General features: G+C 67.7%; 46 protein-coding genes. 23 read left to right on the top strand and 23 right to left on the bottom strand.

Features of this window, described 5'->3' with window-relative positions; genetic code table 11:
• Positions 1-578 precede the first annotated feature (578 nt).
• Positions 579-1307 carry a response regulator gene (locus HLA98_RS19845; RefSeq protein WP_049444940.1) on the bottom strand — a complete coding sequence of 243 codons (729 nt, stop codon included), beginning with the start codon at positions 1305-1307 and terminating at the stop codon, positions 579-581.
• Between the two features lie 128 nt (positions 1308-1435).
• Here HLA98_RS19845 and rlmD point away from each other — a divergent pair, with 128 nt between their 5' ends.
• The 9 genes from rlmD to HLA98_RS19890 all read left to right on the top strand — a co-directional run bounded on the left by rlmD (position 1436) and on the right by HLA98_RS19890 (position 8802).
• Positions 1436-2776, top strand: a complete 1341-nt coding sequence (gene rlmD / locus HLA98_RS19850; protein ID WP_057499271.1) for a 23S rRNA (uracil(1939)-C(5))-methyltransferase RlmD — start codon at positions 1436-1438, stop codon at positions 2774-2776.
• Between the two features lie 33 nt (positions 2777-2809).
• Positions 2810-3295: a CYTH domain-containing protein gene (locus tag HLA98_RS19855; protein WP_049444912.1), complete on the top strand. Its 486-nt coding sequence runs from the start codon at positions 2810-2812 to the stop codon at positions 3293-3295.
• Positions 3296-3408: 113 nt separating this feature from the next.
• Positions 3409-4104 carry a DsbA family oxidoreductase gene (locus HLA98_RS19860; RefSeq protein ID WP_057499272.1) on the top strand — a complete coding sequence of 232 codons (696 nt, stop codon included), beginning with the start codon at positions 3409-3411 and terminating at the stop codon, positions 4102-4104.
• A 162-nt stretch (positions 4105-4266) separates the two neighbouring features.
• Positions 4267-5274, top strand: a complete 1008-nt coding sequence (nagZ, locus tag HLA98_RS19865) for a beta-N-acetylhexosaminidase (RefSeq protein ID WP_049444916.1) — start codon at positions 4267-4269, stop codon at positions 5272-5274.
• Positions 5274-5828, top strand: a complete 555-nt coding sequence (locus HLA98_RS19870; protein ID WP_005410592.1) for a hypoxanthine-guanine phosphoribosyltransferase — start codon at positions 5274-5276, stop codon at positions 5826-5828. The genes nagZ and HLA98_RS19870 overlap by 1 nt, the downstream gene beginning before the upstream one ends.
• A gap of 82 nt (positions 5829-5910) precedes the next feature.
• Positions 5911-6657: an S-methyl-5'-thioinosine phosphorylase gene (locus HLA98_RS19875; RefSeq protein ID WP_005410591.1), complete on the top strand. Its 747-nt coding sequence runs from the start codon at positions 5911-5913 to the stop codon at positions 6655-6657.
• Between the two features lie 88 nt (positions 6658-6745).
• Positions 6746-6952: a cold-shock protein gene (locus tag HLA98_RS19880; protein WP_005410590.1), complete on the top strand. Its 207-nt coding sequence runs from the start codon at positions 6746-6748 to the stop codon at positions 6950-6952.
• Between the two features lie 131 nt (positions 6953-7083).
• Positions 7084-8352: an FAD-dependent oxidoreductase gene (locus tag HLA98_RS19885; protein ID WP_057499273.1), complete on the top strand. Its 1269-nt coding sequence runs from the start codon at positions 7084-7086 to the stop codon at positions 8350-8352.
• A 180-nt stretch (positions 8353-8532) separates the two neighbouring features.
• Complete coding sequence (locus HLA98_RS19890; RefSeq protein WP_049445172.1) at positions 8533-8802, top strand: hypothetical protein; 270 nt, start codon at positions 8533-8535, stop codon at positions 8800-8802.
• A 1-nt stretch (position 8803) separates the two neighbouring features.
• On the opposite strand, the gene pdeM is transcribed toward HLA98_RS19890, so the two are convergent.
• The 4 genes from pdeM to HLA98_RS19910 are packed head-to-tail and all read right to left on the bottom strand — an operon-like array spanning position 8804 to position 14493.
• Entirely contained in the window at positions 8804-9445 is a 642-nt protein-coding gene (pdeM, locus tag HLA98_RS19895; RefSeq protein ID WP_049445169.1) for a ligase-associated DNA damage response endonuclease PdeM, read from the bottom strand.
• On the bottom strand, positions 9435-11894 hold the full coding sequence (locus HLA98_RS19900) for a ligase-associated DNA damage response DEXH box helicase (protein WP_057499274.1): 2460 nt from the start codon (positions 11892-11894) through the stop codon (positions 9435-9437). Before HLA98_RS19900 ends, pdeM begins: the two co-directional genes overlap by 11 nt.
• On the bottom strand, positions 11891-13498 hold the full coding sequence (locus HLA98_RS19905; protein ID WP_057499275.1) for an ATP-dependent DNA ligase: 1608 nt from the start codon (positions 13496-13498) through the stop codon (positions 11891-11893). Before HLA98_RS19905 ends, HLA98_RS19900 begins: the two co-directional genes overlap by 4 nt.
• Complete coding sequence (locus HLA98_RS19910; protein ID WP_057499276.1) at positions 13495-14493, bottom strand: ligase-associated DNA damage response exonuclease; 999 nt, start codon at positions 14491-14493, stop codon at positions 13495-13497. The genes HLA98_RS19905 and HLA98_RS19910 overlap by 4 nt, the downstream gene beginning before the upstream one ends.
• A gap of 113 nt (positions 14494-14606) precedes the next feature.
• Between HLA98_RS19910 and HLA98_RS19915 the strand changes: the two genes are divergently transcribed.
• Positions 14607-16244 carry an acyl-CoA dehydrogenase family protein gene (locus HLA98_RS19915; protein ID WP_049445159.1) on the top strand — a complete coding sequence of 546 codons (1638 nt, stop codon included), beginning with the start codon at positions 14607-14609 and terminating at the stop codon, positions 16242-16244.
• 279 nt (positions 16245-16523) lie between these two features.
• Here HLA98_RS19915 and HLA98_RS19920 read toward each other — a convergent pair whose 3' ends face one another.
• From HLA98_RS19920 to HLA98_RS19930, 3 genes are all read right to left on the bottom strand, one after another.
• On the bottom strand, positions 16524-16934 hold the full coding sequence (locus HLA98_RS19920; protein WP_057499277.1) for a hypothetical protein: 411 nt from the start codon (positions 16932-16934) through the stop codon (positions 16524-16526).
• 157 nt (positions 16935-17091) lie between these two features.
• The gene (locus HLA98_RS19925) at positions 17092-17433 is read right to left on the bottom strand and encodes a hypothetical protein (RefSeq protein WP_004153024.1); all 342 of its coding nucleotides are present in this window, start codon (positions 17431-17433) and stop codon (positions 17092-17094) included.
• Between the two features lie 124 nt (positions 17434-17557).
• Positions 17558-18733: a thiolase family protein gene (locus HLA98_RS19930; RefSeq protein WP_057499278.1), complete on the bottom strand. Its 1176-nt coding sequence runs from the start codon at positions 18731-18733 to the stop codon at positions 17558-17560.
• A gap of 183 nt (positions 18734-18916) precedes the next feature.
• On the opposite strand from HLA98_RS19930, the gene HLA98_RS19935 reads away from it, so the two are divergent.
• Positions 18917-21763: an autotransporter serine protease gene (locus tag HLA98_RS19935; RefSeq protein WP_057499279.1), complete on the top strand. Its 2847-nt coding sequence runs from the start codon at positions 18917-18919 to the stop codon at positions 21761-21763.
• A gap of 47 nt (positions 21764-21810) precedes the next feature.
• On the opposite strand, the gene HLA98_RS19940 is transcribed toward HLA98_RS19935, so the two are convergent.
• A complete protein-coding gene (locus HLA98_RS19940; protein ID WP_057499280.1) occupies positions 21811-22908 on the bottom strand; it encodes a Glu/Leu/Phe/Val dehydrogenase dimerization domain-containing protein in 1098 nt (365 codons plus the stop codon).
• Between the two features lie 279 nt (positions 22909-23187).
• Here HLA98_RS19940 and HLA98_RS19945 point away from each other — a divergent pair, with 279 nt between their 5' ends.
• A complete protein-coding gene (locus HLA98_RS19945; protein ID WP_057499281.1) occupies positions 23188-24264 on the top strand; it encodes an HDOD domain-containing protein in 1077 nt (358 codons plus the stop codon).
• Positions 24265-24267: 3 nt separating this feature from the next.
• Here HLA98_RS19945 and HLA98_RS19950 read toward each other — a convergent pair whose 3' ends face one another.
• The 3 genes from HLA98_RS19950 to HLA98_RS19960 form a co-directional block, all read right to left on the bottom strand.
• Positions 24268-25860, bottom strand: a complete 1593-nt coding sequence (locus tag HLA98_RS19950; RefSeq protein WP_057499282.1) for a phospholipase D family protein — start codon at positions 25858-25860, stop codon at positions 24268-24270.
• 91 nt (positions 25861-25951) lie between these two features.
• The gene (locus HLA98_RS19955; protein WP_057499283.1) at positions 25952-26650 is read right to left on the bottom strand and encodes an RNA pseudouridine synthase; all 699 of its coding nucleotides are present in this window, start codon (positions 26648-26650) and stop codon (positions 25952-25954) included.
• A gap of 47 nt (positions 26651-26697) precedes the next feature.
• A complete protein-coding gene (locus tag HLA98_RS19960; RefSeq protein ID WP_043035443.1) occupies positions 26698-27198 on the bottom strand; it encodes a M48 metallopeptidase family protein in 501 nt (166 codons plus the stop codon).
• Positions 27199-27260: 62 nt separating this feature from the next.
• Here HLA98_RS19960 and HLA98_RS19965 point away from each other — a divergent pair, with 62 nt between their 5' ends.
• A complete protein-coding gene (locus tag HLA98_RS19965; RefSeq protein WP_049443888.1) occupies positions 27261-27818 on the top strand; it encodes a DUF2058 domain-containing protein in 558 nt (185 codons plus the stop codon).
• Between the two features lie 106 nt (positions 27819-27924).
• Positions 27925-28191, top strand: coding sequence for a DksA/TraR family C4-type zinc finger protein (locus HLA98_RS19970; protein WP_014647974.1), 267 nt, complete (start codon positions 27925-27927; stop codon positions 28189-28191).
• Positions 28192-28650: 459 nt separating this feature from the next.
• Here HLA98_RS19970 and HLA98_RS19975 read toward each other — a convergent pair whose 3' ends face one another.
• Entirely contained in the window at positions 28651-29244 is a 594-nt protein-coding gene (locus HLA98_RS19975; RefSeq protein WP_080354789.1) for a mechanosensitive ion channel domain-containing protein, read from the bottom strand.
• A 37-nt stretch (positions 29245-29281) separates the two neighbouring features.
• A complete protein-coding gene (locus tag HLA98_RS19980; protein ID WP_005410570.1) occupies positions 29282-29461 on the bottom strand; it encodes a hypothetical protein in 180 nt (59 codons plus the stop codon).
• A 126-nt stretch (positions 29462-29587) separates the two neighbouring features.
• Between HLA98_RS19980 and HLA98_RS19985 the strand changes: the two genes are divergently transcribed.
• The 3 genes from HLA98_RS19985 to HLA98_RS19995 are packed head-to-tail and all read left to right on the top strand — an operon-like array spanning position 29588 to position 31588.
• Positions 29588-30166 (top strand): RNA polymerase sigma factor, encoded by a 579-nt coding sequence (locus tag HLA98_RS19985; RefSeq protein ID WP_057500355.1) that lies wholly within the window; start codon positions 29588-29590, stop codon positions 30164-30166.
• A complete protein-coding gene (locus HLA98_RS19990; RefSeq protein ID WP_057500356.1) occupies positions 30163-30696 on the top strand; it encodes a hypothetical protein in 534 nt (177 codons plus the stop codon). The genes HLA98_RS19985 and HLA98_RS19990 overlap by 4 nt, the downstream gene beginning before the upstream one ends.
• 10 nt (positions 30697-30706) lie before the next feature.
• On the top strand, positions 30707-31588 hold the full coding sequence (locus HLA98_RS19995) for a DUF4097 family beta strand repeat-containing protein (protein WP_049443897.1): 882 nt from the start codon (positions 30707-30709) through the stop codon (positions 31586-31588).
• A 49-nt stretch (positions 31589-31637) separates the two neighbouring features.
• Here HLA98_RS19995 and HLA98_RS20000 read toward each other — a convergent pair whose 3' ends face one another.
• The 3 genes from HLA98_RS20000 to HLA98_RS20010 form a co-directional block, all read right to left on the bottom strand.
• Positions 31638-31820 carry a hypothetical protein gene (locus tag HLA98_RS20000; protein WP_005410566.1) on the bottom strand — a complete coding sequence of 61 codons (183 nt, stop codon included), beginning with the start codon at positions 31818-31820 and terminating at the stop codon, positions 31638-31640.
• 11 nt (positions 31821-31831) lie between these two features.
• Entirely contained in the window at positions 31832-32125 is a 294-nt protein-coding gene (locus HLA98_RS20005; RefSeq protein ID WP_053462562.1) for a YkgJ family cysteine cluster protein, read from the bottom strand.
• 229 nt (positions 32126-32354) lie between these two features.
• On the bottom strand, positions 32355-33716 hold the full coding sequence (locus tag HLA98_RS20010; protein ID WP_057500357.1) for an Hsp70 family protein: 1362 nt from the start codon (positions 33714-33716) through the stop codon (positions 32355-32357).
• A 180-nt stretch (positions 33717-33896) separates the two neighbouring features.
• Between HLA98_RS20010 and HLA98_RS20015 the strand changes: the two genes are divergently transcribed.
• Positions 33897-34232 carry a zinc ribbon domain-containing protein YjdM gene (locus HLA98_RS20015; RefSeq protein ID WP_010482882.1) on the top strand — a complete coding sequence of 112 codons (336 nt, stop codon included), beginning with the start codon at positions 33897-33899 and terminating at the stop codon, positions 34230-34232.
• Positions 34233-34238: 6 nt separating this feature from the next.
• Here the strand turns inward: HLA98_RS20015 and HLA98_RS20020 are convergent, their stop codons facing one another.
• On the bottom strand, positions 34239-35393 hold the full coding sequence (locus tag HLA98_RS20020) for a tetratricopeptide repeat protein (protein ID WP_057500358.1): 1155 nt from the start codon (positions 35391-35393) through the stop codon (positions 34239-34241).
• A 228-nt stretch (positions 35394-35621) separates the two neighbouring features.
• Here HLA98_RS20020 and HLA98_RS20025 point away from each other — a divergent pair, with 228 nt between their 5' ends.
• The 4 genes from HLA98_RS20025 to HLA98_RS20040 all read left to right on the top strand — a co-directional run bounded on the left by HLA98_RS20025 (position 35622) and on the right by HLA98_RS20040 (position 38487).
• Positions 35622-36224 (top strand): HD domain-containing protein, encoded by a 603-nt coding sequence (locus HLA98_RS20025; RefSeq protein ID WP_057500359.1) that lies wholly within the window; start codon positions 35622-35624, stop codon positions 36222-36224.
• 50 nt (positions 36225-36274) lie between these two features.
• Positions 36275-36448 (top strand): oxidoreductase-like domain-containing protein, encoded by a 174-nt coding sequence (locus HLA98_RS20030; RefSeq protein WP_057500360.1) that lies wholly within the window; start codon positions 36275-36277, stop codon positions 36446-36448.
• The gene (locus tag HLA98_RS20035) at positions 36445-37062 is read left to right on the top strand and encodes a DUF998 domain-containing protein (protein ID WP_049443906.1); all 618 of its coding nucleotides are present in this window, start codon (positions 36445-36447) and stop codon (positions 37060-37062) included. Before HLA98_RS20030 ends, HLA98_RS20035 begins: the two co-directional genes overlap by 4 nt.
• A gap of 78 nt (positions 37063-37140) precedes the next feature.
• The gene (locus HLA98_RS20040) at positions 37141-38487 is read left to right on the top strand and encodes a virulence factor family protein (protein ID WP_057500361.1); all 1347 of its coding nucleotides are present in this window, start codon (positions 37141-37143) and stop codon (positions 38485-38487) included.
• A 98-nt stretch (positions 38488-38585) separates the two neighbouring features.
• Here HLA98_RS20040 and mprF read toward each other — a convergent pair whose 3' ends face one another.
• The gene (mprF, locus tag HLA98_RS20045) at positions 38586-41150 is read right to left on the bottom strand and encodes a bifunctional lysylphosphatidylglycerol flippase/synthetase MprF (RefSeq protein ID WP_049443909.1); all 2565 of its coding nucleotides are present in this window, start codon (positions 41148-41150) and stop codon (positions 38586-38588) included.
• A 192-nt stretch (positions 41151-41342) separates the two neighbouring features.
• Between mprF and HLA98_RS20050 the strand changes: the two genes are divergently transcribed.
• Positions 41343-41690: a RidA family protein gene (locus HLA98_RS20050; protein ID WP_005418155.1), complete on the top strand. Its 348-nt coding sequence runs from the start codon at positions 41343-41345 to the stop codon at positions 41688-41690.
• 153 nt (positions 41691-41843) lie between these two features.
• Here HLA98_RS20050 and rnfB read toward each other — a convergent pair whose 3' ends face one another.
• The 4 genes from rnfB to HLA98_RS20070 all read right to left on the bottom strand — a co-directional run bounded on the left by rnfB (position 41844) and on the right by HLA98_RS20070 (position 45570).
• Positions 41844-42257, bottom strand: coding sequence for an Rnf electron transport complex subunit RnfB (gene rnfB, locus HLA98_RS20055; protein ID WP_053091904.1), 414 nt, complete (start codon positions 42255-42257; stop codon positions 41844-41846).
• A 25-nt stretch (positions 42258-42282) separates the two neighbouring features.
• Positions 42283-42873 (bottom strand): HAD family hydrolase, encoded by a 591-nt coding sequence (locus tag HLA98_RS20060; RefSeq protein ID WP_057500362.1) that lies wholly within the window; start codon positions 42871-42873, stop codon positions 42283-42285.
• A gap of 75 nt (positions 42874-42948) precedes the next feature.
• Positions 42949-45024: a methionine--tRNA ligase gene (gene metG / locus HLA98_RS20065; RefSeq protein ID WP_057500363.1), complete on the bottom strand. Its 2076-nt coding sequence runs from the start codon at positions 45022-45024 to the stop codon at positions 42949-42951.
• Positions 45025-45126: 102 nt separating this feature from the next.
• The gene (locus HLA98_RS20070) at positions 45127-45570 is read right to left on the bottom strand and encodes a DUF2147 domain-containing protein (protein ID WP_049426799.1); all 444 of its coding nucleotides are present in this window, start codon (positions 45568-45570) and stop codon (positions 45127-45129) included.
• Between the last annotated feature and the right edge of the window lie 234 nt (positions 45571-45804).

Here is a 45804-nt window from a genome sequence, read left to right on the forward strand (position 1 = left end):
GGGGGGCGCTGCAAGTCCCCCTCCGGGGTCCGGCCCAGCCGCTGGCGGCTGTGCGTTCGGGCGCTTGCGAAGCAGTGCTTCGCAAGCAAAGCGCCCTCACCCATGTAAGCTCGGTCGCCGCTTGCTCGTGTGCGCTGTCCTGCGCACACGGCAAGACCGGGGTTGGGCGTCCTGCCCAACCCGCCCGAGGCATGCCTCGGGCCCATGCGGCTCACGCCCCCTCAACCGGACCCACCCCGCCTTCGACAGATTCTTGCGAGCTGTCGGAATGGCATGGGGTCGGATCCGTTTTCCACAGGAAAACGGATCCGACCCTAGATTGATTTCGATATCTGACAGAAATTCATCCACGCATGGCGTGGATCTACCCGATCGCGGCAAACTGTCAGAGGTGGGGCGGTGTCGGAGTGCGGGGTGTCAGCCGCATGGATGCGGCTGCCAAGCCCCCATGGACGGGTTTACGGCGTCCCCGCACTCCGATACCGCCCCGCCAGCCCACGGAATGCCAGCTTTTGCTTTTGCTGTTGCCTTGGCTTGAAGCCTCTGCGGGTGCAGGGCGCAGCCCTGCCGAAAAACCCTCAATGCAGCAGGGCCGCCACCGCGTCGCGAAACCCATCCTGGGCCTGCCCGGACTCGGGCGCATGATGCAACTGGCGCACCGCACGGGCCAAGCGTGCCGCACCCACGAAACCACAGCTCGCCTGCAGCCGATGCAACTGGCTGCGCAGCTGGCGCTCGTCATGCTGGTCCACCGCCTGCTCGACCGCGTCGCGTACGCCCGGCAGCTCGGCCAGGAACAGCTCGCGCAGCGCGATCAGGTGGTTGCGCTGGCCATTCAGCGCAGCCAGCGCCGCCGTCTCGTCCCAGTCCTGTACCTGCAGCTCGACCGCGGCCGGCGCCTGGGCCATGACGATCCCGGCCGGACTGTTGACCAGTGCGCGGCGCACCGCCTTCAGCAGCTGGTCGCGCCCCAGCGGCTTGACCAGCGTGTCGCTGAAGCCTGCCTCGCGCAGGCGCGCGTGGATCGAGGTATCGCCGTCGGCGGTATGCGCCAACGCCGGGGTATCGGGGTGTGAACGGCGCAGCTCGCGCAGCAGCTGCGCGCCATTGCCGTCGGGTAGATTGACGTCGATCAGCCACAGGTCATGCGCGCCGGGCTCGGCGCTCGCCAGCGCACTGGCCAGTGAATCTGCGGTGTCCACGTCCGCCGGTAACGTTTCCAACGCCGCTTTGAAAAAACCGCGGCTGATGATGTCGTCCTCGACAAGCAGGAAGCGGGGCCGGCTGGCCCGCGGGGTCATCTGCATCAGGGCTGCCTCCATGTCAGCTGACCGCAATCATCAAGCACGGCGGCGGCGGGCGCAAGCGGGTCCGGACCCTGCCGGTCAGGATCTGCGACAATACGCCCCCATTTTTGCCCGCAGCCTGTTGCCACGTGGCCCGATCCCGCTCCCGCTCCCGCACCGACCGTACTCCGTTCCAGACCGAGATCCTCGACCTCAGCCATGATGGTCGCGGCGTCGCCCGCCGTGAAGGCGAGGGCGGCAAGGTCACCTTCGTCAGCGGCGCCCTGCCGGGTGAAGTGGTCATGGCCGAACAGACCGCCCGCAGCCGCCATTTCGACGAAGCGCGCACGGTGGAAGTGCTGCAGGCCTCGCCGCAGCGCGTGACCCCGAAGTGCCCGCACTTCGGCACCTGTGCCGGCTGCGTGCTGCAGCACCTGGATGAAGACCAGCAGATCGTGGCCAAGCAGCGCGTGCTGATGGACAACCTGGAGCGCATCGGCCACGTGAAGCCGGGTACCGTGCTGGCGCCGCTGGTCGGCGAGAGCTGGGGCTACCGGCGCAAGGGCCGCTTCTCGGTGCGTCGGGTCGAGAAGAAGGACAAGACCCTGGTCGGTTTCCGTGAACAGGATCCGCGTTTCGTCGCCGACCTCAGCCAGTGCCTGACCGTGATCCCGGAGATCGGCACCAAGGTCGAGGCGCTGTCCACCTTCATCGAATCGCTCGATGGCAAGCGCGATATCCCGCAGATCGAGTTCATTGCCGGCGACCAGGCCGTGGTCCTGACCGTGCGCCACCTGCAGCCACTCAGCGACGCCGATCGTGCGGCCTGGGCCGCCTTCGGCCAGCAGCACGGCTTCGTGATCTACCTGCAGTCCGGTGGCGTGGACACCGTGCAGCCGCTGGACGGGCAGGGTGTGCCGCTGTCGTTCCGGCTTGCGCCGTGGGATGTAGAGCTGGCGTTCCGTCCGCTGGACTTCATCCAGGTCAACGCCAAGCTCAACGAGAAGATGATCGCCCACGCCCTGGACCTGCTGGAACCGGGCGAGGACGAGCGCGTGCTGGACCTGTTCTGCGGCTTGGGCAACTTCACCCTGCCGCTGGCCCGTCGCGTGCGCGAAGTGGTGGGTGTGGAAGGTGATGCCGGCCTCGTCGCGCGTGCCCGTGAGAATGCCGAGCGCAATGGCCTGGCCAACGCGCAGTTCTTCAGCGCCGACCTCACCCAGGACCAGCGCAGCACCCCCTGGATGCGCCAGGGCTTCGACAAGCTGCTGCTGGACCCGCCGCGCTCGGGCGCGATCGAAGTACTGCAGCAGCTGCCGCTGAAGCAGTTCAAGCGGATCGTCTACGTCAGCTGCCATCCGGGCTCGCTGGCACGCGATGCCGGCTATCTGGTCAACGAACAGGGCTTCACCCTGGTCAGCGCCGGTGCCATGGACATGTTCCCGCACACCGCACACGTGGAAAGCATCGCGGTGTTCGAGAAGCGCTGATCGGCTGTCATGCCCATCGCGCATAATGGCGCGATGGGCATCGAAATCGAACGCAAATTCCTCGTCAGCAGTGATGGCTGGCGCACCGTCGCGCACCGGGTGATCCCGATGGCGCAGGGCTATATCAACGACATGGGCGCGCTGGATCGCGGCACCCAGAACGCCTCGGTGCGCGTGCGCATCGAGGGCGACCACGCCGCGCTGAACCTGAAGTCGCGCACCATCGGCCACACCCGGCAGGAATTCGATTACCCGATTCCGGTGGAGGACGCACGCGCGCTGCTGGCGTTGTGCGTGGGTGGCCTGATCGACAAGCGCCGCCACCTGGTCGAACACGCCGGCCTGACGTGGGAAGTGGACGAGTTCCTCGGCGACAACGCCGGCCTGGTCGTGGCCGAGGTCGAGCTCGACAGCGCCGACCAGGTCATTGACCTGCCGGACTGGGTCGGCGCCGAAGTCACTGATGACGCCCGCTACTACAACGTTGCCCTGGCCAGTCATCCGTATTCAGAGTGGTGAGCCCCCCAAAAGGGGACGGAGGGGATTAAGTCGTCTTTACCCCACCTGTGCTGAAAACGACTTAATCCCCTCCGTCCCCTTTTATCGAGGGGCGCGGCCCCCATGTCGGGGGGATGAGAATCGATATCTACTCCGACGTGGTCTGCCCCTGGTGCTGGATTGGCAAGCATCGTTTCCAGCAGGGTGTGCAGTTGCTGGGCGCGGACGCGCCTGAACTCGACATCCATTGGCAGCCGTTCCAGCTGGACCCAGATGTGGACGCCACCCCGGTGCCGCTGCGCGAGGCCTACGTGCGCAAGTTCGGCGGCGTCGAGCGCACCGAGCAGATTCTCGGCCAGACCCAGACCACGGCGCGTGCCGAAGGCCTGCCGATGGACTTCGGCCAGGGCCAGGTGCGGGTGACCACGCTGCCGGCGCACCGGGTGCTGTGGCTGGCCGGCCAGCACGGCGTGCAGGATGCGGTCGGCGAAGCGCTGTTCCGCGCCCACTTCGAGCATGGCCAGAACCTGGCGGACAGTACGGTGCTGATCAAGGCCGGTGTGGCGGGCGGCCTGGATGGCGGCGAAATCGCGCAGATGCTGGCCTCCGCCCGCGGTCTGGCCGAGGTCGAAGCCAAGCTGGCGGAGGCCCATGCGCTGGGCATTTCTTCGGTGCCGACCTTCGTCATCGATGGAAAGTGGGCCATTTCCGGGGCACAGCCCCCAGAGGCCTTCGCCAACGCCCTGCGCCAGATCGCGGCCGAACAGGGCGCCCCGGCAGCTTCGGTTGACGGAGACGAGTCCTGCGGCCCTGACGGCTGCAAGGTCTGACCGCCCCGAAAAGGGGACGGAGGGAATCAAGACGTATCCAGCCCGTAGGGGCCTATTGCGGCTTAATCCCCTCCGTCCCCTTTTTCTGACCACTGCGCCTGCCGGCCGGTTCTGCGACAATGCGGCACTGCGCCATGCGGGCGCGCGTTGTGGAGATCGACCATGCTGCTGATCGGCGTTGCCGGCACCGAACTCACTGCCCAGGAACGCGACTGGCTGCAGCACGATGCCGTGGCCGGGGTGGTGCTGTTCAAGCGCAACTTCGCCTCGCGCCAGCAGGTGACCGATCTGAGCGCGGCGATCCGCGCTGCCGCGCCGCGCCCGCAGCTGATCTGCGTGGACCAGGAAGGCGGCCGCGTGCAGCGTTTCCGCGAGGGCTACAGCGAGCTGCCGCCGTTGCAGGACATCGGGGCGCTGTATGCCACCGATCCGCAGCAGGCACTGGCCCTGGCCGAGCAGCACGCCTGGCTGATGGCCAGCGAAGTGCGTGCCAGCGGCCTGGATCTCAGCTTCGCGCCGGTGGTCGACCTGGGGCGCGGCAACCGCGCCATCGGCAACCGCGCCTTCAGTGAAGACCCGCAGGTGGTGGCCGCGTTCACCGCCGCCTATGTGCGTGGCATGCATGCGGTCGGCATGGCCGCCACGCTCAAGCATTTCCCCGGCCACGGCACCGTGCTGGAAGACACCCACGTGGATACCGCGATCGATCCGCGCGCGCTGGACGAGCTGCGCGCGCAGGACCTGGTGCCATTCCAGGCCGGCATCGCCGCCGGTGCCGATGCCGTGATGATGGCGCACGTGATCTACCCGCAGATTGCGCCTGAACCGGCCGGCTATTCGCCGCGCTGGATCCAGGACATCCTGCGCGGCGAGCTCGGCTTCCGCGGCGTGGTGTTCTCCGATGACATCGGCATGGCGGCCTCGCACAGCGCCGGTGGCGTGCCGGCACGCGTGCACGCGCATCTGGATGCCGGCTGCGACGTGGTGCTGGTCTGCCACCCGGAACTGGTCGATGAAGCCCTGCACGCAGTGCAGGGGCGTTCCCTCAATACTGCTGCGCTGCTGGGCCTGCTCGGCCGCGGCGCGCTTGGCTGGGACGGCCTGCTGGCCGATGCCCGCCATGGCGACACCCAATCCCGTCTGCTTGAAACCCTTGGAAGAACCGTCTGATGCCTAACCTCACCATTTCCCAGGCCCTGGCCCAGGCTGACCTGCTGGTCGACCGCCCCACCATCGACAAGGCCATCGCTGGTATCGCCGACGCCATCGCGCGCGATTACAAGGGCGAGGTGCCGCTGTTCCTGTCCATCATGCACGGTGCGCTGCCGTTCGCCGGCCAGCTGGCACTGGAACTGGGCGCGCGCGGCCAGGACGTGCAGTTCGATTACCTGCACGCCACCCGCTACCGTGGCGAAACCACCGGCGGCGACCTGGTCTGGAAGCACAAGCCGGCCACCTCGCTGTTCGGCCGCCGCGTGCTGCTGGTCGACGACATTCTGGACGAGGGCTACACCCTGCAGGGCGTGCGCACCTGGTGCCTGGAACAGGGCGCGACCGACGTACGCATCGCCGCGATGACGGTGAAGAAGCACGATCGCGCACTGCCGGACGTGACTGCCGACTATGCCGGCATCGAACTGCCGGACCGCTACGTGTTCGGCTTCGGCATGGACGTCAACGAAACCCTGCGCTGCGTGCCGGCCATCTACGCAATGAAGGAATAACGGCGCAGCCGCCTGCGGCGCGTCTTCTTCCATCGCCGGCATCCTAGGGTGCCGGCGTTCGTCTTTTCATGGAGTGCTTCGAATGCAACAGATCGCCCTGGCCGTGATCGGCGGTACCGGTGTCTACAACCTGGCCAAGCTTGACGACGTGCAGACCCACGAGGTCGACACCCGCTTCGGCCGCCCGTCCGGCCCGGTGCGCGTCGGTACACTGCTCGGCCATCGCGTGGCATTCCTGGCGCGGCACGGCGAGGGGCATTCGCTGCCGCCGCACAAGATCAACTACCGCGCCAACCTTGCCGCGCTGCAGCAGCTGGGCGCGCAGCGCGTGCTGGCGTTGAACACGGTCGGTGGCATCACCGAGAACTTCGGTCCGCGCGTTCTGGCTTGCCCGGACCAGATCATCGATTACACCTGGGGCCGGATCAGCACGATCTGTGAAGAAGAAGGCACCGACGTGGTCCACGTCGATTTCGGCCATCCGTACACGCCGATGCTGCGCAGCAAGATCCTGGCCGCGGCCAAAGTGACCGGCGTCACGGTCCATGACGGTGGCTGCTATGGCGCAACGCAGGGGCCGCGCCTGGAAACCATCGCTGAAATCGCCCGGATGCGCCGCGACGGCTGCGACCTGGTGGGCATGACCGGCATGCCGGAAGCCGCGCTGGCACGCGAGCTGGGGCTGGATTATGCCTGCCTGGCGATCATCGCCAACTGGGCTGCCGGGTGTGGTGATGGCGAGGAGATTACGATGGCCGAAGTGCTGGCCAACGTGCAGGCGGCAAGCAACGGACTTCCGGAACTGGTGGGCGAATTGGCGCGGGGGTGATTGTCTTCCCCGTGCAAGCTTTGCATACTCAGCTTGTGCGCGGGTTCAGCGTACACCACCCATTCATTGCATAAGGTCTCGCATCACCATGCCGAACGGTACCGTCAAGTGGTTCAACGACGCCAAGGGATTTGGCTTCATCTCGCCGGAGGATGGCAGCGCCGACGTGTTCGCGCACTTCTCCGCCATCAACTCCAAGGGCTTCCGCAGCCTGCAGGAAGGCCAGCGTGTCACCTATGACGTGACCCAGGGCCCCAAGGGCGCCCAGGCTTCGAACATCACGCCGGCCGAGTGATCCACTCGACAGTGCGTTGAAAACCCCGCTTCGGCGGGGTTTTTTTTGGGGGGCAGCAGATCCACGCCAGGCGTGGATGCCGTGTGCGGACTCCCTTCTCCATCGCAACCCTCCTCGGGCACAATGCGGCCATGACGGAACGACTGCGTATTGCCGTGATCGGCTACGGCACCGCTGGACAGGCAGTGTCCATCCTGCTCACCCGTGACGGCCACGAGGTGGAAATTTTCGAACGCGTGCCCACGCCGGGACCGGTTGGCGCCGGCTTCCTGCTGCAACCCAGCGGCCTGCAGGTGCTGTGGCAGATGGGCCTGCTTGATGCAGTGCGCGCGCATGCCGCTCCGGTGCACCGCCTGTATGGCGATACGCCGTGCGAACGCGCAGTGATGGACATGCGCTACGACGGCCTGGATACGCGCCTGCACGGCCTTGGCATGCAGCGCGGGGCCTTGTTCTCGCTGCTGGACGAAGCGCGTGCGGGGGCGGGCCAGCTGCATGCCGGCGTCACCATTGCCGCAGTGGATGCCGAGCAGGGCCGCCTGCGCGACAGCGAAGGGCGCATGCACGGCCCGTTCGATCTGGTGGTGGTCGCCGATGGCGCTGCATCAACGCTGCGCGGCACCATCGCAGGCGGTGCCGGGCTGGACCGTGTGTATCCGTGGGGGGCGTTGTGGTGCCTGCTGCCGGCCGAGGACTGGCCACACGTGCGGGAGCTGCGCCAACGCTATGTGGCTGCGCGCAAGATGATCGGCCTGCTGCCGGTCGGTACGCGGCCCGGTGATGACACGCCGCGCCTGAGCTTCTTCTGGAGCCTGCCACGTGCCGACTTCGAGCGTTGGCAGAGCGATGGCATGCCCGCCTGGTTGGAGGAACTGCACACGCTGTGGCCGCAGGCCGCTGCGCGCTTCGCCCATCTGCGCGACCCCGGCCAGATGGCGCGCGCGATCTATCGCGATGCAGTGATGACGCGTTGGCATCAGGGTCGCATGGTACTGGCCGGAGATGCCGCGCACGCGATGAGCCCGCAGCTGGGGCAGGGGGTGAACATGGCGCTGCTCGATGCACTGGCGCTGCGCGATGCCGTGCGCAGCCATGGCGGCGGTGCGGTGGCACTGCAGGCCTACCAGGCGCAGCGACGCGCACATGTGGCGGTTTATCAGCGCTGGAGTCGTTGGCTGACGCCGCTGTTCCAGTCTGACCGCGATGCCTGGGCAAAGGCGCGTGATGTACTGCTCGGGCCGATGGGGCGCCTGCCTGGTGGTCGTGGCCACATGCTGCGCGTTCTCAGTGGCACGCAGCATGGCTGGTTCGGCTCGCTGGCACTGGATCCGGCCTTCATCGACGCGTTGGCAACGGCCGCCGAACCGCCCCGCATCATCGCCGCAACTGCCGGCGCGTGAGGCTTGCCGTCACGTGAATTAACGGTTGCCTCACCGCAGATGTGCGAGAAGAGGGGAGCACGCGACAGCCGCGTCGCCCGTTTTCCTTTCCGTGATCGATATCGCGCGTGGCCCGGGTGGCGCCGCCGTTGCGGCCTGCTGCGGCCCGGACGCGCCGCTGATGTTGAAGAGGAGGACGCCATGTTGTTCGCGGTCGAGGAGCTGGAATCGGAAATCTGCAAGCTGCGCGGACTGCTGCAGATGCTGCATGAGGACCAGCCCGACGTACTGGAGGACGTATTCGAATTCCATGTCGGCAGCCTGATCAGCCATGCATCGCCCGAGCATCACGCACGCATCCGGGCCTGTGCGCAGGAAATGCTGGTGGCCATCCAGGCCCTGCCGTGGCGGCGTGACGATGACACGCCTGATTTCCGGCTGATGCCGGCGCTGAGCGTCCGCCCAGCCTGATTCATCGCACGGGCAGTTCCACCAGGCCATCCTCCACACAGGCGATCATCCGCTCGCTGTGGGCAGGTACGGGCGTGATTCCAGCGGTGAACGCGGAGAATGCGGGCAGGATCGTCATGCGCTCGCGCAGCCAGAACGCAGGGAAGCGCCGCCGCAACGGCGGCAAGGCGATCTGCGGATGCAGATGACCGGCGATCACGTGCAATGCCGCATCGGGAATCGGCTCATGGCGAAGCAGGAACGCCTGCAGCCGTACTTCATCGTGGATATGGACCTGCAGCTGCGCATGCGGGAGCTGCCGGTCGTGATTGCCGCGCAGTACATGCACGTCCAGCGCGGCATTGCGCTCGCGCCATGCCAACCATTGCTGGTACCACGCGGCGCGATGTGCGGGCCCATGCAGGATGTCGCCAAGGATCCAGAGTTCGCGGCAGGTGTGCGCGTCAAGCACTGACTGCAGGCGCTGCAGGTCTGTGTGGGTGCCGCCAGCGGGCAGCGCGATGCCGGCGCGGCGGAACACGTCGGCCTTGCCCAGGTGCAGGTCGGCGATCAGCAGTGCCTGCCGTGCGGGCCAGTACATGGCGCGCGCGCCGACCAGCATGAACGGCTCGCCGGCCAGCAGCAGCGGCAGTTCATCGGCCATGGCGGCGTTCCAGCTGTTGTGCGGCGCGCTGCACGCGGCTGCGCCAGTCTTCGTTGCTGAATTGCCCGCGCAGCCGCTCTGCCCACAGTGGGAAGCCCAGTGGTGTGAGTGATGAAGGGCGCTGTACCGACAGCGAGCGCATGCCGATCCGTTCCAGTACCTGCTGCAGTCCGGAAAGATCCAGGCTGTCGTACAGTACTTCGCGCTCGGCCAGGGCCAGCAGCAGATGGTCGGGATCATGCTCGCGCAATACGTCGTACAGCAGGCCCGCCGAGGCCTGCAGCTGGCGCAGCGAACGCGGCATGCCACCGGGCGGGCTCGGAACCAGCAGCCCGGCGACGCGAGCGATGCCTCGGAACTGGCGTCGCGCCAGCTCGCCCAGGTTCACCGCCGCACGCAGATCGTCGAGCAGTTGATCAGCAGTGAACAGCACCCGCCACTGCTGCGCCTCCAGATCGACCGTCTGCGCCGGGGCCAGCACCAGGCCGTGGTCGTTCACTGCATAGCCGATGCTGTTGCGCTGCCGGCGCGTGAGCCGCAGCGCCAGCAGCGCGGCCAGTGCCTCGTGAACGTGGCGGCCGGCAAACGGATAGACGAACAGGAACTGGCCGTCGCGGCGCCGCACGTCTTCAATCAGCAGATGGTCCGGCCCGGGGCGTGCGGACACCTGTTCCTGCAGAGCCAACAGCGGAGCCAGCCAGCGTGATTCCGCGCTGTCGTCGGCACCGGACAGGACCCACTCCAGTTCGCGGCCGAGCGCCGTTGACAGCGGCAACTGACCTCCCTGCCATCGCGGCACGACACCCTCACCGCGCCCTCGTGCCAGGCGCACGAAGGCGGTCATGTCGCGCAGCTGCACCAGTTCCAGCAGGCGCCCGGCGAACTGGAAGCGATCGCCACGGCGCAGCCGGCTGGCGAACTGCTCCTCCACGGCGCCCAGGCCACCACCGCGCAGGAACTGCACGCGCACGCTGCCATCGCTGCTGATGGTGCCGATCGACAACCGGTGGCGAAGTGCCTGGCGGCGATCATGCATGCGGTAGCAGCCGTCGTCATCGCGTACGACCTTGTGGAAATCGGGGTACTGGGCCAGCGCCTGGCCGCCCTGCACGATGAAGGTCAGTACCGCCTGCCATTGACCGTCGCCGAGCGATGCGAAGGCGTGGGTGCGCCGTACCTGCGTCAGTAGCGCATCGCTGTCGAAGCCACCGGCCAGGGCGCGGCTGACCGCATGCTGGGCCAGCACATCCAGCGACAGCGTGAGTGGCCTGCGTGCTTCGACCACGCGTTCGGCCAAGGCACGGCGCACCGCGGCGTACTCGGCCAGTTCCAGCGCATGGCTGGGCACGCACAGGATGGCGCCGCTGGCACCCGGGCGGTGGCGTGCTCGTCCGGCGCGTTGGCGCAGGCGCGCCACGCCTTTCGGGCTGCCCAACTGCAGTACCTGTTCAACCTCGGGGAAGTCCACGCCAAGGTCGAGGCTGGAGGTGGCCACCACGCAGCGCAGCGCGCCCGCGCGCAGTCCGTCTTCCACCTGCTGGCGCAGCGCAGGATCCAGCGAGCCGTGGTGCAGCGCCAACGTAGCTGCGTCTTCCGGCCAGACGGCCGCCAGTGCCTGATGCCACAGTTCTGCCTGCGCACGGGTGTTGGTGAACAACAGGCTGCTGCGTGCCCGCATCAATGCGTCCAGCACGCGAGGCAGCTGCGCCAGGCCCAGATGCCCGGCCCAGGGGAAACGTTCGCCGGGGTCAGGCAGCAGGCTGCGCACGCTGATCGCACGCGGGCGCACGCCCTGCACGATCGGCGCGTCGGGCTGTCCGGGCAGCAGCACGTCGCGCGCCTCTTCCAGATTGCCCAGCGTGGCCGACAGCCCCCACAGCTGCAATGCAGGCGTGGCATCGCGTAGCACGGCCAGATTCAACTGCAGCAGGACGCCGCGCTTGTTGCCCAGCAGCTCGTGCCATTCGTCCACTACCACGCAGCGCAGCTGGCGCATGCGCGGCAGCGTATCCGGATAGCTCAACAGCAGCGCCAGCGATTCCGGCGTGGTCACCAGCACGTCGATGCGCCCTTCGCGCGCCTGTCGTCGTTCGCGGCTGCTGGCGTCACCGCTGCGCAGGCCGACCCGCCATCCCAGCCCCAATCCATCGACCACGGCCTGCAGTGCGCGTGCGGTGTCGCTTGCCAATGCGCGCAAAGGCGTCACCCATAGCACCTGCAGCGGGCGCACCGCACTGGCGCGGCGGGGCGAAGGCGCTGGGTCGATCATGGCCTGCAGCAGCGGGCCGCCAAACATCGCCAGCGTCTTGCCGCTGCCGGTGGGCGTGTGCAGCAACCCGGATTCACCGGCAAGGTAATGCCGCCACATTGCGCGCTGGAACGGCAGGGAACGCCAGCCACGACCGGCAAACCAGTCTTCCAGCCGGCGCAGCGCCTGGCTGCGGGTCATCGCGCCAGCGCCTGCAGGCTGGCCAGTTGATCGGCCTCGCTGGCAGGCTTGTCGTGCCGCCAACGCAGGATGCGCGGAAAGCGCACGGCGATGCCGGACTTGTGCCGGCTGCTGCGGTTGACCGCTTCGAAGCCCAGCTCGAAGACCTGCTCGGCGCGTACGCTGCGTACCGGACCAAAGCGCTCACGGGTATTGGCGCGGATCCAGCGATCGAGTGCCAGGATCTCCTTGTCGTCCAGGCCCGAGTAGGCCTTGGCCACCGGCACCAGTGTGTCACCGTCCCAGACGCCGAAGGTGTAGTCGGTGTACAGCGTGCTGCGTCGCCCGTGGCCGGCCTGCGCGTACAGCAGCACCGCATCGATGGTGAGTGGATCGACCTTCCATTTCCACCAGTCGCCGCGTCGCCGCCCGGCCTGGTAAGGAGACGTACGTCGCTTCAGCATCAACCCTTCCACGCCGCGCTCGCGCGCCACCTCGCGCATCGCTGCAGCCTGCGGCCAGTCGCCGGCGGCAACATCGGGCGACAGCTGGACCCGCGCATCATCCAGGGCACCGATCACGGCGGTGAGCCGCATGCGCCGTTCCTGCAACGGGAGCTCGCGCAGGTCCGCGCCATCGAGTTCCAGCAGGTCATAGGCGAGCACGCGCACCGGCGTGTTGCGCAGGGTGGCTGCACCGGGTTTGCGGCGCTGGATGCGGGTCTGCAGCGCGGTGAAGGCACGCGGCAGGCCGGTGGCCTCGTCCCAGGCCAGCAGCTCGCCGTCCAGCACGCAGCCATCGGGAAGCGCCATCGCCGCTTGTTCGATTTCGGGGAAGCGGCCATCCAGCCGCTCTTCGCCGCGTGACCACAATGCGACTTCGCCACGCCGGCGCAGCAGCTGCAGGCGGATGCCATCCCATTTCCATTCCAGCAGCCAATCATCGATCGGGCCGAGCCGTTCGGCAGGTTCACCTTCCAGTGGCGATGCGAGGAAGAACGGGTAGGGTTGCTGGCGGTCCAGGGGAAGCTCATCGGGCGACAGCAGCTGGCCCAGCAGCCCGGGCGAGGGTACCCACTCGCCGAGCATGCGCTGGGCGATGCGTGCGATGTCCAGGCCCGACCATTCGGCCAGCGCCTGCTGCACCAGCCGCTGCGAAACGCCTACGCGCAGGGCACCGGTCAGCAGCTTGTTGAACACCAGGCGTTCGCCGCTGCACAGTTGCTGCCAGCCTGCGACGACCGCCGCACGGCGCACTTCTTCAGGTTGATTGGCCACCGCCAGCAGATGCTGTTCGATCCATTCGGCCAGCGGGCGGTCGACGGCTGGCTGCGATGGATCATCCAGCAGCAGGGTCAGCGTTTCGGCCAGGTCACCTACCTGCGCATAGCTGTCTTCCACCAACCATGGGGGCAAGCCGGATTCCTCGGCAATCCAGGCGCGCAGTTCACCGCTGGCAGCGATCTTGCGGCGTGCACCGCCCACCTTGCCACCGCTGAGCAGGTACAGCGCCCATGCCGCGTCGTGTGCACCTGCCTGGCGGAAGTAATCGACCAGCGCTGCACGCTTGTCCAGCGTCGCGGTGCTGCGATCCAGGCGCTGGTAAAGCGCGGCGAAGGCCTTCATTCCTCGCTCCCGAAATCGGTACGGAAGGCTTCGGCCGCCACGCCGCGCTCGCGCAGGAACGGAATCAACGCATCGGTATTGCCATGGGTAGCGATCACCCGCTGCGCACCCGTCTGTTCGATGGTCTGCAGCAGCGCTGGCCAATCGGCGTGATCGGAAATGACGAAACCGCGATCGACATTGCGGCGCCGCCGATTGCCGCGCAACTGCATCCAGCCGGATGCGAAGCCCAGCTGGTGGCGGCCGAAGCGGCGCATCCAGGGCGTGCCCGCAGCCGAGGGCGGGGCGAGGATCAGCTGGCCGGCGGCATCAGGCTGGCGGCCCTGCTCGGCCACGGTGAGTGTCTCCAGCATCGGCACGCCGGCTTGCCGGTAGACGGCGACGCCATTGGCGATGGCACCGTGCAGCCAGGCCGGGCGGTCGTCCAGCGGCAGCAGCTCGGCAAGCACGCGTTGTGCCTTACCGAGCGCGTAGCACAGCAGGATCGCAGCCTCGCCGCGTTGTTCGCATTCGCGGCGCCACGCCACGATCTCGGCCGCCACTGCCGGCGTGTCCGGCCAGCGGTAGATGGGCAGGGCGAAGGTGGCTTCGGTGATGAAGGTATCGCAGGGCACCACTTCGAACGGCGCGCAGGTCGGGTCGGGCTGGCGCTTGTAGTCGCCCGAGGCTACCCAGACCTGCCGGCCGTCGTCGATGCGCACCTGCGAAGAGCCGAGGACGTGGCCGGCAGGGTGCAGCGATACCTGCACCTTCCCCAGGCGGAACGGCACGCCCTCGACGTGCGCCTGCACCGGCACATCACCCAGGCGCCAGCGCAGGATCGGCAGGCTGCCGTCGCTGCAGTGGTATTCGCCCATGCCCGGGCGGGCATGGTCGCCGTGGCCATGGGTAATGACCGCACGCGGTACCGGTCGCCACGGGTCGATATGGAAATCGCCGGCGGCGCAGTACAGCCCCTCCGGGCGCAGCACCACCAGATCATCGTTGTCTGCCATGCGGCCACTGTGGCCTGCGTCTCGTGCAGAGGGTGAGAACCGGCCTGAACACGGGCTTGGCAGGCGATGCGGCACAATCGGGCCGCAGACTTCTTGGCGCCAGGATGGACCGGATGAGTGGACCCAGCTTCAGCAGCAATGCGCCGTATGAAACCCATGTGGTGCTGAACCAGCCGCCGCCGTTTGCAGGGCGACAACTGTGGACCGACGACGTGGCGTTGATGGACGCCGTGCAGCGCGAAGGGGCCGGCAGCTTCGCGCCTCGCCTGGCGGTCTATGGCGCACTGGCGGGGGATGAGCTGTACCGGATCGGCTTCGACGCCAACCGTGATCGCCCGCGCCTGCGCACGCATGATGCGCAGGGCCACCGCATCGATACGGTGGAGTTCCATCCGGCCTATCACCAGCTGATGGGTACGGCCAAGTCGCACGGTGTCGCTGGATTGTCCTGGCACGAGCCACAGCCCGGCGCACACGTGGCACGTGCGGCGTTGAGCTACCTGCATCACCAGGCCGAAGCTGGCACCAGTTGCCCCTTGACCATGACCCATGCGGCCGTGGCGGTGCTGCAGTCCCAGCCCCATCTGGCCGAGTGGGCGCGCAAGGCCGCCGCGCCGGTCTATGACCCGCGCGATGTGCCGGTGACGGACAAGGCCGGCATCACCCTGGGCATGGGCATGACCGAGAAGCAGGGTGGTTCCGACGTGCGTGCCAACAGCACGCGTGCTGAACCGATCGATGGCGAACGCTATCGCCTGGTGGGCCACAAGTGGTTCTTCTCCGCTCCGATGTGCGACGGCTTCCTCGTGTTGGCACAAGCGCCGGGCGGATTGACCTGCCTGCTGATGCCGCGCCGGCTGGCCGATGGCGACCGCAACGCGTTCCGTTTGATGCGGCTGAAGGACAAGCTCGGCGATTGGGCCAACGCCTCCAGCGAGGTCGAGTTCTGCGGCGCACAGGCATGGCGCGTGGGCGAAGAGGGGCGCGGCGTGGCCACCATCATCGGCATGGTGATGATGACCCGCCTGGACTGCATGCTGGGTGCAGCGGCGGAGATGCGCATGGCGCTGGCGCAGGCGCTGCACCACGCACGCCATCGACGCACCTTCGGCAAGCTGCTGGTCGAGCATCCGCTGATGACCAACGTGCTGGCTGATCTGGCGCTGGAGTCGGAAGCGGCCACGGTGTTGGCGATGCGCATCGCACGCGCGGTGGATCGCGCCGGTGTGGATGCCAACGAAGCGGCGATGGCGCGGCTGGGCACGGCATTGGGCAAGTACTGGCTGTGCAAGCGCGCGCCGGCCTTCGTCAATGAAGCACAGGAGTGCCTGGGCGGTGCCGGTTACGTGGAGGAGTCGATGCTGCCGCGCCTCTACCGGCAGGCACCGTTGAATTCGATCTGGGAGGGCAGCGGTAACATCCAGTGCTTGGATGTGCTGCGTGCGCTGGCGCGTGAACCGGAGGCGATGGCGGCGTTGCGCGATGAGCTGACGTCGGTGGCAGACCGTGACGCGCGCTACGCATCGGCATTGCAGCGCTGGGCATCGGCGCCGCCACCGGAAGAATCGCAGGCGCGGCTGTTCTGCGAGCGTACTGCGCTGCTGCTGCAGGCCGCGTTGCTGTTGCGTGCGCGCAGCCCGGTGGCGGAGGCGTTCGTGCGCAGCCGGCTGGAGGGGGAGCATGGGCTGGCGTTCGGGACGCTGCCGGCGGGGTTGGAGCTGACGGCGATGCTGGCGCGCGCGCTGCCGTAGCGGCGGCCAACGGCGGAGCCCCTCGTGGTGGGCGCTGATATCGGCGGTGGCCGCGCGAGTGGGTTGCGCAGGGGACGCCGTGAACCCGTCCTCGGGGGCTTGGCCGCGGCATCCATGCTGCGGACGCCCCTGCGCAACCCACCCGCGCGGCCGCGGACAATTTCCGGGGGCGCACACCACGGAATCAACAGAAAAGGCAGAGAGCGAAAAGCAGAAAAGCCGCGGCAGTGCCGCGGCTTTTCCTGTAGCGCCGAGTCGATGCTCGGCTGCCGGTAGGGCTTAGTGCTTGGCTTCTTCCTTGGCGGCATTGGCCTTGGCGTCATTGGCGACATCGCGGGCCTTGTCGGCGACCTTCTGTGCCGCGTTGGCGGTCGCGTCGCTGGCGTGTGCGGCAGCGTCGGTTGCGGCGTCCTTGGCCTTGTCGGCGGCGTTGGCGGTGGCGTCTGCAGCCTTGTCCAGCGCCTGCTGGGTATCGGCGGCAGCCTGCTCGGAAGCGGCAGCGGTCTTGTCGGCAGCGTTGCGGGTGGCTTCAGCGGCCTTGTCCACGGCGTCACGGGCGGCAGCGCCCGCGCTGTCGGCGGCCTGCTGTGCGTCCTGCTTGGCCTGTTCGGCTTCCGGGCCCTTGCAGGCCGCCAGGGCCAGCAGCAGGGAGGCGGCCAGCAGGGGGGTGGTGATCGGACGAATCTTCATGGCGGTCTCCGGTACTGCAATGGATGGGGACGCCAGCCTATTCATGCCATTGTGAAGAGGGAGTCGCGATGCAGCGGCTCAGTCGCGCGCATTCGACAAAAGAAAAAGCCGCTGGCGAACCAGCGGCTTTTCCAGAACAGCGTGAAGAAAGAAGTTATTACTTCTTGGCTTCTTCAGCAGCGTCCTTGGCCTTCTCAGCGGTGCCTTCAGCAGCCTTGGCAGCGTCAGCAGCGGCGCCGGCAGCGGCGTCGGTGGCAGCAGCGCCAGCCTGGGCAGCAGCGTCAACCGAAGCGTCAGCAGCGGTGGCGGCGGTGTCAGCGGCCTGCTGGGCAGCGTCGGCGGTCTGGGCGCCAGCAGCGGCGGCCTGGTCGGCAGCAGCCTGGGCTTCGGTGGCGGCTTCGTTGGCCGAAGCAGCGGCGTCCTGGGCAGCTTCCTGCTTCGAGCAGGCGGCCAGGGCCAGAGCCAGGGACATCGCGACCAGCAGCTTGTTGATGCTCATTGTGTAAATCCTCGTCGTTAGAATTAGGCAACGCGCATGCTGCGCGCCGACAACATGATGACAAGCCAAGATTGGGTGTCAAGCGATCCCGCATTCATTTTTGCGAAATCATCGTTAAATCCATTTAAATCAATTCGATGGCGATAGCCGTTGCTTCGCCACCGCCGATGCACAGGGTGGCAATGCCGCGCTTGCCACCGCGCGTGCGCAGGGCGTTGACCAGCGTCACCACCAGGCGCGCACCGGAGGCACCGATCGGATGGCCCAGTGCGCAGGCGCCGCCATTCACGTTGAGCTTGTCATGCGGGATGCCCAGTTCGCGCATCGGCGCCATCGCCACCACGGCGAAGGCTTCGTTGATTTCGAACAGGTCGACCTGGTCCAGCGACCAGCCGGTCTTCTCCAGCAGCGTGTGCAGCGCACCGATCGGCGCGGTGGTGAACCACTCCGGCTCCTGCGAATGGGTGGCGTGGCCGACGATGCGGGCCAGCGGGGTGATGCCGCGCGCGGCCGCGTCTTCCTCGGTCAGCAGGACCACTGCAGCGGCGCCGTCGGAGATGCTGGAGGAACTGGCGGCGGTGACGCTGCCATCCTTCTTGAAGGCCGGGCGCAGGGTCGGGATCTTGGCAATGTCGGATCGGCCGGGCTGTTCATCGGTAGCGACCTCGACCTCACCCTTGCGGGTGGCGACCTTGACCGCGACGATCTCGTCGGCGAATGCGCCGTTGGCCTGCGCGGCCTGCGCGCGCTTGACCGATTCGATCGCGTAGGCGTCCTGCTCTTCGCGGCTGAACTGGTACTTGTCCACGGCGCATTCGGCGAATTCGCCCATGGCCTTGCCATCGTAGGCGTTGACCAGGCCGTCGTGGGCCATGTGGTCGACCGCCTGGAAGTTGCCGAAGCGGTTGCCGGTACGCGAGTTCGGCAGCATGTGCGGGGCGTTGGACATCGACTCCATGCCGCCGGCAACCACGATGCGGGCCGAACCGGCCTTGATCAGATCATGGCCAAGCATGATGGTCTTCATGCCCGAACCGCACACCTTGTTCAGCGTGGTGGCACCGGTCGACAGCGGGATGCCGGCGGCGATCGCCGCCTGGCGGGCCGGCGCCTGGCCGAGGTTGGCCGGCAGCACGCAGCCCATCAGGACTTCAGAAACGTCGCTGGCCGGGACACCCGACTGCTCCAGGGCGGCGGCGATGGCGGCCGCGCCAAGGGTGGGGGTCGGCACGCCATTGAACTGGCCGAGGAAGGAGCCGATGGCGGTGCGCTTGGCGGCGGCGATGACGATGTTGGACATGGCAATCTCGTTGATGCGTAAGCAATGTTCGGAAAGGAGACCGGGGGCCGTTGGATGTGCCCGGGTTTCCCGGCAGACTGCGTGGGGGTCGGCCCAAGTATAGAGGGTCGGGGAGGGCCGCCGCTGAGCGCGGCCGCACGCCTGCCGGGATGAAGGCAGGACAACGTACATGGGAAGGAATCGATGGAACGCACGATGATGGTGAGGTCTGCCCTGGGAACCGCGCTGGCCGTGGCGCTGACCGCCTGCGGCGGCGGAGGCGGGGGCGGCAGCAATGTGCGTGTCGATCCGCCGCCGACCACGCCTGTGCCACCGACCACGCCGCCTCCCACCACGCCGCCGCCGGCCAAGCCGCAGGAGCCGGCCTTCGATGCGCATCTGTCAGTCACCAACGCGCGTGCCGCACAGGCTGCCGGCCTGACCGGGCAGGGCGTACGCATCGGCATCGTCGATTCGGGCGTGCAGCGCAATGCGGTGGCCTTGAACGGGCGGGTGGTCGCCAACCTGAATTACATCGACCCGGCCAAAAACAACCTGGGTGTCGACGACGTGGTCGGGCATGGCACGGCCGTCGCCAGCCTTGCCGCCGGTGCGGCAGTAGGGTCCTGGCCGGGCGGCATCGCACCGGGCGCGCAGATCGTGTCGGCACGGATCATTTCCGACAAGCCGCCGACCGATGACGGCAGTGGTCGCGGCAATGCCTTCAGCGGCCCGCTGGGCGTGGCCCAGGTCCACCAGGACCTGATCAACTACAACGTGAAGGTGATGAACAACTCGTGGGGCGGCCTGTACTGGACCGACCTGCCGACCACCGCGCAGGTGGCTGCCGAATACCGGCCGTTCGTGATCAATCACGGTGGCCTGGTGGTGTTCGCCGCCGGCAATGATGGGCGCAGCGAGCCGAGCAGCCTGGCTGCGTTGCCCAGCCAGAAGGGCGTGGCCGGTTCACTGCCTGCAGCCGATCTGGAGCGTGGCTGGCTGGTGGCCACGGCGGTGGATCCGTATACGCCCGGCGCACTGGCCGGCTATGCCAATGCCTGCGGGCAGGCGGCCCGCTACTGCCTGGCGGCGCCGGGCAGCGCGGTCTACCCGGATGCCAATGGTGGCAGCTACTACTGGAACTACGGCACGTCTTTCGCTGCGCCACTGGTTTCGGGTGCGGCGGCCCTGGTCTGGCAGCGCTTCCCGTACTTCGGCAACGATCTGGTCCGGCAGACCCTGCTGGGCACCGCCAAGGACATCGGCGCCCCGGGTGTGGATCCGGTGTTCGGCTATGGCCTGCTCGACATCGGTCGTGCGATCAACGGTCCGGGGCGCTTCGACTGGGGTGACGTGGTCGCCAACGTGGATCTGGCCTCGACCGGCTCGGCGTGGCGCAACGATATCGTCGGCAGCGGCGGCCTGGTCAAGCAGGGCGGGGGCACCCTGGTGCTGGCCGGCAACAACAGCTACACCGGTGCCACCCGCATCGAACGCGGCATCCTGTCGCTGCAGAACGGTGGTGTGATCCGTTCCAACGTGACCATCCTCGGCCAGCCCGATCCGGATTCGACCGGCCTGCAGTTCAACGGTGGCACGCCCCGCGTGATCGGCAATGTGGTCAACGGCAGCAGCGTATTCCTCACCAGTGGCAACACCACAGGCACGATCGAGGGCAACTACGTCCAGCAGGCCGGTGGCCAGCTGATGATCGCGCTCGGCGCCAATGCGCTGCAGGTCACCGGAAATGCTGCGATTGACGGCGGTGTGCGCGTGCACGGCTTCGTTTCCGGCTACGTGCCACAGAACGGCAGCCGACAGGACCTGATCCATGCGGCAGGCGGACTCAGTGGCACTTTCAGTACGCCGGCTACCTCCAGTGGCCTGCAGGGCCTGTCGCTGCTGCAGAGCAGCTATGGCTACGACAGCAACAACGCCTGGTTGAACCTGACCCAGGTCAGCGTCACCGCCGCGGCCAGCGGCCTGGGGGCGTCCGCGCAGGCCGCTGCGCAGCGTCTGGAGGGTGCATTCGCAGCGCTCGACAAAAACGCAGGCCTGCAGGGATCGGCCTTTGGTGCAGCGGCCGGCGCCCTGCAATGGACCGGCGGTGGCAATGACGGTCTGGCCGCCAGCCTGCAGAGCCTGTCCGGTCAAGCGCACGCGCGTGCTGAAGCGGCCACCTTCGACAGCATCGACATGTCGCGGCGTGCGATTGCCGAGCGCTTCGATCGTGTACAGGCCGCACCGCGCCTGCGCGGGAGCTGGCAGAGCGCGCTGGGCGAGGCCGGTCAGGGCAGCTTTGCCGGCAACGCTGCCGAGAGCCGTGGCTGGATGGCGGGCCAGGACCTTCCGTTGGGCAGCAACGGCCTGATGGGTGTGGCCTTTGGCGAGACCCGCAGCAACGGTGGCAGCAGCTTCGGTGGTGACCGCGGACGTGATCGCCAGGCGCAGGCGCAGCTGTATGCCGGCTGGAACCTGGGGCGTGGCTACGCACTGGCCCAGGTCGGAAGTGGCCAGTTCACCCGCGCGTTGGACCGCCAGCTGCTGCTGGGCGCCGGCGCGTACGGCGTGTCTGCGCGCTACGGCGGCCGCTTCAGCAGTGCCAGCGTCGAAGGCGGCTATCGCTTCGGTCGCGCCGGGGCGTCGTTGACGCCGTATCTGGGCGCCAGCACCACGCGTGTGGATACCGATGCCTTCAATGAGCTGGGCGGTTTCGGCTTCGGCCTGCGGGGTGAAGCCAATCGCGTGCAGCGCAGCCAGATGCTGGCCGGTATCCGCGGCGAGCGTGGCTGGGGGCGTTGGACGCTGCGTGGGCATGCCGAATGGCAGCAACGACTTGATGGTGCGGATGCGGACTGGCAGGCCAGCTTCGTCGGGGTCGATGCCTGGGCGCCGCTGGCGGGCTGGAACGCGCCGCACGGCAGTGCGCTGATCGGCGTGGCGCTGGAATCGTGGTGGGGCCGCACTGGCCGCCTGAGCCTGGGCTTCGACCAGCGCGTGGGCGGCGAGGGCGCGCGCCAGGCGGCGTTGCGCTACAGCACCGGGTTCTGAGTGGGCGGTCGCGCCGGGACGTCAGCCCCGGCGCGACATCGGCAGCCTCAGCCGCCGCGCAGATTGCCCAGGCGCGGGGTGCTGCGGCCCAGCGGCATCTTCAGCTTGCCGATCGACAGGATGCGGCTTTCGGCGATGCGGTCGGCGGCACGCTGCGGCGCGATGTTCTCGCGCTGCGACAGTTCGAAGATGCGGGTGAGGTTGTGGTAGATGCTGCGGATCAGGCGCATCGCGCGTTCGCGGTTGTAGCCATCGATCTCCAGCGACACGTTCATCACGCCACCGGCGTTGACCGCATAGTCCGGCGCATACAGGATGCCGCGCGCATGCAGTTCGTCGCCGATATCCAGGCTCGACAGCTGGTTGTTGGCGGTGCCACAGATGATCTTCGCCTTGATCCGCGGCAGGGTGTCGGCGTTGATCGCGCCTTCCAGCGCGCACGGTGCGAACACGTCGGCGTTTACCTCGTGGATCTCGTCCGGCTTGACCGCTTCGGCGCCGAAATCGCTGACCGCGCGATCAACCAGCGCGCTGTCCAGGTCGGTGACGTAGAGCTTGGCGCCGCGGTCGCGCAGCAGCTTCACCAGTTCCATGCCGATGTGGCCCAGGCCCTGCACGGCGATGCTGGTCTTGCCCACTTCCTCATGGCCGAACTTGAAGCGCATCGATGCCATCAGTGCCTGCAGCGCACCGTAGGCGGTGAACGGGGCGGGATCGCCGGAGCCGCCATGGACCTGATGCACGCCGGTCACGAACTGGCTCTCCAGGTAGATGTTCTCCATGTCGTTGACGTCGGTGCCCACGTCTTCGGCGGTGATGTAGCGCCCACCCAGCGAGTCGACATAACGGCCGAAGGCGCGGAACAGCACCTCGGTCTTGTCCACCTTCGGGTCGCCGATGATCACCGCCTTGCCGCCGCCCACGTTGAGGCCGGCCAGCGCATTCTTGTAGGTCATCGTCCGGCTCAGCCGCAGCACGTCGGCCAGCGCCTCGTCGGTGCTGGCATAGGGGCGCATGCGCACGCCGCCCAGGGCCGGGCCCAGGGTGGTGTTGTGGATGGCGATGATCGCCTGCAGGCCGGCATCGTGGTTGTGGCAGAACACCACCTGTTCGTGGCCGGTGGTGGCGAGGGTTTCGAATAGCATGGCGTCTCCGATGGCGCGAACAGCGGCGAACTGCAGCGAACGGCCAGTGAACGGTAGGGTCCCAAAAACAAAAAAAGCGACGTCGTCGGTGCAGGGAGACGGGTCGCGCGGCGCCATTCTAGTCCATTCCCCCGGCCGCTGCCGTCGACATCGGCGGCCTTCCGGTTAAAGAAGATGAAAGTGCGGCCGATGCTGCGACGACGGCGGGTGGCCGGATTCGTGTGAAGAGGCAGGGCAGTCAGTGACGGCACGGGCACCACAACGACAGGGCGGGCGGCGATGACGGCGGCCTGGTGGCGATCGCTGCGCGGCTGGCTGGCGCGCTCGACCGGGGCCGCGCCGTCCCGCTTGGCGGCTGTATCGCGACAGGCAGTGGCGGCAGCGGCTGCGAGCCTGCAGGGTGAAGCTCTGCCGTCTGCGGAGATCGCTGCACATCTGCAACGCGGCCTGCACGCGTTGGCGCTGTACCCAAGACTGGCCGGTGAGCCGACGCCGGTACAGGATCCGGCGTTGGGGGACGCGGTGGCACGTGCGCTGCAGGACCGCGACTGGGCCACCCGGCAGCTGCCGCGTCGCCCGCAACTGCTGCCGCAGCTGATCCAGACCGTCAACGACGATGCCGCCTCCGCGCGGGTGATGGCCGCGATCATCGGCCAGGACCCGGTGCTGACCGGCAACCTGCTGCGCATCGCCAACAGCCCGGCGTACAAGGTGCACGAGCGCCCGGTGGAAAGCCTGCAGCGTGCGGTGACCCTCGTCGGCACCGAGGGGGTGCGCCAGATCATCAGCGCAGTGCTGGTGCAGCCGGTGATGCAGGTGCAGTGCGAGGTGTTTCCGCAGTTCAGCACGATCATCTGGGAGCACGCACTGCTGGCCTCGCGCGCGGCTGCAGACCACGCACGCACGGTCACCTTCGGTGATGCCTTCGCCGCGCAGTGGCTGGGCCTGGTGCAGGGCCTGGGGTCTGCGCTGGTGATGCGCCAGCTGCTGCAGGAAGCCCAGGCACGCGGTGAAACCGTGGAGCCGGCGCTGGCCCTGCAGCTGCTTCAGCAGTGGTCGTTGCCGCTGGCGCAACGGGTGGCGGCTGCCTGGGAGCTGCCCGAGCCGGTGCACCAGGCGCTGTTGCCGGAGGCCGAGGGCCCGCTGGCCGACAGCCTGCGCCTGGCCAGCGCGGCCGCAGCGGCCAGCCTGTTGTGCCGGCATGGGCATGCCAGCCAGAGCCGCATGCTGGCCCTGCTGGAGCAGTTGCCTGCGGCACCGCCGCTTGCATTGCGCTGGATCTGGCGGCGCCTTCATGGGCGCAGCGTGGAAACGCTGGATGAGGCCGGACAGGACGAGGCCAATCCAGCGATCTGAGCGCTACAGTTGCGATTCCACCGGCAGCCAGCTGATCACTCGCGACATCCAGCGCTTGCGCGCCGTTGCCCCTGGCTCGGCCTCCACCCAGTGCGGTGGTGGCTCGCGCTCCAGCCAGCGCAACCGACGACGATCGTCCAGCGCCAGCCACCAGCTGTGCCTGGGATCAGCCAAGCGCAGGTACTCGTCCCGCAGCTGTGCGCCCAGCACCGGATCGTCGAACAGCACGCCCATCTCGGTGTTCAGATAGGCCGAGCGCGGGTCGAGGTTGAACGAACCAACAAAACCGCGGCAGTCGTCGACCAGGAACGCCTTGGTATGCAGACTCGCGCCGCTGCTGCCGAACACGCCGGCATCGCCGGACTGCCCTTGTGCCTTCAGTTCGTAAAGGTGGACGCCGGCTTCGAGCAACGGCACGCGGTAGCCCATGTAGCCACCGTGTACGGCGGCGACGTCATTGGCGGCCAGTGAGTTGGTGACCACGCCGACCTGCACGCCCCGCCCGGCCATGGCCGAAAAGCCATCCAGGCCCTCGTTGCCGGGAACGAAGTAGGGCGAGATCAACAGGGCCTTGTGCCTGGCGGCCTGCAGCTCGCTGATGAGGGTCGACACCAGCCAGGCAGCGCGATCGTCCTTGCGGTGCTTCATCGGCGGGTCTGACACGATGCGCACTGCACCGCTCCAGTGCAGCGGCTCGGGGCTCGGTCGCTGCCGCTTGCGCGATTCGGCCACGCGCGCAAGGTAGGGCCGGGCCACGTCCCGCTGCGCCTCATGATCCGATTCGCGGACCAGCAGGCGCAGCTGCGCATCGGTATGGAAGGCAAGCGCCGATACCGGAATGGCAGCTTCGCTGTTCCAGTAGTCGTCGAAGATACGGTTGGCCTGCTCCACGGCGGGGCCGGCGACCAGCAGATCCAGGTCCTGGAAATTCACATCGTTGCGTGCGCTGAAGTACTCCTCGCCGATGTTGCGGCCACCGACGATCGCGACCCGGCCGTCGGCAATCCAGCTCTTGTTGTGCATGCGATGGTTCACGCTGAAGAAGCGTTGCACCATCTCCACCATGCGCAGGATGCCAGTGCGGTTGCGGAAGGGGTTGTACAAGCGGATCTCGATGTTCGGATGCGCATCGAGCGCCATCATCAGCGCGTCCTTGTCCTTGGCATTCATGTCATCGAGCAGGATGCGCACGCGCACGCCGCGCTCGGCGGCGTCATACAGCGCCTTGGCCATCAGGTGGCCGATCAGGTCGTCGTGCCAGATGTAGTACTGCAGGTCCAGGCTGCGGCCTGCGTGCGTGGTGATCATCGCGCGTGCGGCGAAGGCATCCATGCCATCACTGAGGAACGCCACGCCGGACTGCCCGGGGTGGGCGTCCTGCAGCGGCACGATTTCCTGGTCGATACGGGTCTGCGCCGGCTGCAGTGGCAGTACCTGCGAGGGCGCGCCCTGCGCCTGTGGCGTGAGATGGTCGGCCAGCAGCAGCCCGGACAGGACCAGCAGCAACAGCGCGGCGAGGAGGATTGCAGCGATGCGCAGCAGGCGTCGCCACAGGGGCTTGGGCAGGCTCATGCCCCGATGGTAGATCCACGCCATGCGCGGATGAAAGCCAGCCGACCCATTGCAGTAGATCCATACATGCGTGGATGGCTGCTCCAGGCAATATCACACCCTGCGTGGATGGGCCTCAGAACCGCTCGTCGCTGCCCAGGTAGCGCCACTGGCCCGGCGGCAGCGGCCCCAGCGCCACGCGGCCAATGCGCAGACGGCGCACCGCTGTCACCTGCAGCCCGGCGGTTGTCACCGCTGCACGCAGGCCCTTGGCGGTGAGCCCCTTGCCGGCGAACCGCAGCCGCTGTTCGCTCTGCCAGCTGACCTTGCCGCCGCCGGCCTCCTGCTGCAAGCGCGCCATCAACCAAGGCCCGCGCTCTGGGCCGCCCTCGGCCACTTCGATCAGGTATTCCTGCTCAGTGCGGCCCAGATTGCGCTGCAGATGCGCCAACGTGGCCGGATCCTGGCTGACCACGACCAGCCCGCTATCGGCCGCAGGCAGCGATGCGGCCAGCTGCAGGCCGTGGAAATGCCGCTGCAGCGGGCGGATGTCGCTGGCATCGAGTTCGCTGCGGCTGTCACTGCTGACCAGCGCACACAGGGTCTCGGCGGCAACGCCGGCCGGCTTGTGCAGCAGCATGCTGACCCGCTCGGCCTTTTCATCGCTGGCCTGCTCGGCCACGACAATCTCGGCGCTGTCATCGACCGGGCGCTGCGGCTGTTCCACCACCTCGCCATTGACCGTGACCCAGCCGCCTTCGATGTAACGTCGCGCTTCGCCGCGCGGGATGCCGAGCAGGGCGGACAGGCGTTTGTCGAGACGGATCGGTTCCATGGCGGAAAGGTCAGGCAGGGGGCGCGCAGTGTAGCCGCTGCGGCCGGTCAGCGCTGGCCGCGGTTGGCCAGCTCGGTCAGGTACAGGCGGGTATCGAACTCCAGCTGCAGGTAATCCGGCTCCATGTGCTGGCACAGCTGGTAGAAGGCCTTGTTGTGGTCGGCTTCCTTCAGGTGGGCCAGTTCGTGCACCACGATCATGCGCAGGAAGGCCGCCGGTGCCTGGCGGAACACGGTGGCGATGCGGATCTCGCGGCTGGCCTTGAGGCGGCCGCCGTGCACGCGGGAAATGGCGGTATGGGTGCCCAGGGCGTGCTTGATCACTTCCAGCGTGTTGTCGTAGCAGACCTTGTTGAGCGGCACCGACTTGCGCAGGTAGCGGTCCTTCAGCTCCTGCGTGTAGTCGTACAGCTGGCGGTCGCTGCGCACCTCGTGCGGGTCGGGGTAGCGCTGCTGCAGCCAGGGGCCGAGCTTGCCCTGCGCCAGCAGTTCGCTGACCTGGGCGACCAAGGGTTCGGGATAGCCGGTGAGGTACTTCAGGACTGCCATGCAGGGGCGGCGGGGCGTCGGTAGAATGGGGCATCCAAGATTACACGCGGTACGCACCGACCATGGCAAAGCCCAACGCGTTGCAGGAACAATTGCTCAAGGCCGGCCTGGCCAAGAAGTCGCAGGCCAGCGCTGCCGCGAGCGCGCAGGCCAAGGCCCGGCAGGGCAAGGCCGAATCGACCTCGGCCGACGTGCAGCGCGAGGCTGAACGGGCCCGCGCCGAGAAGGTCGAGCGCGACCGCGCGCTGGCCGCCGAGCGCAACGCCCAGGCCAAGCTGGCTGAACAGAAGGCGCAGGCGAAGCAGATCATCACGGCCCATGCCGTGCCCCACAAGGGCGATGACGAGTACCGCTTCAGTGATGGCGCGGCGATCCGCACCCTGCTGATCGACCCCAAGCTGCGCAAGGCGCTGTCGGTGGGTGTGCTGGTCATCGTCGCCCATGGCGAGGGCTACGCCCTGCTGCCGCGAGTCGCCGCCGAGAAGGTGCGTGAACGCGCGCCGGAAGCGATCATCGTCGACCACGGCCAGCCGGGCTCGACCGCCGAGATCTCCACCGGCAACGCCGAGGACGACGCCTACTACGCGCAGTTCCAGGTGCCGGACGACCTGGTCTGGTAAGGCGCGGCTGAACCGGCGGCTACGCCCGCCGGGCACGGCCCCGCGCTACCGTTTGCGGCGCAGTGCATCGTCCCCATATCAGGCGACACACCTGCGGAGGATGGCCATGGCCACCGGTTGGGCGGGAGATGGCGCGGTCCAGGACCAGATCGACGCCACCGTCGACGATGCGATCGCCCGCGCGCGGCGCCAGCTGCGCGAGGGGCCCGGTCTGGAACACTGTGAGGAATGCGACGCGCCGATTCCGTTGGCGCGGCGCCAGGCTGTGCCTGGTGTGCGGCTGTGCGTTGCGTGCCAGCAGGCGCGGGATGACGAAGACCAGGCGCATGCCGGGTACAACCGGCGTGGCAGCAAGGACAGCCAGCTGAGGTAAAGGGGTGTTTTATTGCAGGGCTGCGCCCTGCACCTGCAGAAGCAACGTCAACATCAAAGGCTGGCTTTCCGTGGGCTGGCGGGGTGAGTTCGGTTGAGGGGGACGCCGTAAACCCATCCATGGGGGCTTGGTCGCGCCATCCATGGCGCTCACACCCCCTCAACCGGACCCACCCCGCCTTCGACAGATTTCCGCGATCTGTTGGAACCTGCTGCTGATGGTGGGTGCCGACCAACGGTCGGCACCCACCAACAGCGCGCGGAATCTGTCAGAGGTGGGGCGGTGTGGGTGGGCAGGACCGTTGGCGCCATGGATGGCGCCATCGAGCCCCCATGGATGGGTTTACGGCGTGTCCTGACCACCCACACCGCCCCGCCATCCCACGGAATGCCGCTCTTGATCTTGCTTCGGCTTCGGCCTCTGCAGGTGCAGGGCGCAGCCCTGCCGAAAACCCCACCCTCAGCCGTCGCCCTGGATGCCGCCCGGTGCCTGTGCCGGGTCGCGCCAGCGGCGCACCGTGCGCTGGAAAAACAGGTTGTTCGGCAGCTGCAGCACCGTGCCCTCGTGGCCGTCGCCGGTCTCCTGCAGGGTGGTGTAGATCAGGTTGACGTCGATCACCCGGCCCTTCAGGCCCGGCTTCTCGCCGTTCTCCAGCACCTCGATGTAGTCATGCAGGCGGAACGGGCGGGTGGTGAAGATCAGCAGCGTGCAGAAGATGTTGGACAGCACGCTCCACGCCGCGAAGAAGGCCACTGCGCCCACGGCCGCGAAGCCGGTGAACGCGGTCCACAGTACCGACGGCGATGCGCCGAGCAGGCTGAGGATATATAGCACTGCGCTGAAATAGACCACGAAACTGCTGATCCGGCGTGCGCCCATCGCCATCTCCGGCGGCAGTGTGTAGTGCTCGGCGAAGCGGCGGATCAAGCGCCGTGCCAGCACCCGCAGCAGCCACGCGGCCAGCAGGGTGAGCAGGATCTTCGCGGCGATTCCGGCGTCGTGGAGCCAAGGGTAGGTCCAGGCCGGCAGGTGATCCTTCAGCGACAACATCATGGGGGGTGACGACAGGTGGCAATAACGGCCCCCGATGTTACCCGGCGCGTGCGGGGGATTCGACCGCCGGGGTCCAGGCCAGGCACACCAGCTCCTGGCGGTGCTGCTGCAGGCAGGCGCGGCCGTTGTCGGGGCGCAGCTGCAGTGACAGGCCCAGCGCCTGCAGCAGGACGCAGGCAGCGATCACCAGCAGGGCGGCGCAGGATGGGCTGGACATGGCAGGACTCCCGGACGGCAATCTCGCGAAGGACCTTCCATGGATGCAGCCGCCATCCAAAAGGTTGCATGCCATCGATCATCGACCGGCTCTAAACCTTTTCCCGGGTCGCCGCATCCAAGCGATATGCTCGACACCACCATGCCCGCGCCGCCTGCCGCCAATGACGCCGTCGACGAACCCGCCCTGGTGCGGGCGGCGGCCGCGGGCGACACCGCTGCCTACGAACTGCTGTACCGGCGTCACGCGCCGCGTGTATTCGCTGTCCTGTGGCGGTTGTGTGGCGGGCAGCAGGCACGTGCCGAGGATGCGCTGCAGGAGGCTTTCCTGCAGGCGTGGAAAGCACTGCCAGGGTTCCGTTTCGAGAGCAGCCTGTCCACCTGGCTGCATCGGCTGGGCGTCAACGCCGCGCTGATGGAGTTGCGCGGCCGGGCTGCCGGGCAGGACCACGACAGCCTCGATGATATCGACGGAGGCCTGCAGGAACTGGCGGTGCATGACCGTTGTGCCGGCACCGAGCGCGATCTTGAGCGCGCGCTGTCGACACTGCCGCCACGGGCGCGTGCGGTACTGGTACTGCACGACATCGAAGGCTGGAAACACCAGGAAATCGCCGAGCAGCTGCAGATGGCCGTCGGCAGTTCCAAGGCACAGCTGCATCGTGCGCGCGGCCTGTTGCGCGCACGGCTGGGAGACATGACATGAGTACACACGAACACGATTCCGTTCACGACCTGCTGGCCCGGCTGCGCGGGCTGCCGAACGAGCGCGATGTCCCCACCGATGGCTGGGCACGCCTGTCGGCCCAGCTGCCGCCGCGTGAACCGCAGGCAGCACCTGCGCCAACGGACAACGTGGTGGCCCTGCCAACGCGCTCGCGGCGCCGCTGGTGGCTGCCGGTCGGCGCTGCCCTGGCGGCCAGCCTGGCGGTCTACGCCGTGGCGCCGTGGCGCCATGCGCAGCCAGAGGTACCGGTACCTTCAGCGCTGCAGCTTCAGGCGGCGGCGATGACCGAGCAGTACCGGCAGGCCGTCGCTTCGCTGCCCGACGGACGGGCGCCGGAATGGCAGCCGGCCCTGCACGAACTGGATGAAAGCGCGGCGCAGATCCGTGCCGCCCTGGCGCAGGACCCGCGTGCGCCGCACCTGCTTGGCCAGCTCAAGCGCACCTATGCGCTGCGGCTGGAACTGACCCGGCAGGCGGCCTATGCCGCCGAGTCCGGCTTGACGACCTGAGGAGACCCCCATGACCCGAACCCTGATTTCCTGCTGTGTCGCGCTGCTGCTGGCCCCTGCCGTGGCGCTGGCCGATACCCGCATCGACGAGCGCCATACGCTGGCCGCGGGCGGTCGCATCGAGCTGAGCAACGTGGCCGGCAAGGTGACCGTGCGTGGCTGGGACCGCAATGACGTGCAGCTCACCGGCACGCTCAGCGATGGCCTGCAGCTGCGTCAGGAAAAAAGCGCCAACCGTGTGCGCTGGGAGATCGAGTACCCGCGCCGCAGCAACAACGGCGGCGCAACACTGGTACTGAACGTACCGCGTTCGGTGGAACTGCTGCTCAGCACGGTCAGTGCCAGCCAGGACATCAGTGGCATCGATGTGCGACGACTGCAGGCCGACACGGTCAGCGGCAGCCTGAGCGCGGCTGGCCGCAGTGGCGACAGCAAGCTCAACACGGTCAGTGGCAGCGTCAGCGCACGCCTGCAGACGCCCAAGCTGGACGTGAACACGGTCAGCGGCCGGATCGAGGCCGGCGGCGGCGTCTCTGGCGATATCGGTGCGCAGACGGTGTCGGGCCGGGTCGAGGTGGACGCTGGCCGCGTGCAGCGGCTGGCGGTGGAGACCGTCTCGGGCAGCATCGATCTGGCAGCAGCCGGACTGGCACCCGGTGGCCGGATCAATGTCGAATCGGTCAGTGCCTCGGTCACGCTGAGCCTGCCGCGCGCGGTGTCGGCGCAGCTGTCGGTGAACAGCTTCAGCGGCTCGATCAACAGCGATGCCGGCCAGGTGGAGCGACCGCGCTATGGGCCGGGCAGCCACCTCGATACGCGTCTGGGCGGCGGCGACGGTGACATCCGCATCCAGTCGCATTCGGGCAGTGTTCGGGTTCGCCTGGATCGCTGAGCACGGTCCGGCAGGCCGCGGCGGCAGCGCCGCCGCGGTCGGTGCTGGGTCAGCTGGCTTTCTTCAGCGCCCAGGTGGTGCCGAGGACTTCGATCTTGCCACCGGCCTTGCGGAACGCTGCCAGGTCCGAAGCGATCGAATCGCTGCTGACCACGGTGCTGGCGGCCGCGCCCTTGCGTTCGCTGCGGATGCTGTTGCTGGCCTTCGCGGGGGTCTTTGCCTTGCGGGGCATGGTTGCTCCTGTCAGGTGGAAGGGGAGGAAAGCGCCCAGGCGTCGGCCTGGCGCAGGTAGTCCTGCCGCTCGCGGCGGCAGTCATCGCCGCCCATCGAAAACTGGCGGCAGATCGCCGGGCGCTGCGAATAGATCGTGCAGCGCAGGTGATAGGGATCGATCGCCGCGCACCAGCCTTCCTCGTTGCGCGCCATCACGGCACGGCCGTGGGTGTCGCGTGACAGGAACTGGCCGGGCACGTGGTCGCCGGGCTGCAGCAGCACGGGCAGCCGGCAACAGACCGCGTCACAACGGCGGCAGTCGATGGGTGCAGGTGCTGCGTCAGGTTGTAAGGCCACAGGGGCCTGGCGGGTGCCCAAAGCGGGTCTCGATGGCGGCTCAGGTGCTGCGCGGACCATGATCGAGCCAGGAAGGCATGGCCGCTAGGCCCGCAGGGCGGGCCAGGCTGCACCGTGGACACACACCGGCGTGGCCGGTGGAAGGTGCAGCGGAGTTCTAGCCGACCAAGAGTAACTTAGACCGCGTAACGTTTTGTTAATCCTGGCTGGCTGCCGCCAATGCCAGGCCCTGGACCACGCCCAGCGAGGGCTCGCCATGGACCATGTGGGCACCCGGGAAGGCCTCGGCCACGGCCTGGCGCAGGTAGCCGGCACGGGACATGCCGCCGGTCAGGAATACCGCATCCGGGTCGCCGCCGATGTCGCTGCGGACCTGCGCCAGCAGTTCACGGATCTGCTCCAGGTAGCCGTGGGCGGCGGCGGCCAGGCCGTCGGCGCTGCTGTCGGCATGCAGGTCGCGGGCGATGTAGTCCAGCGTGCTGCGGTGCTCGCTGGCGGCGCTGAGGGCGATCTTGGCGCGTTCGACATCGCGGTACAGGCGGGCGGTATTGCCGGTGTCCTGCAGGGCCTGCAGGCGCGCGCCCCACGGGTCGTCGACGTGATCGTATTTGTGCTGCCGGAAGTCACGCTGGCGCGTCATGTCCTGCACTGTCGCTGCTTCCACGTAGTGGTGGGCGGGTACGCGGGTGATACCGCGGCCGAACAGCGGCATGTAGCTGGACAGGCTCAGCGCCAGGTCGATGTCGGTACCGCCGCGGGCGATACCCCAGGCGCGGTGGATGCGCGGGGCGTCGTCGCCGCCGACTTCTGCATGCGCGATGTCGGTGGTACCGCCACCGATGTCGACGATCACCGCCTGGTGACGTTCGCGGCTTTCGGCGTGGTAATGCATGGCCGCCGCGGCCGGTTCCTCGAGGAAATCGATCCGGTCGAAGCCGGCCTGGGTGGCCGCTTCGCGCAGGATGTCCAGCGCCTGGTCGTTGCCGGCCGCGCCGATCGAGCTGCGGAACTGCACCGGGCGGCCGAGCAGGGCGGCACGCAGCGGGCGGCCGAGCTGGGCGCTGGCGGTCAGGCGGATGTGTTCGAGGATGTGCGCGGCGATGCCGGTGATGGTCTGCTTCGCGCGCGGGTGCAGGTTGTAGCCCAGCATCGACTTCGGGCTCTGCACCAGGTTGCCTTCGTGTTCCTCGAAATAGGCTTCCAGCGCGTCGTCGCCGTAGACCGCGTTCTGCAGCAGGTCGCTGGCGCTGCGCTCCTTGCCGGTGCGGGCTTCCATCCATTCCCGCCGCAGTGCGCGCAGGGCTTCGCGGCGCAGTGCCTGTGGCGTGCGTTCCTGGCCGGCGACACGGGCTGCGCGTGCGGCGCTGTCGATCATCTGCTGCAGCTGGTGTTCCTGGCCATCATCGAGCTGGAAGTCGTCCGGGTCGGGCACCACGCCGGGGAAGTACACGCTGGTACGGAACTGCTCGGCGTCGCCGAAACGGATCGGCAGCAGTTTCCCCTCATGCACGATGGCGGCGGCGGAGTTGCTGGTACCGAAGTCGATGCCGAGGCGCATGGGGAGTTCCGGGGGCGATCAGGGGCCGCGCACTCTGCTGCAGTTCGCGGCCGACTGCAAGTTCCAGGAGCGTGCTGTTCCGGCGCTGGTCATGGCGCTGGCCGGATGCCGGCCAGGGAAATGGGTCTCCGGGCCAGGCGTTACAATGGCGGCTGTTGATTCACTTTGAGGTACTTGCTGATGTCTTCTGCCCCCGCCTGCCCGCAGTGCACCCTGGAAAACACCTACGCCGATGGTGCGCTATGGATCTGCGCCGACTGCGGTTTCGAATGGACCGCCGAGGAAAGCGCCGGTTCGACCCTGGTCGTGCGTGACAGCAACGGCAACACCCTGCAGGCCGGCGACACCGTCACCGTGATCAAGGACCTGAAGGTCAAGGGTTCCTCGATCCCGCTCAAGCAGGGCACCGTGATCCGCAACATCCGCCTGGTCGAGGACGATGCCGAGCACATCGAAGGCAACTCGGACAAGATCAAGGGCCTGGTCCTGAAGACCTGCTTCCTCAAGAAGGCCTGATCGCCTTCAGCGCCGGGCCTGCTGCTGCGCGCGCCAGCGGGCCAGGCTGTCCAGCTTGGCCTGGTAGCGCGCCTGCTCCGGCGCGCCCCCCAGTTCCTGTGCACGCAGCAGTTCGCGGTCGGCGCGCTTGAGCTGGCCAGCCAGGAAATAGACCCGTGCCAGCCCGAAGTGGAACTGATGCGCGGTGTCATACAGGCGCACGGCCTGCCGGTAATAGCGGATCGCCTGGTCCAGCTGGCCGGCGCGTTCGGCCCGGGCGCCGAACATGTACTGCGCGAACGGATCTTCGCGCTGCACCGACTTCAAACGGCGCTCAAGTGACTGCGCCTGCGCGGTCAGTCCCAGGCTGCGGAACAGCGCGGAGGCATTGGTCAGTGCAGCATCCTGGCGGCCGTCCAGCTGCAGCGACCGATCCAGCGCCTGCCGCGCCGCCTCGTTGTTGCCTTCACGGTGGTCGAGCACGCCGAGGTTGTTCCACACCGGAGCGAACCCGCTGTCCTGAGCCAGGGAAGCGTCGAAGAAAGCACGAGCGCCGCCGAAGTCACCGTCGGCGAGGCGCTCCGCACCCAGGTTGTTGTAGAAGTGCGCCAATGCCCGAGCACGGCTCACGGGAACCGGCCCGCGGCGGTCATAGAGCACATTGCGATCCAGATCGACGGTACCGAAACGCCCGCCGACGTCGACACCGGCATTGACGTGGCCGACGCTGTAGACCACGCCCGCGTCCTGGTTCTGGTACCAGGACACCACCTGCCCCACTTCCTGCACGCGGGCCTGGATACCAGCCTCCCGTGCAAGCGTCACGAACAGCAGGGTGAAGGCCAGGCAGTTGGCGCGGCGGTGCTGCCAGATATCGCTGACGGTGTAGGTCGCATCGGCGTCGTACTGAAGGTCCAGCCCGTGCTGATCGAAGATCATCTCTACAAGCGCCTGCAGCCGCTGGTCGCGGGAGTAGCTGCGCTGGATCACCCGCTTCTGGAGCATCGCACGCAGGTCCGCGGGAATGGCGAATACTTCTTCCGGGGTCGGCACACGTGCGGCCGACACGGTGACGGTCGGGGTCGTCACCACATCGGCGGGCGGTGCCTGGCCTGCGCCGAAGGCAGGAACACAGAAAGCCAGCAGCGAAAGGCAGAGGCAATGGGCGGCAGAACGGTACATGACGGTTCCCGGCAGCGGCGGGCGCTCCCGCCTGTGGCGAGTGTATTCCCATGGATGCCAGGCTGCAGCGACCGTTGGTCGGCGCCGTGTTCATCCACAACCGATGTGGACCAGCGCTCGACAAAGCTGTGGACAACCGGCTGTGGGCCCCGCCCGGCAAGCGTTGTGAGCGAGTGGTGAAAAAACCACCAGCTTGCCCGGCACCGGCACAGGCGGGATGATCGGGGCATGGACTTCTCACCGCTGACGCTTGCTCCGGCGCAGTGGCAGGCGCTGCAGGACAGCTATGCAACGCCGCCACGCGCCTACCATCACTTCGGCCATGTGCGCGCGGTGCTGCAGCACTGCCAGGAAGTGGCCGAAGGCCCGGGCTGGCGGCAGCCGGCCGAGGTCTATCTGGCCGTGCTCTACCACGACGCGATCTACGAGGCCGGCCGCAAGGACAACGAGGCACGCTCGGCAGCGCTCGCCCTGCAGGCGATCGCGCAGGCGCCGGAGCTTGCCGGTGTCGACACCGCCCGCGTGGAGCAGTTGATCCTGTTGACCGCCCGCCATGGTGCGCTGGGCCGGGACGATGTGGATGCCGAGGCGGCGCTGTTCCTTGACTGCGACATGGCGATCCTGGCCGCGCCGGAGCCGGTGTTCGCCGCCTATGACCGTGGTGTAGCCGAGGAATACAGGGGCGTTGTGCCGGGCTTCCTGTACCGTGCTGGCCGGCGTCGATTCCTGCAGGGGCTGCTGCGTGCACCGCGGATTTTCCTCAGTGACTTCTTCCATCAGCGCCTGGATGCGGCCGCGCGCGACAACCTGCGCCGTCAGCTGGCGCGCTGAGCCACCCCGGTACACTGGCGGCCTGTTTCCATCGGCTGTCGCCTCCAACCGTGTCCGACCCTGATCCCGATCCCCGCCCGCTGCCGCCGGAAGAGCCCGGTCCCAACGAATGCTGCGGCAGTGGCTGCCCCTTGTGCGTACTTGACCTGTATGCCGACGAGCTGCAGCGCTATCGCAAGGCGCTGGCCGAATGGAAGGCGCGGCATCCTGAGACCGCACCATGAACCGCACGCGCCCGGCGGCAGCGCTGGCGCTGGTGGCATTGCTGCTGTTTGTGGCCACCGCGCTGTGGACGCAGTTCGCACGTGCCGATCTGGACTGGGTGCGGGCCACGCTCAGCCTTTACCTGCACGGGCCGTGGGGGCTGGCGCTGCGTGCGGCATATTGCCTGCTGGCGCTGGCCATCACGGTGCTTGGCATTGCGCTGTATCGCGGCAGCATCGGTCCGCGGCGCAGTGCGGCGGCGCCGCTGTTGTTCAGCGTCTCAGCACTGGGGCTGGCGACGGTCGCCATCGGTGACAGCTGGCTGCCGGAAGCCACCCCCCTGCTGGCGCCGTTCATCCACGGGCTGGCGGCCAACACCGCGTTCCTGTGCGCCAGTGTCGGCATGCTGCTGCAGGCCTGGTATCTGCGCCGCGAACCGGGCTGGCAGTCCGCCGCCGGCCTGCTCTGGGGTTGGGCCTGGCTGGCGTTCGCACTGTTGTGGCTGCATGTGCTGTGGCGCGCCGGTCCGCCGCGCGGGCTGGGCCAGAAGGCCGTGATCGTGGTGATCGTGGGCTGGCTGCTGTACCTGGCGCTGGCACTGTACCGGCGCGGTCGGCGTACCACGGCCCACTGAATCCCCAACGGCCTGCGCCGGTACGTGCCGTGCACGCGGCGGCGGCGTATCGTGTGCGTATTCCATCGGGGATGCGATATGAAGCGTGCAGGGCTGGGCTGGGCAATGGGTGTGGTTCTGGCGCTGGCGGCGCTGCCGGCGATGGCGGCGGCCAACGTGCAACAGTTCAGCCATGGGCGGTTCGAGCAGATTCCAGTGCACATGCCGGCCGGCACGCCGCAGCGGGTAGTGATCTGGTTCCATGAGCCCACCGCCGGTGGCGACACCAGCCGCCTGCCGATCGAGGCCCTGCGTGCCGACGGCGCCATGGTTGCCGCCGTGGACATCGCGCACCTGCGCGGGGTGCTCAAGCGCGAGGGTGACCCGACCTGTTCGTTCGGTTCCGGTGACGTCGAGAACTTCTCGCGCTGGCTGCAGGCCTCGCTGCATCTGCCCGGTTACCACCTGCCGCTGGTCGGCGGTGATGGTGAAGGTGCCGAGATGGCCTATTCGCTCGCAGCGCAGGCCGATACCCAGGTGTTCGCCGGCGTGCTGACCACCGGCTTCTGTCCGGACCACAACCACCAGCGCATGGTCTGCGGCGATGGTGTGAAGCACAACAAACTTCAGCCTGCCGAGCTGAACTTCCCGTGGTTGAGTGCGGCCGGTGACCACGGCTGCAAGGTGGGGGAGGCCAGCCAGTTCGTGCAGCAGGTCGCGATGGCGCGTGAGTTCAAGCGCACCGCGCGCGGTGATGCCTCGCCGGGCCTGGTGGCCGCAGCGCGGGTAATCGGCGCGCAGGCCGGCGTCAGCCTGGCACCGCCGCCGGCCGCGCTGAAGGGCCTGCCGGTGGTGGAGATGCCAGCCGCCGGCAACGGCGACACGCTTGCCGTGTTCGTTTCCGGCGACGGTGGTTGGGCCGGCCTGGACAAGAACGTGGCGTCGTCACTCAACGAGCATGGCGTGGCGGTGGTCGGCATCGATTCGCTGCGCTACTTCTGGAGCGAGCGCACGCCGAAGGGCTTTGCCGGTGACCTGCAGAAGATCATCGACCACTACCGCCAGCAGTGGCACCGCGACAAGGTGATGCTGATCGGCTTCTCGCAGGGCGCCGACGTGCTGCCGGCCACCATCAACCAGCTCGATGCCGATACCCGCGCGGCGCTGGACCGTATCGTGCTGCTGTCGGTGGGCAGGAAGGCCGACTTCGAATTCCACGTCAGCAACTGGCTGGGCGGCGGCGGTGACGGTCTGCCGATCGCGCCGGAAGTGGCCAGGCTGCCGGCGGAAAAAACGCTGTGCGTATACGGCGAAAAGGATGAGGATGCACTGTGCCCGGACCTGCCGGCCAATGACGGCGTGAGGAAGGTGAAGCTGCCGGGCGATCACCATTTCGGTGGTGACTACGATCGCCTGGCCGAGGTAATCCTCAAGGGCGGGATGTAGCGTCAAGCCATGCCCGACCGCTGTCGCTGACGTGTCGACCAAGGTCGACACCTACCCGGCGAAGTGTAGCGTCGAGCCCTGCTCGACGGATCGCGGCCTCAACTCCGCCGCGGGTCCAGTGAAATCAGGCGCGTGGCATCCAGCAGCGCCGCCGGCAGGTGCATGCCGCCCGGTGCGGCCAGGTAACGCGGCCGCCACTGCGGATCGAACTTCGATTTGAAGCGGCGCAGGCCACTGAATCCATAGAAGCGCTCACCATGCCGCGCGAGCAGGCCGGCCAGCCGGTTCCAGCGACCGGCCAGGCGATGCTGGGCCAGCCCGGACAGCGGTGCCATGCCCAGCGAGAACCGCGCATAGCCCTGCGCGCGGCCCCACAGGAACAGCTCGATGAAGAGGAAGTCCATCGTCCCCTTCGGCGCTTCGTTGACGTGGCGCATCAGGTCCACCGACAGCTCGGCACCGGCCGGTGCCTGCCACAGGTTGGCAAACGCCACGATCTGGCCTTCGGCCTCGACCAGCGCCACCGGGAAGCGCACCAGGTAGTCCGGGTCGTAGCTGCCCAGCGAGAAACCCTTTTCGTCCCCGGATTTGTCTTCCAGCCAGGCGTTGGAAATCGCGTGCAGGCGCGGCAGCAGGCTGGGAATTTCCTCCACTGGCGCTACGCGGAACGACAGGCCGCTGCGCTTGCCGCGGTTCCAGGCCTGGCGCAGGTCGGCACGTTCGCGACCTTCCAGGCCGAAGTCGTGCAGAGGCACCATCGCTTCTTCGCCCAGTTTGACCAGCCCCAGGCCCAGGTCGAGATAGGTCTGCCAATACGTCTCGCCGACCTGGTAGAAGACCGGACGCAGGCCAAGCCGGTCGGCTTCTTCGCGGAAGCGCCAGATCAGTGCACGGGCGACGTCTGGCGGGCCGACTGGATCGCCCATTGCGATCAGCGAGCCACCGTAGCGCTGCATCATCACGAAGCCCAGCCTGGCGTCGTCACGCAGCACTGCCTTGTCGGCGGTCAGTACCAGACAGGCTTGGGTGTCCGTAGCACCCGCCAGCACCGGTGCCAGCGATTGCAGCGTGGCTTCGTCGGCGGCCGGCAGTGGGCTGCGCGTGCTATGCAGCAGCCGCGCCAGGCCGAACATCACCAGCGCGATGGCCACCACCAGCAACGCGCGCAGCGCGCGTGGTGCGTTGCCCGACACCGCGAACTGCCACCACAACTCGTTCTGGTATTCGACATGGCTGTAGGTGAAGAACAGCAGCCAGGTGACCGCCACCAGCACCAGGCCGAGGTTGCGCAGCCACGGCCATGACCAGGCTTCGTCCAGCAGCGCGCCCTGGCGGTAGAACTCGCGACGTGCGGCCCACAGTGCCATCGCCACCAGCACCGCCGAGAGGGCGATCAACAGTTGGCCACCACGCAGCCACAGCGGCAGCGGGGTGATCACGCACACCGCCATTGCCAGCATCCACGCGGCGTGGCTGCGCCGGGCCAGGCCCTGGCCGATCAGCAGCAGTGCGACGCCGCTGAGACTGCCGATCAGGTGCGAGGTTTCGAGGATCGGCAGCGAGGCGTTGACCAGGTGACGGCGCGGCGTCGGCAGCGTGCCGTCGATGACCAGCGCGGCACCGATGCTGAACACCGCCAGCGCGATGATCTGCGGCAACCATGGGCGCAGCGCGTTCCAGCCGGCACGGGTTGCGCCGGCGCTGGCCTGCAGCGGCTGGCGCAGGGCGGGCGCGAGCGCGAGCAGGGTAGCCAGTACCAGCGGCAGTACATAGTAGGTAACGCGGTAGATCAGCGCCGCCGCCAGCACCGCCGCCGGTGCCACCTGCGGCAACAGCTTCAGCAGGCTCCATTCGAACACGCCCAGGCCGGCCGGCACGGTCGAGACCAGGCCGGCCAGCACCGCCACCAGGTACAGGCCGACGAAGCCGGGCAGGCCGGTGGGAGTGGAGTCGGGCAGCAGCACATAGAACGCAGCACTGGCCAGTACCAGCTCGATGACGCTGAGCACGGTGACGCCGATCATGGTCCGGCGGTCGGGTAGCCACAACGCATGGCCGAACACGCTGAACTGCCGTCCATCGCGGCCGACCAGCAGCACGGTGCCGAGATAGGCGAGCAGGGCGACGATGCCGACCACGCGCACGGCTTCGGGATTCAAAGGCAATGCCAACGCCGCCGCCGCAGGTTCCATGCACAGCGCGACGCTGATCAACAGCCATGCACCGAACACGAAACCGAGCGTGCTCATCAGCACTACCTGGCCGATCTGAGCCAGGTCCAGGCCGGCGCTGCGGTAGCCACGCAGGCGCACCGCACCACCGGTCAGCGCGGCAAAGCCGACGGTCTGGCCCAGCGTATGCGCGAGGAAGGCGGTGATGCCGATGCGCGCCGGATGCACGCGGATGCCGCTGCGGCGCAGGCCGATGGCATCGAAGCCGATCAGGCAGGCGTAGCTGGCCAGGCCAAGCACCACGGTGAGCGCGATCTGCATGCCGCTGAGCTGGCGGAACGCCTGGCGGATGGCACGGTAGCCGTGCTCGTCGAATTCACTGGCCAGGCCATGCAGGGCCAGCGAAAGGATCAGCAGGGGAACGACGATGGTGAGGACCCGCTTCCATGCCGGGGTAGAGGAAGCGGTGGCGGGGTCGGTGTCTGGGGTCATCGGCGCAAGGGTGCGTCAGGAAGGGCGAGTGCGGTGTCAACGCGGGCGTGGCGCATCGTGCGCCTGTCGCCGTCATTTGACCAGCGTACGTGTCGTAGCCCGGTAGTGGGGCTGCGCGAAGGTTGCCCATGCACCCACCGTTGACCGGTTTGGAGGACAATGCAGGCCTGATCACCCGCAGGAGCCACGCCCATGATGGAGCGTTACGACGTCGGACCGCGCATGTCCGAAATGACCGTGTACAACAAGGTCGCCTACCTCTCCGGCCAGATTCCGGAAGACACGAGCCAGGACATCACCGGGCAGACCCGGCAGGTGCTGGCGGAGATCGACAAGCTGCTGGCGCTGGTCGCCAGTGACCGCCAGCACGTGCTGCGCGCGGAAGTGTTCCTGGCCGACATCGCCGACTTCGACGGCATGAACAAGGCGTGGGACGAGTGGGTGGTCGAGGGCGCGACCCCGGCCCGTGCGACTTTCGAAGCCAAGCTGGCCCACGCCGAGTGGAAGGTCGAGATCGTGGTGACGGCGGCGGTGCCGTAACGGCAGGCAAGGTTACCGCCCATCAGCGGAGGTGGTAGAGCCGACTGTTGGTCGACTGTCGCGCGCAGCGCGGGATTTTGCGCCGCCGGAATGAAGAGCAGTCGACCAACAGTCGACTCTACCCCGCCGCTCCACCGCCGGTTGGTCCGGTGGCTACGTTGGCACCAGCTCGATGCAATCCACCGGGCATGGGGGAATGCACAGCTCGCAGCCGGTGCACAGATCGGCAATGACCGTGTGCATGTATTTTGCGCCGCCGACGATGGCATCCACCGGGCAGGCTTGGATGCACTTGGTGCAGCCGATGCAGTCGGCTTCCACGATCAACGCCACCTGCGGCGCCTTGTGCTCGCCGCGCGCACGGTCGTAGGGCCTGGCCGGTACGCCCAGCACCTGCGCCAGTGCACGCGCACCGGCATCGCCACCCGGCGGGCAGCGGTCCACATTCGCCTCGCCACGCGCCATCGCCTGCGCGTACGGGCGGCAGCCGTCGTAGCCGCATTGCCCGCATTGGGTCTGCGGCAGCAGGCGGTCGAGGCGTTCGGTCAGGGGCGGGATCAGGCTCATGCGTGGCGAAGGCTGCGCGGTGGGGTCATTTCAGGGGTTTGCCACGGAACCAGCGCTCGTGGGCCAGCGCCAGCATCGGCTTGTCTTCGGAACTGTCGCCGTAGGCATGGATGCGCACGTAGCGCGACAGATCGAACTGGCGACGGATGTGCTCGACCTTGCGCGGGCCGCAGTCGCCACCGGCATAGCGACCGGTCAGACGACCGTCCCGGCTCTCCAACCGGTTGCAGATCAGCTGCAGGCCCAGCTGCTCGCACCATGGCCGCAGGTACAGGTCCAGCGAACCGGACACGATCACCACGGTGTGCTGCTGTTCCTTGTGCCAGCGGATCTGCTCCAGCATTTCCGGGCGTACCACGTCGGGCAGGAACTCACGCGAGAAGCCGGCGGCCAGCGTGGCGATGTCATCACTGTGGCGGTCACTGAAGGTCAAACGGGTGACGCGTGCGCGGATGCGTTCGGCCGAGATCAGTTTCAGCCTGTACGCGGCCAGCCACGGGCCGACCTTCCACCACGCCTGCGCCAGCTGTTCGGCGGTGGCCACCCGGCGCAGGAAGCGGCCATAGGTATCGCAGGTGGTCACGGTGTGGTCGAAGTCGAACAGCGCCAGTTCCATTCCGTTGCCTCCCATCGCGTGCCCCGTGGCCGGTGCTGCCGGCGGGCGTGGCCGCAACCACGCCCGCTGCAGGCATCAGCGCACCGGCATGCCCGGCTGCGCGCCGCTGTCGGCGTCCAGCAGCGCCAGCGCGCCACCGTCGAAACCGGCCGACAGGATCATGCCTTCGCTCAGGCCGAAGCGCATCTTGCGCGGGGCCAGGTTGGCGATGAACACCACGCTGCGGCCGACCAGCTTCTCCGGCTCGCCGTAGCTGGCGCGGATACCGGAGAAGATCTGGCGCTTGCCCAGTTCACCTGCATCCAGTTCGAAGCGCAGCAGCTTGTCCGAGCCTTCCACGAACTCGCACACCAGCACCTTGCCGATGCGCAGGTCGAGCTTGGCGAAATCGTCGATGCCGATGTAGGCCGGAGCATCGGCGCTCTTTGCTTCGTCCTTGGCCGGGGCGGCCGACTTGACCGCTTCGGTCTTGGCGGCGGGGGCGGCGGCAGCGGCCGGCTGCAGGGTGTCCTTGGAGGCGTCGATCATGGCGTCAATCTTCTTCGGGTCGATACGGGTGAACAGCGGGGTGTACTCAGTGATGCGGTGGCCGAGCAGCGGCTGTGCCAGCTCGGTCCAGTCGTTCACCGGCGCGGCCAGGAAGGCCTCGGCCTGTGCGGCGGTGGCCGGCAGCACCGGCTTCAGGGCGGTGACCAGTGCGCGGAACAGGTTCAGGCCCTGGCTGCACACGGCCTGCAGCTGCGCATCGGCGCCTTCCTGCTTGGCGATGACCCACGGCTTGACGTCGTCGATGTAGCGGTTGGCTTCGTCGGCCAGGGTCATGGTCAGGCGGATCGCCGCGGCCGGGTCGTTGCGTTCGTAGGCTTCACGGATCGGCGCCAGGCCATCGACGAAGCGCTGGTACTGCGCCGCATCGGGCAGCTGCGCGGCCAGCTGGCCGTCGAAGCGCTTGCTGATGAAGCCGGCGCAGCGGCTTGCGAGGTTGACGAACTTGCCGACCAGGTCGGCGTTGACACGGGCGATGAAGTCACCCAGGTTCAAGTCGAGATCGTCGACGCCACCGCCGGACTTGGCGGCGTAATAGTAGCGCAGCGCTTCCGGCTCCAGGCCGGCATCGAGGAAGGTACGCGCCATCACGAAGGTGCCGCGCGATTTGCTCATCTTGGCGCCGTCCACGGTCAGGTAGCCGTTGACGTGCAGGCGGGTCGGCGCGCGGTGGCCGGTACCGTGCAGCACCGCCGGCCAGAACAGGCCGTGGAAGTTGACGATGTCCTTGCCGATGAAGTGGTGCAGCTCGGTGGCGGTGCCGGCGCGCAGGTGCGCTTCGAAGTCTTCGCCGATCCTGCCGCACAGGGTCTGGAAGCTGGACAGGTAGCCGATCGGCGCATCCAGCCAGACATAGAAGTACTTGCCTGGCTGGCCGGGAATCTGGAAACCGAAGTAAGGCGCATCGCGCGAGATGTCCCACGCGCGCAGGCCACCTTCGGCATTGAGCCACTCACCCAGCTTGGCCTTCACGCCCGGCAGGGCAACATCGCCGGCCAGCCATTCGCGCAGGAACGCATCGAAGTGGCCCACCTCGAAGAAGAAGTGCTCCGAATCGCGCATCTCCGGCGTGGCACCGGAGATGACCGAACGCGGCTCCTTCAGGTCGGTCGGTGCATAGGTCGCGCCGCACACTTCGCAGTTGTCGCCATACTGGTCAGGGCTGCCGCAGTTCGGGCAGATGCCCTTGACGTAGCGGTCGGGCAGGAACATGCCCTTGGCCGGGTCGTAGAACTGCGCCACCGAACGCCGGCTGATGTGGCCGGCCGCTTCCAGCTTCAGGTAGAACTGCTCGGTCAGCGCCTTGTTGGCCGCCGAATTGGTCGAATCGTAGTGGTCGAAGGCCACGCCGAAGGCGGCGAAGTCACGTTCGTGGCTGGCCTGGATGTTGGCGATGAAGGTTTCCGGGGTGACCCCGGCCTTTTCCGCGGCCAGCATGATCGGCGTGCCATGGGTGTCGTCGGCGCAGACAAACCAGGCCTTGCCGCCGCTCATTCGCCGCGCACGCACCCAGATGTCGGCCTGGATGTAGCCGACCAGGTGGCCCAGGTGCAGCGGGCCGTTGGCGTAGGGCAGGGCGGTGGTGACGAGCGCGGTACGGGTCATGGTCGCGGGGTGAAGCCGAGGGGAACCGCAGAGTATCGCATGCCCGCAACGAGGTGACCCGGCCGGGGCCGGGTCACGGGGATGAAGCGGGGGCCGGGGCGCTTATTCGCGCTGCCAGGTCTGCGCGCGGCAGATGAAGGCGATGCAGCCGGACACGTCAAGCCTGGTGCCGCCGGGCTGCAGTTCCATCTTCGACTTGTAGGTCTTGCCGTTGGCCGGATCGAGGATGGTGCCGCCGGACCACTTGTTGGCGCCGTCGGCCTTCAGGTTCCAGAGGATGGTCATGCCCTTCACCGGCTTGTTCTTGTTGGCGCCTTCACAGCCGTCGCAGACCGGGTTCGGGCCCTTGTCCGAGTGCAGGATGTCGACCACCTTGCCGGTCAGGGTGCCGTTGGCGGCCTGGGTGATCTCGACGATCGACTTCACCTTGCCGGTCTTGTCGTCGATGGTCTTCCAGCGGCCGGCGGCGCCGTCGGCGGCCTGCGCCGAGAGCGCGGCCAGGCACAGCGGCAGTGCCAGCAGCAGGGTCTTGAAGGTCTTGCGCATGGTCCCCTCCCAGGGTTCATTCCGGCACGATGCCGGTACGGGTCGACTGTATACCCATTCGGCGGGGTATGGGGAAGGGGGGCGTTGCAGGGCTGCGCCCTGCACCTGCAGAGGCAACAGCAACGGCAGCGGCGGGATTCCGTGGGATGGCGGGGCGGTGTGGGTGGGCAGGACACGCCGTAAACCCATCCCTGGGGGCTTGATGGCGCCATCCATGGCGCCAACGGTCCTGCC

The organism is Stenotrophomonas africana (genome assembly GCF_013004645.1).
GTDB lineage: Bacteria > Pseudomonadota > Gammaproteobacteria > Xanthomonadales > Xanthomonadaceae > Stenotrophomonas > Stenotrophomonas africana.

Excerpts from the sequence above, each read along its gene's own strand:
- HLA98_RS19845 (WP_049444940.1), bottom strand. The coding sequence starts at position 1,307 with ATGCAGATGACCCCGCGGGCCAGCCGGCCCCGCTTCCTGCTTGTCGAG.
- HLA98_RS19855 (WP_049444912.1), top strand. The coding sequence starts at position 2,810 with ATGGGCATCGAAATCGAACGCAAATTCCTCGTCAGCAGTGATGGCTGG.
- HLA98_RS19860 (WP_057499272.1), top strand. The coding sequence starts at position 3,409 with ATGAGAATCGATATCTACTCCGACGTGGTCTGCCCCTGGTGCTGGATT.
- nagZ (WP_049444916.1), top strand. The coding sequence starts at position 4,267 with ATGCTGCTGATCGGCGTTGCCGGCACCGAACTCACTGCCCAGGAACGC.
- HLA98_RS19870 (WP_005410592.1), top strand. The coding sequence starts at position 5,274 with ATGCCTAACCTCACCATTTCCCAGGCCCTGGCCCAGGCTGACCTGCTG.
- HLA98_RS19875 (WP_005410591.1), top strand. The coding sequence starts at position 5,911 with ATGCAACAGATCGCCCTGGCCGTGATCGGCGGTACCGGTGTCTACAAC.
- HLA98_RS19880 (WP_005410590.1), top strand. The coding sequence starts at position 6,746 with ATGCCGAACGGTACCGTCAAGTGGTTCAACGACGCCAAGGGATTTGGC.
- HLA98_RS19885 (WP_057499273.1), top strand. The coding sequence starts at position 7,084 with ATGACGGAACGACTGCGTATTGCCGTGATCGGCTACGGCACCGCTGGA.
- HLA98_RS19890 (WP_049445172.1), top strand. The coding sequence starts at position 8,533 with ATGTTGTTCGCGGTCGAGGAGCTGGAATCGGAAATCTGCAAGCTGCGC.
- pdeM (WP_049445169.1), bottom strand. The coding sequence starts at position 9,445 with ATGGCCGATGAACTGCCGCTGCTGCTGGCCGGCGAGCCGTTCATGCTG.
- HLA98_RS19900 (WP_057499274.1), bottom strand. The coding sequence starts at position 11,894 with ATGACCCGCAGCCAGGCGCTGCGCCGGCTGGAAGACTGGTTTGCCGGT.
- HLA98_RS19905 (WP_057499275.1), bottom strand. The coding sequence starts at position 13,498 with ATGAAGGCCTTCGCCGCGCTTTACCAGCGCCTGGATCGCAGCACCGCG.
- HLA98_RS19910 (WP_057499276.1), bottom strand. The coding sequence starts at position 14,493 with ATGGCAGACAACGATGATCTGGTGGTGCTGCGCCCGGAGGGGCTGTAC.
- HLA98_RS19915 (WP_049445159.1), top strand. The coding sequence starts at position 14,607 with ATGAGTGGACCCAGCTTCAGCAGCAATGCGCCGTATGAAACCCATGTG.
- HLA98_RS19920 (WP_057499277.1), bottom strand. The coding sequence starts at position 16,934 with ATGAAGATTCGTCCGATCACCACCCCCCTGCTGGCCGCCTCCCTGCTG.
- HLA98_RS19925 (WP_004153024.1), bottom strand. The coding sequence starts at position 17,433 with ATGAGCATCAACAAGCTGCTGGTCGCGATGTCCCTGGCTCTGGCCCTG.
- HLA98_RS19930 (WP_057499278.1), bottom strand. The coding sequence starts at position 18,733 with ATGTCCAACATCGTCATCGCCGCCGCCAAGCGCACCGCCATCGGCTCC.
- HLA98_RS19935 (WP_057499279.1), top strand. The coding sequence starts at position 18,917 with ATGGAACGCACGATGATGGTGAGGTCTGCCCTGGGAACCGCGCTGGCC.
- HLA98_RS19940 (WP_057499280.1), bottom strand. The coding sequence starts at position 22,908 with ATGCTATTCGAAACCCTCGCCACCACCGGCCACGAACAGGTGGTGTTC.
- HLA98_RS19945 (WP_057499281.1), top strand. The coding sequence starts at position 23,188 with ATGACGGCGGCCTGGTGGCGATCGCTGCGCGGCTGGCTGGCGCGCTCG.
- HLA98_RS19950 (WP_057499282.1), bottom strand. The coding sequence starts at position 25,860 with ATGGCGTGGATCTACCATCGGGGCATGAGCCTGCCCAAGCCCCTGTGG.
- HLA98_RS19955 (WP_057499283.1), bottom strand. The coding sequence starts at position 26,650 with ATGGAACCGATCCGTCTCGACAAACGCCTGTCCGCCCTGCTCGGCATC.
- HLA98_RS19960 (WP_043035443.1), bottom strand. The coding sequence starts at position 27,198 with ATGGCAGTCCTGAAGTACCTCACCGGCTATCCCGAACCCTTGGTCGCC.
- HLA98_RS19965 (WP_049443888.1), top strand. The coding sequence starts at position 27,261 with ATGGCAAAGCCCAACGCGTTGCAGGAACAATTGCTCAAGGCCGGCCTG.
- HLA98_RS19970 (WP_014647974.1), top strand. The coding sequence starts at position 27,925 with ATGGCCACCGGTTGGGCGGGAGATGGCGCGGTCCAGGACCAGATCGAC.
- HLA98_RS19975 (WP_080354789.1), bottom strand. The coding sequence starts at position 29,244 with ATGATGTTGTCGCTGAAGGATCACCTGCCGGCCTGGACCTACCCTTGG.
- HLA98_RS19980 (WP_005410570.1), bottom strand. The coding sequence starts at position 29,461 with ATGTCCAGCCCATCCTGCGCCGCCCTGCTGGTGATCGCTGCCTGCGTC.
- HLA98_RS19985 (WP_057500355.1), top strand. The coding sequence starts at position 29,588 with ATGCTCGACACCACCATGCCCGCGCCGCCTGCCGCCAATGACGCCGTC.
- HLA98_RS19990 (WP_057500356.1), top strand. The coding sequence starts at position 30,163 with ATGAGTACACACGAACACGATTCCGTTCACGACCTGCTGGCCCGGCTG.
- HLA98_RS19995 (WP_049443897.1), top strand. The coding sequence starts at position 30,707 with ATGACCCGAACCCTGATTTCCTGCTGTGTCGCGCTGCTGCTGGCCCCT.
- HLA98_RS20000 (WP_005410566.1), bottom strand. The coding sequence starts at position 31,820 with ATGCCCCGCAAGGCAAAGACCCCCGCGAAGGCCAGCAACAGCATCCGC.
- HLA98_RS20010 (WP_057500357.1), bottom strand. The coding sequence starts at position 33,716 with ATGCGCCTCGGCATCGACTTCGGTACCAGCAACTCCGCCGCCGCCATC.
- HLA98_RS20015 (WP_010482882.1), top strand. The coding sequence starts at position 33,897 with ATGTCTTCTGCCCCCGCCTGCCCGCAGTGCACCCTGGAAAACACCTAC.
- HLA98_RS20020 (WP_057500358.1), bottom strand. The coding sequence starts at position 35,393 with ATGTACCGTTCTGCCGCCCATTGCCTCTGCCTTTCGCTGCTGGCTTTC.
- HLA98_RS20025 (WP_057500359.1), top strand. The coding sequence starts at position 35,622 with ATGGACTTCTCACCGCTGACGCTTGCTCCGGCGCAGTGGCAGGCGCTG.
- HLA98_RS20035 (WP_049443906.1), top strand. The coding sequence starts at position 36,445 with ATGAACCGCACGCGCCCGGCGGCAGCGCTGGCGCTGGTGGCATTGCTG.
- HLA98_RS20040 (WP_057500361.1), top strand. The coding sequence starts at position 37,141 with ATGAAGCGTGCAGGGCTGGGCTGGGCAATGGGTGTGGTTCTGGCGCTG.
- mprF (WP_049443909.1), bottom strand. The coding sequence starts at position 41,150 with ATGACCCCAGACACCGACCCCGCCACCGCTTCCTCTACCCCGGCATGG.
- HLA98_RS20050 (WP_005418155.1), top strand. The coding sequence starts at position 41,343 with ATGATGGAGCGTTACGACGTCGGACCGCGCATGTCCGAAATGACCGTG.
- rnfB (WP_053091904.1), bottom strand. The coding sequence starts at position 42,257 with ATGAGCCTGATCCCGCCCCTGACCGAACGCCTCGACCGCCTGCTGCCG.
- HLA98_RS20060 (WP_057500362.1), bottom strand. The coding sequence starts at position 42,873 with ATGGAACTGGCGCTGTTCGACTTCGACCACACCGTGACCACCTGCGAT.
- metG (WP_057500363.1), bottom strand. The coding sequence starts at position 45,024 with ATGACCCGTACCGCGCTCGTCACCACCGCCCTGCCCTACGCCAACGGC.
- HLA98_RS20070 (WP_049426799.1), bottom strand. The coding sequence starts at position 45,570 with ATGCGCAAGACCTTCAAGACCCTGCTGCTGGCACTGCCGCTGTGCCTG.